The organism is Vibrio sp. YIC-376 (assembly GCF_052353105.1).
GTDB lineage: Bacteria > Pseudomonadota > Gammaproteobacteria > Enterobacterales > Vibrionaceae > Vibrio.
Window position 1 is genome coordinate 115,343 of sequence record NZ_JBBWFK010000002.1, and the last position, 57,671, is coordinate 173,013.

Annotated in this window: 49 protein-coding genes (1 of these 49 cut by a window edge); 11 read left to right on the plus strand and 38 right to left on the minus strand. The window is 44.3% G+C overall.

Features of this window, described 5'->3' with window-relative positions:
* Positions 1 to 48: 48 nt before the first annotated feature.
* The 20 genes from modC to WJM94_RS04875 all read right to left on the minus strand — a co-directional run bounded on the left by modC (position 49) and on the right by WJM94_RS04875 (position 19,764).
* Positions 49 to 1,158, minus strand: a complete 1,110-nt coding sequence (gene modC / locus WJM94_RS04780) for a molybdenum ABC transporter ATP-binding protein (RefSeq protein WP_444493089.1) — start codon at positions 1,156 to 1,158, stop codon at positions 49 to 51.
* Between the two features lie 10 nt (positions 1,159 to 1,168).
* Positions 1,169 to 1,837, minus strand: coding sequence for a molybdate ABC transporter permease subunit (gene modB / locus WJM94_RS04785; protein WP_444493090.1), 669 nt, complete (start codon positions 1,835 to 1,837; stop codon positions 1,169 to 1,171).
* 23 nt (positions 1,838 to 1,860) lie between these two features.
* Positions 1,861 to 2,607, minus strand: coding sequence for a molybdate ABC transporter substrate-binding protein (gene modA, locus WJM94_RS04790; protein ID WP_444493091.1), 747 nt, complete (start codon positions 2,605 to 2,607; stop codon positions 1,861 to 1,863).
* 4 nt (positions 2,608 to 2,611) lie between these two features.
* The gene (locus tag WJM94_RS04795; RefSeq protein ID WP_444493092.1) at positions 2,612 to 3,448 is read right to left on the minus strand and encodes a peptidylprolyl isomerase; all 837 of its coding nucleotides are present in this window, start codon (positions 3,446 to 3,448) and stop codon (positions 2,612 to 2,614) included.
* A gap of 10 nt (positions 3,449 to 3,458) precedes the next feature.
* On the minus strand, positions 3,459 to 3,911 hold the full coding sequence (locus WJM94_RS04800; RefSeq protein ID WP_444493093.1) for a nitrogen fixation protein NifZ: 453 nt from the start codon (positions 3,909 to 3,911) through the stop codon (positions 3,459 to 3,461).
* Positions 3,902 to 4,207: a nitrogenase-stabilizing/protective protein NifW gene (locus WJM94_RS04805; protein ID WP_444493094.1), complete on the minus strand. Its 306-nt coding sequence runs from the start codon at positions 4,205 to 4,207 to the stop codon at positions 3,902 to 3,904. The genes WJM94_RS04800 and WJM94_RS04805 overlap by 10 nt, the downstream gene beginning before the upstream one ends.
* A gap of 25 nt (positions 4,208 to 4,232) precedes the next feature.
* Complete coding sequence (gene nifV, locus WJM94_RS04810) at positions 4,233 to 5,375, minus strand: homocitrate synthase (protein ID WP_444493095.1); 1,143 nt, start codon at positions 5,373 to 5,375, stop codon at positions 4,233 to 4,235.
* A 10-nt stretch (positions 5,376 to 5,385) separates the two neighbouring features.
* A complete protein-coding gene (gene nifS / locus WJM94_RS04815; protein ID WP_444493096.1) occupies positions 5,386 to 6,618 on the minus strand; it encodes a cysteine desulfurase NifS in 1,233 nt (410 codons plus the stop codon).
* Entirely contained in the window at positions 6,608 to 7,498 is an 891-nt protein-coding gene (gene nifU / locus WJM94_RS04820) for a Fe-S cluster assembly protein NifU (RefSeq protein WP_444493097.1), read from the minus strand. Before nifU ends, nifS begins: the two co-directional genes overlap by 11 nt.
* Positions 7,499 to 7,951: 453 nt before the next feature.
* Entirely contained in the window at positions 7,952 to 8,236 is a 285-nt protein-coding gene (fdxB, locus tag WJM94_RS04825) for a ferredoxin III, nif-specific (RefSeq protein WP_444493098.1), read from the minus strand.
* A gap of 23 nt (positions 8,237 to 8,259) precedes the next feature.
* Positions 8,260 to 8,739, minus strand: a complete 480-nt coding sequence (locus WJM94_RS04830) for a NifB/NifX family molybdenum-iron cluster-binding protein (protein WP_444493099.1) — start codon at positions 8,737 to 8,739, stop codon at positions 8,260 to 8,262.
* A complete protein-coding gene (gene nifN, locus WJM94_RS04835) occupies positions 8,736 to 10,106 on the minus strand; it encodes a nitrogenase iron-molybdenum cofactor biosynthesis protein NifN (protein WP_444493100.1) in 1,371 nt (456 codons plus the stop codon). Before nifN ends, WJM94_RS04830 begins: the two co-directional genes overlap by 4 nt.
* A 1-nt stretch (position 10,107) precedes the next feature.
* Positions 10,108 to 11,526, minus strand: a complete 1,419-nt coding sequence (gene nifE, locus WJM94_RS04840) for a nitrogenase iron-molybdenum cofactor biosynthesis protein NifE (RefSeq protein WP_444493101.1) — start codon at positions 11,524 to 11,526, stop codon at positions 10,108 to 10,110.
* Positions 11,527 to 11,675: 149 nt separating this feature from the next.
* Positions 11,676 to 11,990 (minus strand): hypothetical protein, encoded by a 315-nt coding sequence (locus WJM94_RS04845; protein ID WP_444493102.1) that lies wholly within the window; start codon positions 11,988 to 11,990, stop codon positions 11,676 to 11,678.
* Positions 11,983 to 12,678 (minus strand): NifB/NifX family molybdenum-iron cluster-binding protein, encoded by a 696-nt coding sequence (locus WJM94_RS04850; RefSeq protein ID WP_444493103.1) that lies wholly within the window; start codon positions 12,676 to 12,678, stop codon positions 11,983 to 11,985. Before WJM94_RS04850 ends, WJM94_RS04845 begins: the two co-directional genes overlap by 8 nt.
* Before the next feature lie 15 nt (positions 12,679 to 12,693).
* Complete coding sequence (gene nifT, locus WJM94_RS04855) at positions 12,694 to 12,915, minus strand: putative nitrogen fixation protein NifT (RefSeq protein WP_176292819.1); 222 nt, start codon at positions 12,913 to 12,915, stop codon at positions 12,694 to 12,696.
* Between the two features lie 60 nt (positions 12,916 to 12,975).
* Positions 12,976 to 14,541, minus strand: coding sequence for a nitrogenase molybdenum-iron protein subunit beta (gene nifK / locus WJM94_RS04860; protein ID WP_444493104.1), 1,566 nt, complete (start codon positions 14,539 to 14,541; stop codon positions 12,976 to 12,978).
* Between the two features lie 77 nt (positions 14,542 to 14,618).
* A complete protein-coding gene (gene nifD, locus WJM94_RS04865) occupies positions 14,619 to 16,088 on the minus strand; it encodes a nitrogenase molybdenum-iron protein alpha chain (protein WP_444493105.1) in 1,470 nt (489 codons plus the stop codon).
* 65 nt (positions 16,089 to 16,153) lie between these two features.
* A complete protein-coding gene (gene nifH, locus WJM94_RS04870) occupies positions 16,154 to 17,029 on the minus strand; it encodes a nitrogenase iron protein (protein WP_444493106.1) in 876 nt (291 codons plus the stop codon).
* A gap of 245 nt (positions 17,030 to 17,274) precedes the next feature.
* Positions 17,275 to 19,764, minus strand: coding sequence for a molybdopterin oxidoreductase family protein (locus tag WJM94_RS04875; RefSeq protein WP_444493107.1), 2,490 nt, complete (start codon positions 19,762 to 19,764; stop codon positions 17,275 to 17,277).
* 388 nt (positions 19,765 to 20,152) lie between these two features.
* On the opposite strand from WJM94_RS04875, the gene cobA reads away from it, so the two are divergent.
* The 6 genes from cobA to narL all read left to right on the plus strand — a co-directional run bounded on the left by cobA (position 20,153) and on the right by narL (position 28,198).
* Positions 20,153 to 20,962: a uroporphyrinogen-III C-methyltransferase gene (gene cobA / locus WJM94_RS04880; RefSeq protein WP_444493108.1), complete on the plus strand. Its 810-nt coding sequence runs from the start codon at positions 20,153 to 20,155 to the stop codon at positions 20,960 to 20,962.
* Between the two features lie 44 nt (positions 20,963 to 21,006).
* The gene (gene nirB / locus WJM94_RS04885; RefSeq protein ID WP_444493109.1) at positions 21,007 to 23,547 is read left to right on the plus strand and encodes a nitrite reductase large subunit NirB; all 2,541 of its coding nucleotides are present in this window, start codon (positions 21,007 to 21,009) and stop codon (positions 23,545 to 23,547) included.
* A gap of 37 nt (positions 23,548 to 23,584) precedes the next feature.
* A complete protein-coding gene (nirD, locus tag WJM94_RS04890; protein ID WP_444493110.1) occupies positions 23,585 to 23,911 on the plus strand; it encodes a nitrite reductase small subunit NirD in 327 nt (108 codons plus the stop codon).
* 90 nt (positions 23,912 to 24,001) lie between these two features.
* On the plus strand, positions 24,002 to 25,471 hold the full coding sequence (locus WJM94_RS04895) for a NarK family nitrate/nitrite MFS transporter (RefSeq protein WP_444493111.1): 1,470 nt from the start codon (positions 24,002 to 24,004) through the stop codon (positions 25,469 to 25,471).
* A gap of 156 nt (positions 25,472 to 25,627) precedes the next feature.
* Positions 25,628 to 27,370, plus strand: coding sequence for a protein kinase domain-containing protein (locus tag WJM94_RS04900; RefSeq protein ID WP_444493112.1), 1,743 nt, complete (start codon positions 25,628 to 25,630; stop codon positions 27,368 to 27,370).
* Between the two features lie 183 nt (positions 27,371 to 27,553).
* A complete protein-coding gene (gene narL / locus WJM94_RS04905) occupies positions 27,554 to 28,198 on the plus strand; it encodes a two-component system response regulator NarL (RefSeq protein WP_444493113.1) in 645 nt (214 codons plus the stop codon).
* Positions 28,199 to 28,421: 223 nt separating this feature from the next.
* Here the strand turns inward: narL and WJM94_RS04910 are convergent, their stop codons facing one another.
* The 5 genes from WJM94_RS04910 to WJM94_RS04930 form a co-directional block, all read right to left on the minus strand.
* On the minus strand, positions 28,422 to 29,360 hold the full coding sequence (locus tag WJM94_RS04910) for a helix-turn-helix domain-containing protein (protein WP_444493114.1): 939 nt from the start codon (positions 29,358 to 29,360) through the stop codon (positions 28,422 to 28,424).
* A gap of 315 nt (positions 29,361 to 29,675) precedes the next feature.
* Complete coding sequence (locus WJM94_RS04915; RefSeq protein ID WP_444493115.1) at positions 29,676 to 32,273, minus strand: glycoside hydrolase family 3 C-terminal domain-containing protein; 2,598 nt, start codon at positions 32,271 to 32,273, stop codon at positions 29,676 to 29,678.
* Positions 32,274 to 32,752: 479 nt separating this feature from the next.
* Positions 32,753 to 33,616, minus strand: coding sequence for a sterol desaturase family protein (locus WJM94_RS04920; protein ID WP_444493116.1), 864 nt, complete (start codon positions 33,614 to 33,616; stop codon positions 32,753 to 32,755).
* A 7-nt stretch (positions 33,617 to 33,623) separates the two neighbouring features.
* Entirely contained in the window at positions 33,624 to 34,634 is a 1,011-nt protein-coding gene (locus tag WJM94_RS04925) for a DUF2804 domain-containing protein (protein ID WP_444493117.1), read from the minus strand.
* An 89-nt stretch (positions 34,635 to 34,723) separates the two neighbouring features.
* The gene (locus WJM94_RS04930; protein WP_444493118.1) at positions 34,724 to 35,191 is read right to left on the minus strand and encodes an OsmC family protein; all 468 of its coding nucleotides are present in this window, start codon (positions 35,189 to 35,191) and stop codon (positions 34,724 to 34,726) included.
* A 690-nt stretch (positions 35,192 to 35,881) separates the two neighbouring features.
* Between WJM94_RS04930 and WJM94_RS04935 the strand changes: the two genes are divergently transcribed.
* From WJM94_RS04935 to WJM94_RS04945, 3 genes are all read left to right on the plus strand, one after another.
* The gene (locus tag WJM94_RS04935; protein WP_444493119.1) at positions 35,882 to 38,524 is read left to right on the plus strand and encodes a bifunctional diguanylate cyclase/phosphodiesterase; all 2,643 of its coding nucleotides are present in this window, start codon (positions 35,882 to 35,884) and stop codon (positions 38,522 to 38,524) included.
* A gap of 194 nt (positions 38,525 to 38,718) precedes the next feature.
* Positions 38,719 to 40,098, plus strand: a complete 1,380-nt coding sequence (locus WJM94_RS04940; protein ID WP_444493120.1) for an NfeD family protein — start codon at positions 38,719 to 38,721, stop codon at positions 40,096 to 40,098.
* 9 nt (positions 40,099 to 40,107) lie between these two features.
* A complete protein-coding gene (locus WJM94_RS04945; RefSeq protein ID WP_444493121.1) occupies positions 40,108 to 40,890 on the plus strand; it encodes a slipin family protein in 783 nt (260 codons plus the stop codon).
* A gap of 87 nt (positions 40,891 to 40,977) precedes the next feature.
* Here WJM94_RS04945 and choV read toward each other — a convergent pair whose 3' ends face one another.
* The 13 genes from choV to WJM94_RS05010 all read right to left on the minus strand — a co-directional run bounded on the left by choV (position 40,978) and on the right by WJM94_RS05010 (position 56,257).
* Entirely contained in the window at positions 40,978 to 42,162 is a 1,185-nt protein-coding gene (gene choV, locus WJM94_RS04950) for a choline ABC transporter ATP-binding protein (RefSeq protein ID WP_444493122.1), read from the minus strand.
* A gap of 2 nt (positions 42,163 to 42,164) precedes the next feature.
* Positions 42,165 to 43,007: a choline ABC transporter permease subunit gene (gene choW / locus WJM94_RS04955; protein ID WP_444493123.1), complete on the minus strand. Its 843-nt coding sequence runs from the start codon at positions 43,005 to 43,007 to the stop codon at positions 42,165 to 42,167.
* 55 nt (positions 43,008 to 43,062) lie between these two features.
* The gene (locus tag WJM94_RS04960) at positions 43,063 to 44,001 is read right to left on the minus strand and encodes a choline ABC transporter substrate-binding protein (RefSeq protein WP_444493124.1); all 939 of its coding nucleotides are present in this window, start codon (positions 43,999 to 44,001) and stop codon (positions 43,063 to 43,065) included.
* Positions 44,002 to 44,047: 46 nt separating this feature from the next.
* Positions 44,048 to 45,748 (minus strand): choline dehydrogenase, encoded by a 1,701-nt coding sequence (gene betA / locus WJM94_RS04965; protein WP_444493125.1) that lies wholly within the window; start codon positions 45,746 to 45,748, stop codon positions 44,048 to 44,050.
* 19 nt (positions 45,749 to 45,767) lie between these two features.
* Complete coding sequence (betB, locus tag WJM94_RS04970; RefSeq protein ID WP_444493126.1) at positions 45,768 to 47,228, minus strand: betaine-aldehyde dehydrogenase; 1,461 nt, start codon at positions 47,226 to 47,228, stop codon at positions 45,768 to 45,770.
* A gap of 16 nt (positions 47,229 to 47,244) precedes the next feature.
* Positions 47,245 to 47,844, minus strand: coding sequence for a transcriptional regulator BetI (gene betI / locus WJM94_RS04975; RefSeq protein WP_444493127.1), 600 nt, complete (start codon positions 47,842 to 47,844; stop codon positions 47,245 to 47,247).
* Between the two features lie 749 nt (positions 47,845 to 48,593).
* The gene (locus WJM94_RS04980) at positions 48,594 to 49,352 is read right to left on the minus strand and encodes an SDR family oxidoreductase (RefSeq protein WP_444493128.1); all 759 of its coding nucleotides are present in this window, start codon (positions 49,350 to 49,352) and stop codon (positions 48,594 to 48,596) included.
* A gap of 9 nt (positions 49,353 to 49,361) precedes the next feature.
* Positions 49,362 to 50,258: a 3-hydroxyisobutyrate dehydrogenase gene (mmsB, locus tag WJM94_RS04985; RefSeq protein WP_444493129.1), complete on the minus strand. Its 897-nt coding sequence runs from the start codon at positions 50,256 to 50,258 to the stop codon at positions 49,362 to 49,364.
* Positions 50,259 to 50,299: 41 nt separating this feature from the next.
* Positions 50,300 to 51,430 (minus strand): enoyl-CoA hydratase/isomerase family protein, encoded by a 1,131-nt coding sequence (locus tag WJM94_RS04990; RefSeq protein WP_444493130.1) that lies wholly within the window; start codon positions 51,428 to 51,430, stop codon positions 50,300 to 50,302.
* Positions 51,431 to 51,440: 10 nt separating this feature from the next.
* Positions 51,441 to 52,217 (minus strand): enoyl-CoA hydratase, encoded by a 777-nt coding sequence (locus WJM94_RS04995; protein WP_444493131.1) that lies wholly within the window; start codon positions 52,215 to 52,217, stop codon positions 51,441 to 51,443.
* Positions 52,218 to 52,274: 57 nt separating this feature from the next.
* Positions 52,275 to 53,429, minus strand: a complete 1,155-nt coding sequence (locus tag WJM94_RS05000) for an acyl-CoA dehydrogenase family protein (RefSeq protein ID WP_444493132.1) — start codon at positions 53,427 to 53,429, stop codon at positions 52,275 to 52,277.
* Between the two features lie 86 nt (positions 53,430 to 53,515).
* The gene (locus WJM94_RS05005; RefSeq protein ID WP_444493133.1) at positions 53,516 to 55,009 is read right to left on the minus strand and encodes a CoA-acylating methylmalonate-semialdehyde dehydrogenase; all 1,494 of its coding nucleotides are present in this window, start codon (positions 55,007 to 55,009) and stop codon (positions 53,516 to 53,518) included.
* Between the two features lie 69 nt (positions 55,010 to 55,078).
* Entirely contained in the window at positions 55,079 to 56,257 is a 1,179-nt protein-coding gene (locus tag WJM94_RS05010; RefSeq protein ID WP_444493134.1) for a thiolase family protein, read from the minus strand.
* 209 nt (positions 56,258 to 56,466) lie between these two features.
* Here WJM94_RS05010 and WJM94_RS05015 point away from each other — a divergent pair, with 209 nt between their 5' ends.
* Positions 56,467 to 56,853: a MerR family transcriptional regulator gene (locus WJM94_RS05015; RefSeq protein WP_444493135.1), complete on the plus strand. Its 387-nt coding sequence runs from the start codon at positions 56,467 to 56,469 to the stop codon at positions 56,851 to 56,853.
* A 51-nt stretch (positions 56,854 to 56,904) separates the two neighbouring features.
* A protein-coding gene (locus tag WJM94_RS05020; protein WP_444493136.1) for an isovaleryl-CoA dehydrogenase crosses the window boundary here: on the plus strand, positions 56,905 to 57,671 show its 5' portion. The gene runs 403 nt beyond the window's last position; only the first 767 of its 1,170 coding nucleotides appear in the window; it begins with the start codon at positions 56,905 to 56,907; the stop codon falls past the right edge of the window.

Here is a 57,671-nt window from a genome sequence, read left to right on the forward strand (position 1 = left end):
TATGTGATACCAAACAAATGGTCTACATGAAGATGAAATCTATTGTCCCTAACAAATTGCCACTGCTTTAATTAGCGCCCAAACGCGTTTGCCTTCGCGTAAATCAAGCTCATGCTGAGATTTAATCGTGATTCTAGCGAGTAATCGCTTTTGGTTTTCCAGCTCCAGAACCACTAAAGCTTCGCCAGTTTGAATCGATGCTGACTCAATTTCGACAATCTTTGCTGGTAATCGGTTGAGTACAGTGGTCGCCATTGGTTCATCCAATGCAATGCCCACATCGCTTGCCAATATACGGCATCTCCGAGATTCACCTATATTAGCAGCTTCACCGGGAACAAATAGAGTGACACCGTCACATTCTAGTTCGGTCATTCCGTACTTTTCAAGGCGGCTTGTCACTGTGGTATCAAAGATACTCCCCATCTCTTCTCCAAACAGATGACTAAACTTAGCATCAGACATGATTTGTTGAGCTCCGCCACTGGCGATAATATTGCCTTGATTAAACAACACGACATGATCAGCCAATCTTGCCAGTTCGTGCACCGAATGAGTGACATAAATAATCGGCAGATCCCACATCCGCTGAAGTCGTTCCAGATACGGTAAAAACTCTGCTTTTCGGGCATGATCCAGTGCCGATAACGGTTCGTCCATCAACAATAACTGAGGTTGTGTCAGTAACGCTCGCGCTATTGCTACGCGCTGCTTTTCACCTCCCGAAAGTTGTGATGGATAGCGATTCAGCAATGTACCGATGCCCAATAATTGCAGGATACTATCGCGATCGAACAACGTCGGCTGTGTTTTTACTCTCTGTTCTGCATACTCTAGATTTTGATTAACGTTAAGATGGGGGAACAGACTTGGTTCTTGGAAAACATAGCCAATTCGGCGCTTATAGGTAGGAATGAAGGTTTGCCCGTCCCAGCTTTGCCATTGTTCGTTATTGATACGAACATCACCTTGCTCAACTCTTACCAGGCCGGCAATCGCCCTCAGGCAAGTGGTTTTACCGCATCCGGAGTGTCCGAACAATACAGTCACGCCTCGGCTCGGCAGTTCCAAATTAGCCTCAAGCTGGAAGTCATCATAGGCAATGTTCAGTCTGGCAGTGATTACACCTTCATTCCCAGAAACAGTCGGATTGAACATACAATTCTCCCTACTCCATTCTGACTTTATGAAGATTGTTGAGCCAATGTATCAACAACAGCGCCAGAAAAGAAAACCCGACTAATCCAGCCGATAAAATATGAGCGTTAAGGTACTCTAGCGCTTCAACATGATTATAAATTTCGACCGACATTACTCTTGTTTGTCCTGGAATATTACCCCCGATCATGAGTACAACACCAAACTCCCCCAACGTATGACAAAAACCCATGACAGCAGACGACAACACACCCGGCCATGCCAGAGGCAGAGTGACAGTCACAAAGGTGTCGAGCGGTGAGGCACGTAATGTAGAGGCCACTTCCATGGGTCTCTTACCGATCGCAGAGAAAGAGTTTTTTAGTGGCTGAAGGACGAACGGCAGCGAATGTACCGTGCACGCTACTGCTATACCCGTAAAGGTAAATGGCAGTTGCTGCCAACCCAGTTTGTAAAAGATTTGTCCGATACTACCCTGTGGCCCGAGCAGGACTAAAAGGTAAAAACCGAGAACCGTCGGTGGTAGTACCAAAGGTAAAAGCAAAATAGATTCGATCACGGGCTTAAAACGTGATTTCCCATGACAGAGCCACCACGCAGTAGGGACACCAATCACTAACAATGCACACGTTACAACTAAAGCGAGCTTTAGTGTGGTAATAATCACTAAACCATCCAATGGCTATCCCCTTACTCTTTATCTCAGTCGGTCACATACCCAAAACTGGCGATAATATTCTTTGCGCGTTCGCTTTTCAGGTAGTCGACAAATTGAGTGACGCTTTCTTTACCTTTAGCCGACTTCAACGTTACTGCATCTTGTTTAATGGGTTGATAGTCGCTGGCAGGCACTTGCCATACGCTCCCAAGCTCAAATTTTCCCTGCTGATAAACTTGAGACTTGGCCAGCAGCCCGATTTGTGCATTACCCGTAAAAACATATTGATAGGTCGCATTCAGTCCTTTACCCACCACGAGTTTGTTTTGCACACTATCCCACTTTTGGTATTTCTCAAGCATCTGCTGAGCAGCCAGTCCATAAGGCGCGAGCTTCGGATCGGCGATCGCCAGGTACTGAAAATTAGCAGATAATAGCTCTGTTTTAACGTCAATATTCTCAGAAGGCGACCATGCCACTAAGACGCCTTGTGCGTACGTAAACTCATCATCGGCCAGTTGCTGCTCGACCAGCAATTGAGGTCTCGTTTGATCTGCAGAAAAGAATAAATCAAATGGAGCTCCGTTGATGATTTGCGCGTAAAGTTGGCCTGTTGAACCCGTGCTGATCTCAACTTCATCACTACGCTGTTGCTTATAATCACTCACAAGCGCTTTCATAGGACCATAGAAGTTATTCGCGACCGCAAGTGTCAGCGTCTGACTAAAAGCAGCAGTAGAAAACAGTGAAAGAGCTAAGCAGCATTGAATATACTGAAATTTTTTAACCATAATTTTAGCCTTGTGTCTCTAACAACTGTGTTAACCATTGCTTTTGTATATATGCTCTGGCACGTTGTTGATGTTTTTGCTTTAGGTATGGGTAAGCTTGCTCAAATGACACCTGACCACCAGGTTTGACTGAGTGGACGCGAACCAAATGGAAACCAATTTCCGTCTCGATAACTGAACTGATCTCCATCAGATCAAGAAGTGGTAACTGCTGCACAATTTGCGGGAAAAGCTTTGGCTCTTCACACCACCCCAAGTAACCATCATTTACCGCGCTCGGGCATTCAGAATATTTAAGTGCTACTTGAGAAAAGTCCCACTCCTTTAATTCTTGCTGTGCTGCCTGAATACGAGTAAAGGCAGGCTTTCGGTGATTTTCTTCAAAATCTGTATTAACCGTGACCAGTATTTGGCTCAGCTCCCACAGGCTTGGCCTCACAAACTTTTCCTGGTTGGCTTGATAATGCTCGAAAGCCGCTTCTTCACTGAGTTCGGGAACATCACTACTTACGAGTTCCAAGATTTTATTGCAGCGAAGCTCGTCCTTTAGCGCCAGACTCAGATCACTTTCCGATAACTTCTGGCCTCGCAGCGCACGATAAAATTCTTCTAAGCTTGGATACCCCTCCTTCACTGCATTCATCGCATCTTCTAACTCATTGTCATGAATATAAGTTTGAGTACCGAGCTCAGATCCGAGTACAGCGGCTTGAATTCGAAATAGCTGAGTCACCTGGTCATCGACATCCTGACGCTGCTGATCACTTAACCATTCCGGGTTTAACTTAAATCTTTCTGTCGCCACTTTCGCTGTAAGGTAGTGGCGTTGATAGGCTTCCATGCTGACACTCCTATGCCTCTATTGGGATTAATCGGGTGGCATCTAACCTGATAGTGTGGTCACCAAACTTAACTTCGTAATTCACCGAGCCATCGTCCAAATTTCGGTGTGCTCGGTGAACTTCTATTACATCGCCTTTAGACGCTAGTGGTTTGCCAAACATAACCAAGCTGCAAGTCAATTTTGCTTTATCCAAAGATCGAAATAGGCAAGGCACCCAAGGCAATGTTGCGTCAATGACTTCACTGTCTCTCACTCCAACCACTTTGTTTTCTGCTTCGATATAAACCTGATAAATGAGCTGTGTCTGTAAAAAATAACCGCAGCTACGGACGATACCCGTGCTTCCAGCAGTAACCAGCAAGTCTCCCTTGTCCCGGTCTTGAAAACTGCCATCATTACGAATATTTCTGACGACTCTTACTTCTTTACCCGGCTCAAAACGGGGCATGTTTATCTGCATATTGACTCCGTTTGATCACAGTCCAACTGACACGACGCACAAGCACTTTGATTGACTGTCGGAAGTCGCCCGTGTGTAATTTGTCCGTAGGCCATCAAAAGTGCGCTGCGGTAATCATCGTACTTATCTGACGCCTTCTTAGCGGTTAATAACTGTCGGCAAAGCCTCAACAAGGGAATATGCTTGCTTTGCACGATCTGGCTGTCGTAATCAATGGCAAAGTATTCTAAAAAGTCCTCTACACTCTCGAGTTGCTCAAGATCTTCGATGAGCACATTTTTTTCAGTGATGTCCATATCATTCATTCCTAAGATGTCGAGGCTAAGCTGTGTGTAAAATCATTGATGTAAAGTGCCGTAACTGCTGCGGATCTGGGACGCATTTATAGGTTTCCGACCAATTCACGAGCTGCGCTTTTATTAATTCACATTGTGCTCTGGTGAGGCTGATTCCCATTCCCTGATAGATTGACTCTATCGCTTGCATACCAGAATGCTTACCCAGTACCATTTGATGAGCACGCCCCACCAGACTAGGCGCGACCCCCTGATAGTTGTTGATATCTTTAAGCAACCCATCGACATGGATGCCAGATTCATGCGTAAAAACACAGTCACCGACAATCGCTTTTTGCGGTGTCGATTGCCTGCCGGAGGCAACTTGAACATAACGGCACAGGCCATCAAGTTTTAACAAATCAACCCCGGTTTCCGCTTGTTTCAGCACATTCAGGGCAACGGTAATTTCCTCTAGTGCAGCATTACCCGCTCGCTCGCCAAGACCATTCACGGTCGTATTTACAGAGTTCGCGCCAGCACGTATCGCTGCCAGAGAATTGGCTGTCGCCATTCCCAAATCGTTATGCGCATGCATTTCAATCTGTAGACCCGTTTTTGCTCGTACTTCGGATATGATCTGGTAAGTAGAAAATGGGTCCAGAATACCGAGTGTGTCAGCGAAACGGACTCGCCTCGCGCCAAAAGACTCTGCCACTTCAAGAACCCGACATAACACATCATGATCGGCGCGAGATGCATCCTCCATTCCCACGCAGACCTGCATTCCTCTCTCAAGCGCTTGTTGAATAACGCTCTCGCAACCAATCAAAACATCATCCAAAGTTTTATTCAGCTTATGTTTAATTTGTTGGTGTGAAACAGGTATTGAGAGGTCGAGCCAATCGAGTCCGAGATTGCCAGCACACTGAACATCTTCCGCCAGCATGCGACACCACCCCATCGTCTCTGCCTGATTCAAACTGCTGGTAATCGCTTTGATGGTTTCCCGCTCTTGTTCTCCCATCGCGGGAATGCCCACTTCAAGCTCTGTTACTCCAGCCGATTCCAGTAACGTCGCAATATTTACTTTTTCGTCGGTGGTAAAGCCCACTCCTGGGCTTTGTTCACCATCGCGTAATGTTGTGTCATTGATAATGACTCTTGCAGGCTGTACATCCTTGTCCATCGCCATACTCCTAGCCATATACAGGAATAAATTCCGTGGCACTTCCTTGTTGAGTTTGGTTATTCCAGTACGGAGACATTTCGCGCAATCGCTCTACGATTGGAGGCAAATGCTCGAGTACGTGGTCAATGTCTTCATCGGTCGTAAATCGAGACAGTGAGAATCGTAACGTGCCGTGAGCAGCGGTAAATGGAATCTGCATCGCTTTCATCACATGAGAAGGCTCAAGTGATCCTGATGTACACGCAGAACCCGATGACGCTGCAATACCCACTTGGTTCATCATCAACAGAAGCGCTTCACCCTCAACATACTCCACAGCGATATTGGTTGTGTTCGGCACTCGTCTCTTAGGAAAACCGGTGACGAAGCAGCTTGGAATACGCGCTAATAGCCCTTGTTCCAAACGATCACGCATCATCTGAATTCGAATCGTTTCTGTTTCCAATGCAATGTAGGCCATTTCAGCTGCTTTCCCCATTGCAATCACAGAAGCTGCGTTCTCTGTGCCTGCACGTCGCCCACGTTCTTGATGGCCGCCACGCAATAGCGGACGAAACTTAGTTCCGCGTTTGACATATAACGCGCCAACCCCTTTAGGAGCATGGAACTTGTGTCCGGAAATAGACAACATGTCGATAGGACAGCTTTGAACATTGACCGGGCATTTGCCGACCATCTGTACCGCATCAACATGAACGACTGCACCATAGCGTTTCGCTAGCTGAGCAACTTGCTCAACAGGAAATATCGTGCCGGTTTCATTATTCGCCCACATGATAGAAATGATAGCGACATTACGACTCAACGCAGCTTTCAATGCTGTCATGTCGAGACGGCCTTTTTTGTCTACGCCAATCCAGTGAATGGTGTAGCCTTTGCGCTCCAATGTCTGGCAAAGTTGCAGTGTCGCCGGGTGTTCGACTTGTGTTGTGATGATCTCTTTCTTGTCTGGGTAAGCTTCAACGGCAGATAAAATGGCCGTTGACGTCGCTTCGGTCGCGCAAGAGGTAAAGATCACTTCGCTTGCATGCTCCGCACCAATTAATTGCTGCACCTGTTCGCGTGCCGTTTCCATCGCGTGGCCAACAACCGCGCCCAGACGGTGAATTGAAGAAGGGTTCCCATAAAAAGTATCTAAGTACGGCAACATTACTTCCAGAGCTTTAGGGTCAATGCGAGTTGTCGCATTATTATCAAGGTAAACCAGCTTATCACTGCTTAATTTAGCGTTAAACGTCATAAGAGCCTTCCTTTTTAATCGTGTTTGATGAGGTTTCTTGTACTGGGAACACCGTGTAAGCGTCACCCAAGGCTTGGGTAATTTTTTGTTCCAGATTTGCCAATGTCAGGCCAGATAAGCCACAACCGACACACGCACCGCTCATCTCTACGAAAACAATGTTGTCTTCAATCTCTAACAGGCGTACATCACCACCATCTGATTGAACTGAAGGACGAACCTGTTCAATGATCGATTCAACGATAGCGACGATCTCTTCGTCTGGCTCATAACGGCTTTTGGCCACGTCTATAATTAGCCCTTTATCCGCCATTTCTTTAAGGCAATCTTCCAATACCCACTCAATTTTCTCGTGGCAAGAAGTACAAGCCCCACCCGCTTTGGTGTAGTTGATCACCTCTTCAAGCGTTGTTAGCTTATTGGCTTCTACCACACGTTTTATCATCAGGTCATCGATAGCAAAGCACTTACAGATTAACTCCCCTTCCTCATGATCATCTTCTAACGTCTCACCACGATAGTTCGCAACTGCCGCATGTAAGGCTTCCATACCCATTACGGAACAATGCATTTTTTCTGGTGGTAGCCCATCAAGATATTCCGCGATGTCTTTATTGGTAATGCTCAAGGCCTCATCAAGTGATTTACCAATGATCATCTCCGTAAGTGCTGATGAAGACGCAATTGCACTACCACACCCGAAGGTTTGAAAACCAGCGTCTAAGATCACTTCACTGTCTGGATCTACTTTAAGCGTTAAACTCAATGCGTCTCCACAACTGATTGAACCGACATCTCCACGTGCATTAGCATCCACAACTAATTTTGCGTTTTTAGGCTGAAAGAAATGTTCCTTCACCTTGTCTGAGTAATCCCACATAGCCACTCCTTGGTTGAATATCTTTCGATTCTTTCGATAGTGTTACCGTTGCAATAACCCGACCAAGATCACAAAAAAATCATAACTACATGATTTAATTGGATTTAAGTTTTTTCTTAATGTGACATTGAAGGAATAACGACAAAATTGTCGCAATGTTTGTAGGGTTTATTACAAAACAAATTGTCAGATACGAAACAATGGAGAAGTTTGTAGCAGTAGAAATAATAAGGATGAAAACTCACCCTTATTAGAAATTAAGCTCAAGTAGTGAAACAAGTATAAAAGTCAGCGTCATTCCGAGGAGCCATAGCGACATCAGGAATCTACTAACTTTTAGCACGTAGCCGAAATTAACACCTTCAGCACCAGTACACTCGGTAAGCAGATCCTGAATTACGCTCCTTCGTCGCTTTTCAGGATGACCGATTAATTGGAATCGGATATTCGTCGCTAAGCCGCAGCAAAAGTTTGGCAGTTTTTCGGACACACTTTTGAACAAGCTTCACAACCAATACAATCTTCGGCGTTTTTAAGCGTCATGACCATCATGATTTCATCTTCATCAAAATAATCATCATCTTCATCAATGCCTTCCTTCTCAATTAAGTCGAAGACATCTCGGGAGCACACTTTAAAACACCGACCACAACCTATACATTTCTGTTCATCAATTGCCTCAATAAATTGAGGTTCCCATGGTTCTCCCCCACGGGTATAACTTTGTTTATTACTCACATTAACCATCCTTGTATCAAACGTTACCAATCTTCATCCATTAGCTGAGTTAGCCTCTTTTGTGTATCAGAGGCTTCCGGCAGCTTATTTTTCTTTAAGGCTCGAGCCAGCCATCCGGTCTGAGCACTGTCTAGTTCTGACATTACTTCAGTCAGTAGAAAGTGAATGTCGCATTTCTCATTGACTTTGACTGGCTGGATATCATATTCAAGCAATTGTCGAATAGCCGAAGCACCACATGCATTACAGAAGATCGCTGCACACCCTGATAAGTCTGCGATGCGACTGGGCAATTTATCGTGTGCCGGGCCGCTGGTGCTGTATTCAATGGCTTCCATCAGGTGCCACTCTGTGTTGTAGATACCGTAGATCAATACGCCTTTGGCAGAACCAAAATGTTGGTCAACCGTTTGTCGATCCGAGGTAGTAAAAGCAATTTTTACGCGCAGGTTCTCCTCGGTCGGCTCCGGTGGGAGGTGTAGCCTCCTTTTTGTCGACTTCATAACACCTCCGTTGTCGGTAATACATCATGCGCACCAAAACGATAGTAACTGACATGTGGTGTTACTTCGTCTTTATGATTGCGGAGTAATAAGTTGGCAAGAGAGAACAGTCGTTGACGAGCACCTTCGTACCCTATTTGTTTCAGCTCCATATTTCCAAACTGATCAAAGCATGGGAAGCCGACTCGCATAACCGGAACAACTGGCTCACACACGTTGGCACAATGGCTGTTGCCAATAACTAAGGTTAATTCAGGGTTTGACAGATCGATACACGATAAGTCACCAACAATCACTTCTTGTGCTTCCATGTCTTGCAAACTCGGAACATCCAACGTGGTGACGACCTGACTAACGGTCCCACCAGCCATGGTGATTAGGTCGACGTAACCGTTCGCCAAGTCAGGCTCAAGTGCGATGGTGTATTGCTCGCCACTAAGCAGAAAATGGACATCAAGCAATGCATCCTGTAGTCGTTGGCGCTCACGTGTTATCCATCCGGGTACCGGACGACCACTTATTTCAGATAACGTCATGATAAATTGGTCAATTGCGTCTAGCTTCATCGCCATCCCAAATTGGCGATAGTCAATGCCGAATCGCACCTTAAGCCATCTCGCGACATCATCCATAGATTCTCCGAATACCAACGTCATCTCACTGTCGGCCATCAGCTCAACTTCAAGGACTGAAGTGCCTCCCGTGCTCGTTGCGCTGTAATCCTCACGGCCCAAATGTCCATCTAACGAAAGCGATAAGTCTGGAACAACGACAGAGTCCAGATCGAATGCTTCCACGTAGCGTTTAATGGTTTCAATATCCGCAGAAGTCATTCCAATAGAACAGAGAATGTTAACTTGTGTGCGCTGTTTGGCACGACCTGTAGGCCCTTTAACCAATTGTTTCACGACACTACGAACAGTATGTGCGAAACCAGTTTGCATTGACCCGATGAAGTCTGGGGTCATCACCGGGACAATTCTCGTATCCGAATATTGCGGATGCTGGAGAGTGAATTCGGTAATAGCATGATACAGGTCAGCCCCTTGCATCTCAGTTAACCCCGTGCTCATTAATACGATCAGCTCAGGGGAATGTTTCTCACATAACACCTCCAGTGCTTCGCTCACATTACTCTCACCGCCCATGACGGCAGACACCTGATCGATTGCCGTGTTCTGTAATGGAATAGGCTCCCTCAAGTGTTGAATAAGGTAAACCTTAGTGAACGCACTGCAACCCTGAGAACCATGCATCAAAGGTATTGAGCCAGCAAAACCTAGTGTCGCCAAGGTTGCCCCCGTCGCCGGACTCGTCTTTAACGGCTGAGTAACCAGTGGCGAATTTTGTTTGATTGGAGTAACCATATCAGGCTCCTTTTTCAATGATGGTAGAAGTGAATGTTGCGTCTTCAACGATCCAGGGAGCCTGACTTTGAACGGCTTGCCAGATAGGTGCTTCTATTGTTCTGCACAGTTCTTGCGCTAAGGTGAGCATTCCTTCATACCCGGCATAGGCATGTTCACGCTCTTGGTTGATATCCAAAAAAGGCAACTTAGCTTTTAATGCGGTGTACATGTTTCGCCCACCGGCAATCATGACATCAGCGCGATATTGATGATAAGTATCAAGCAACAATCTAGCGCCACCTTCATCCAGCATTAACGCATCTTTACCCATAATCTCTAGAATTTTATTTTTATCAGATTGCGTAGATTTACGGGTTCCTGTTGCGACACACTCAATACCTAACTCTTGCAAGGCACTCACTACTGACCAGGATTTAACGCCTCCGGTATAAAGCAGCGCTCGCTTACCACTCAGTTTTTCTGCGTAAGGTACCAGAGCAGAGCGAATGCGACTTTCTTCCTCTGCAATCAACGCTTCTACTTCTTCACTCAGTTTGGGGTCGCCAAGTAAACGGGCAAATTCTCGTAGTGAATTCGACGTATCTTCGATACCGTAAAAGCTTCCTTCAAACCAAGGTATACCCCATTTTTCTTCTAGTTTTCGCGCAACATTCACTTGCGCTCTAGCACAAACGACCATGGCAGCGTCTGCACGATGCATAGTTTGTATTTGATGGAACTGAGTGTCACCTGCCATACAGCACAACACTCTTAGCCCTAAACGTTCAAATAATGGCGATACATGCCAAAACTCTCCGGCGATGTTGTATTCACCAATGAGAACGATATCGTGTACTAGCCGAGAGGAGTCGTGAAGCATTTTTGGTTTTGCCGGAGGCTCAGCGCTGCCGACAACTCGTTCAACCATCACATTACCTGCGATTCGGTTACCCAGGTTTTTATTGCCGTAGAAGCCCGCCGCATCGACAGGAATCACGGGGATTTTCCAACGCTCTGTAGCAAGGGAACAGATGGCTTCAATGTCATTCCCTTCGAGAGCAGGAACGCAGGTCATATAAACAAAAACCGCAGGTGGTTGATGTTGTTTAATAAGCTGTTTTATCGCATGTAACAGACGTTTTTCAGCACGTCCCATGATGACATCCTGCTCATTAAGGTCAGTGGTAAATCCATAACGAAATAGATTGCTGCCCAGAGCACGAGTCCCGCGGTTGTTCCAGCTGTTTCCCGCACAGCCAATTGGACCATGTACGATATGTCCCACATCCGCTATTGGTAATAAGCTTATCTGTGCGCCATCAAAACAACACCCTCCAGCCGTCGCCCCTGGCTTTGGTCGGCTACAACCACTTTTTTCTCCGCTGTTGTGCTCACAGGCGGGTTCATCTTGCAGTAACTTGATCTCCGATCGCTTCATGCGTCTCTCCTTGAGTTGCAACAGTTAAAGTTGAGATACTGGACACTTAGTTAGCTGCAAGTGTTATTCCACTCGTAACTCATTGATTAAATTAGAACCCGACAAAGACAAAAGCTGACATTGTCGTAAAACTGACAAAAAGCGCTTCACTAATCGTGAAGCGCAATAACGAGCCCGGAACTCTGAGCTAATTCCTGAGTCAGAGAACTGCACCCAGACATACTATGAGACACCAAATGGACATCAAAACCGCTCGCTTCAACGTACGCATCATGTGAGCCCATCTCCTGTTCAAAACAGAGAGTAAAACGCAACTCCGGGTAACTGACTTGCAGGCGAGATAAGGTGTCCTGATTAATATCGGATTCATTGTCTAACTGCGAGACAATATCTGACAGCATGTTCTCGGATAAACGAGTCAGTTCGACGCCGATAGCACGCTCAGCAGCATTAGAATTATTCATAACTCTCTTCCTCCAATATTTTCTCGGAAGTCGCAATGCCTAGGATACGTTTAATCCATGGAGGTGGGTTGGTCGCAATAACATTTGATAAATCCGATAACACTTCTTCAGCAGACATAGGCGTGAGCTTTTTAATCGGATGAATATTGGCGCGTGTGACACGTGCAGCGGCAGGGCCGCCAATAGACAACGTGAACAACATGTGGCAATCACGAACTCTATCTAACATCGCGATAGCACGTTGTTCGCCTTTTTTCTCAGTTGGCATTTCACGCACTTCAACCAACTGATGTTCGATTGCACTGACTTCATAAATCAGCACACGTAAACAAGAACCATAATGGCCATTCACCATTTCACCCTGATTCGAAGTCAAAGCGACTTTTAGTTTTGGTCCTGCAATCGGCTCTTGTGCCGGTACTTGTGGTGCTGAAACATCGCTCACTTCAGGATTACACAAAACATCCAGAGCACTAGACACATCTTTGCGTGTCGGCCCAGAACCAAGAGAGCTCACCATTAAACGAAACGCTTTCGGTGATAAACCCACCAACTTAGTTTCAGTAAGCGGCTCACCCAGATGTTGGATCAATAGCCCTAACAAAGAGCGTAAGTCGATATTCGGTAGCGATTTAGACGCCAAAGCAACTCGAAGAGCTGCTTGGTCAGAAATAGTAGTGTCCATCATGATATTCCCCTTAACTTACGCCGCTTGTAACCGTCTGGCTTTCACTGTGATTGGCAATCTGGGTTTACTGGTCATTGGATCAATATGATAAATAGCACCATTTGCCAGGCGCACTTCACCGCCCCATTTATCTTCAGAATCAAATTCGAAGAAAGTAATGACCTCTTCCAAATCCTTCTTAGGTAAATAAAGTGACAACTGGTTATTTTCGTTGTACTGAATCATTACATTAGCCATAACAACTCCCTCGTTTTCGGCTGAAAAAGGACCGACGGTAAACACCGTCGGTCATTTAAATTAACGAACTAAGTCAAAACCAAGGTCAGTTTTGCCTAGGTCGCTTGTATCACGATCCAGCTTAGCCAGTACTTCGTTAACCAAAGTGGTTAGGACATACATTGCACCTTCATAGCCCAGTGTAGATTGGCGATGTAAGTGGTGGCGGTCAAAGATTGGGAAACCAATGCGCACTAGTGGTACTTCAAACTCAGGACCTTTCGCTTTGGTATCACGCTCGATGAATTTACCGTACGAGTTACCAATCAATAGGTCTGGCTTGTCAGTGAACATGAGTGAACGCAGGTGCCACAAGTCTTGTTTGAAGTACACTTCTGCACCCGCACCGTATGGTGTTTCTGCAAGTTGTGCTTCAATTTGTTTCTTCCATTTTTTAGAACCGTTGTTACAAAGAACATGCTTAATTTCGCAACCAAGCTCGGTCAGGAACTTACACATACCCAATAGGTAATCCGGGTCACCGTAAAGTGAAATCGTTACGCCGTGTAACCATGTGTGCGAGTCAGTCATCATGTCGACAAGACGACCACGCTCTTTAGTGAGTGACGCAGGGATCGGTTTACCTGTTACTTCAGAAACTTTCATCAGGAATTCGTCAGTCCATTCCAGACCCATTGGGATTGCAGTCTTAGGAACTTCTTGTTTCCAAACACCTTCGATGTATTTCTTGGTTTTCACAAGTTGATCAGGCTGAAGCAAGAAAGTTGTTTTAGCATTCGGTGCATCTTTCATTTCTTCAATAGTAGTACCACCAGCATACATACGGTATTCACCGTCTGCAGGGGTATCCAGTACTTCTGATGGATCACATAGGAAAGAATAATCAACGTCCATCTCTTTTAACATACGATGAATGACGCGATAGTTACCAAGGTAAGTTTCAAATCCAGGAATAATGTTGATTTTACCATTGCTGCCAACTTCTTTACCTTCCATATCAGTAAAGTACTTAGCCATGCCTTCAAACATGCCATCCCAACCTGTCACATGACTACCAACAAACGATGGAGTATGTGCAAATGGTGTTGGTAATTCAGCAGGGATATGACCTTTTTGTTTCGCGTTATTAATAAACGCGTTCAAGTCATCCCCGATTACCTCTGCCATACAAGTTGTCGAAACGGCAACCACTTCTGGTTTGTACAGCGCAAATGCGTTTTCCAAACCCTGAAACATGTTTTCCTGACCACCAAATACCGCTGCATCTTCTGTCATAGAGTCAGAAACACACGCAACAGGTTCTTTGAAGTGACGGTTAAAGTATGAGCGGAAGTACGCTACACAACCTTGTGAACCGTGCACATATGGTAGTGTTTTCTCGAAACCTAGAGAGCACAGTACCGCACCTAGTGGCTGACACGCTTTCGCAGGGTCAATCGTAATGTGTTTACGAGCAAAGTTTATCTCTTGGTATTCTTTCGTTGTTGTCCATTCAAAGGTTTCACGAACCTTCTCAGCATCAACGCCTTGTTCAAAAGATGCACGCTTATTCGCCATCATCTCTTGATATTCTGGTTGCTGAAAGAGAGCATAACCAGTTTTAATATCTTCAACTTTTTGAGTCATGAGTATTCTCCTACCGTGCCACTAATCTGTGAACTCCGGCTCGGGTTACATTAATTGGAAATCCTTTCCAACTCACATTAAGCAGTTTTTGCCAGCGCTTCATCTGATGCTTCTTCCAACCAAGGTGCTTTCATCTTGTTCCAGCAAGGGTTGTTGATTGTCAAATCCATATCGCGAGCGAAAATAGCAAAGCCATCTACACCGTGGTAAGGACCTGAGTAATCCCAGCTGTGCATTTGACGGAATGGGAAGCCCATTTTTTGGAATACATATTTCTCTTTAACACCTGAACCAACGAGGTCTGGTTTAAGAGCTTTTACATACTCTTCGAGTTCGTACGCACTTGCATCATCGAATAGCAACGTTGAATCTTTCACTTCTGGGGTTGTTTTCACATAGTCATCGTTGTGAGCGAACTCATAACCTGCACCAGTGATTTCCATACCTAAGTCTTCATACGCACCGATGATGTGACGAGGACGCAGACCACCGACATAAAGCATCACTGACTTGCCTTCCAGGCGAGGACGGTACTTGTCGATAACCGCTTGCCATTGTTCACGGTAGCGAGCAATAACCTCTTCCGTTTGTTGTTGAATTTTCTCATCAAACAACGCGGCAATCTTACGCATTGACTCTTCGATCTTCGTTGGACCAAACAGGTTGTACTCTACCCATGGAATACCATGTTTTTCTTCCATGTAACGAACGATGTAGTTCATAGAGCGGTAACAGTGAACCAGGTTCAGTGCCACTTTTGGTGTGTTTTTCATTTCTGGTAGCGTACCGTCACCAGACCATTGAGCAACAACACGTAGACCCATATCTTCCAGAATGATACGAGAAGACCAGGCATCACCACCGATGTTGTAGTCACCAATGATGGCTACGTCATAAGGGGTTGATTCGATTTTCTCTTCACCCTCAGTTGCATCAAGCACGTAATCACGAATAGTATCGTTAGCGATATGGTGACCCAGTGACTGAGATACACCACGGAAACCTTCACAACGTACAGGGACGATTGTTTTACCGATTTCTGCGCCTTTTACTTTTGCTACCGCTTCGATGTCATCACCGATAAGACCAACCGGACACTCTGACTGTACAGAGATACCTTTTGACAGCGGGAACAATTGCTCAAGTTCATCAATCGCAGCTGAAAGTTTTTTGTCACCACCAAAAACGATGTCACGTTCCTGGAAGTCAGTGGTGATATTCAAAGTACCAAATGAATCAACACCAGTCGTACCAGAGTAGTAGTTACGACGACCAGCACGAGAGTACTGACCACAACCGATTGGACCATGAGAGATATGAATCATATCTTTTACAGGTCCCCAAACTACCCCTTTAGAACCTGCGTAAGCACAGCCACGCACAGTCATCACACCAGGGACCGTTTTACGGTTAGAAGTAATACAAGTACCTTCTGATGTAGAATCGGTAACCGCTACGTGTTTCTGACGGTCTTCACGCGCTTTCTCAGGATAGACTTCCAATACTTCGTCTATCAACGCCTGCTTTTGTTCTTTATTCATCGACATAATCTGCCTCCAAATTTATTTTTAGCTTATAACGGCTTAACTAATATTTAAGCCGAATCAGTTACTTAAGCTAGTTCAGCAGCAGTTTTACCAACGATAGACTCGTCTTCAACTTCCATGATGCCGAATTCCATTAACAGGTCTTCAAGCTCATCCATAGAACATGGCTCAGGGATAACGAACATTTGGTTCTCGATAACTTTCTTAGCAAGAGCGCGGTATTCGTCAGCTTGGTTACAAGTTGGGTCATACTCGATAACAGTCATACGACGGATTTCTGCACGTTGTACGATGTTGTCACGAGGTACGAAGTGAATCATTTGAGTACCGATCTTAGCTGCAAGAGCCATGATCAGCTCATCTTCACGGTCAGTGTTACGAGAGTTACAAATTAAACCTGCAAGACGAACACTACCTGTTGCCGCGTACTTACAAATACCTTTAGAGATATTGTTTGCTGCGTACATTGCCATCATTTCACCAGAAACAACGATGTAGATTTCTTGCGCTTTGTTTTCACGAATTGGCATCGCGAAACCACCACACACAACGTCACCAAGAACATCGTAGAATACGAAATCTAGGTCTTCGTCGTACGCACCTTCTTCTTCCAGGAAGTTGATCGCTGTGATTACACCACGACCTGCACAACCAACGCCTGGCTCTGGACCGCCTGACTCAACACATTTAACGTCACCGTAACCAGTCAGTAGTACATCTTCTAGTTCGATGTCTTCAACAGTACCGGCTTCCGCTGCCATTTCCATGATGGTATTTTGCATCTTAGTGTGTAGGATAAGACGAGTTGAATCCGCTTTCGGGTCACAACCGATGATCATTACCTTTTGGCCTGCTTCAGCTAGAGCCGCTACTAAGTTTTGAGTTGTAGTGGATTTGCCGATACCGCCTTTTCCATAAATTGCACATTGACGAATTGCCATGGTCTATCTCCTTTTTAATTTAGACTCATGACAGATATTGCGAAATGCATACCAAATACCAATTCATATATATTTCAATAACTTAATTTATCTCACCTTTGTATCGCTGAAAACAAACAACTGACATTGTTTGTTTTAGTACAAGATTTGTTTGTCGTGATTGGATGGCTTGGCACAGGTTGGCATAAGAATAAGGAAAGGGTAACGAAAGGACGAAAGTTACCCTTGATAGTACTGTTGCGGCTCTAATCCCCCATTAAAACATGCAGAGAAGAATCATCGTCGACACTCTTGTTGAACAACTTAGTCAACGCTTGGACTTCATCTAAGCTTGGCTCATTTTTCGTCAGCTTATATAAAGAGGCTACTTTGTTATCTACAACAGTTAGCATCCCTTTTATTGATGGGTCATCTCTGGAAACCTGTTTATCTACAGGTTGAGTATTCGCTAAAAGTGACTCTATTTTTTTCTGAAGAGCTGTAATCTCCATCGGTGTACGGATTCGATATAAATATCCACCATCCACTTTTTGTCTGGCAACATACCCCACATTGTCAAAAGCAATAGACTCTCTCACCAATACGGTTGCACTAGTTTTAAAGTCATAGGGCTTGATATCGACAGGGGTATATTTGAATTCAGGTTGGCCAGACAAATTATCCGTGCGAGCATCAACCAGAGAACAAGGCTTACTTAACGGGCCTGTGATTTCATTCCAGTGAATAGGGACAAAAATTTCACCGGGCTTCATGGTGTCACTAATGGTCACTTTAACGACACACTCTCCGTTCTTATTGAACACAACCATCATTTCGTCATTAGAAATGCCATATTGCATCGCCGTTTTGGGATGTATCAATACGTACGGTTCACTGGCATGTTCCGCCAAACGACTCGATAAGCCGGTACGCGTCATGGTATGCCACTGATCTCGACTTCTACCGGTATTCATCACTAAGGGGAACACTTTCGATGTAGATGCTTGCGGCAATGTATGCTTTACCGCGACAAAGTTGGCGCGGTGATCCTCAGTGAAGAAGCGTCTATCTGCAAACATTCGCTGATGAACAATCTTGTTTTGTTTCTCTTTTACCGGCCACTGCTGTGGAGAAAGTGAGTTGTATTCAGAATCGGTTATTTCTGCAAGGCCAGCTAAATTCAGGTCTCGTAGTTTGGCTTGTTCACTTTCGAGGTCTGAGTTACCTAAGGTTGTAAGTTGAGCATACTCCCTGAATATTTCCCCCTCATGTAAATAATCAAATGCTTCTTTAAAGCCGATCCTTTGCGCCACTTGAGAAATAATCCACCAATCCGGCTTTGCAAGACCCGGACTAGCCAGAAGTCTGCGCTGGCGTGAGATACGACGTTCAGAATTCGTCACCGTACCTGATTTTTCGCTCCAGCCTTGTGCTGGTAATAGAACATCAGCGTATGCTGTCGTAGCAGTGTTCTCAATACAATCCGACACCACAACCAAGGGACAATTTTCTAATGCTTGCTTAATCTTTTCACTGTCAGGAAGACTGACTATTGGGTTTGTCGCCATGATCCAGACTGCTTTAATCTCGCCGCTATGAATGGCATCAAACATATCAATCGCTTTTAATCCCGGCTTTTTCGCTAAGGTATCGGTTTGCCAAAACGCCTCAAGACGAGCAATATCATCAGGATGAAACTCCATGTGTGCGGTCAGCGTGTTCGCCAAAGCGCCAACTTCCCGACCTCCCATCGCGTTTGGTTGTCCTGTAACAGAAAATGGACCAGACCCTTCTTTGCCTATCTTTCCGGTAGCCAAGTGACAATTAATAATACTGTTTACTTTGTCAGAGCCTTGAGAGGACTGGTTCACGCCTTGTGAGTAGACCGTGATGACTTTTTCTGTTTGAGCAAAATACTCATAGAATTGCTGAAGTGATGCCAAATCAATGCCAGTGACACCACTCACGTCTGAATCATTTAATGCAGACTGATACGCATCACTGAAACCGTTTGTCGACGAACCAATAAAAGAGTGATCAACAATATTATGTTCCCCGAGATAGACCAATAAGCCATTAAAAAGCGCAACATCAGAGCCGGGATTAATCGCTAAATGAAGATCGGCAATCTCACAGGATTCATTTCGGCGCGGATCTATGACGATGACTTTCAGATTAGCGTTAGTCTGCTTAGCCGCTCTCAAACGCTGAAATAGCACAGGATGGCACCAGGCCAGATTGGAACCAACTAATATAACCAAGTCCGTTTTTTCTAGATCCTCATAGCAAACGGGAACCGTATCCATCCCGAAAGCACGTTTATGTCCTACGACGGTGGATGCCATACACAAGCGAGAATTGCTGTCGATATTCGCGGTGCCAAGAAAACCTTTTATTAGTTTATTCGCTACGTAGTAGTCTTCTGTTAAGAGCTGCCCAGAGACATAGAACGCCACGGATTCCGGACCAAACTCCTCTATCGTATCAGCGAAACCTTTTGCTACGCGGGATAATGCCTCATCCCACTCAGTGTCACGCCAGTTACCTGCTTCTGTTTTGAGTTTTGGAGTCAGTAAACGACCGTCATGGATAACGGTGTCTCCTAAAGCAATGCCTTTAGTACATAATTTACCGTAATTTGAGGGGTGTTCTTTGTCGCCACGTACTTCCAGCTGTCCATTTGACTTAGGTCTGGCTTCAATTCCACACCCTACACCACAATAAGCACATGTTGATTTGATCCATCCTTCGCTCATACCCACCAGTCTCCAACTTTAATTTTAATAACTAATGAGCAAAAACCATTCCAATCATCCAATATCAATGCTTTTACACAATATAATATTAATAATCATATAGTTAATATGACGTATACCACTAAAGTGGTAGATATTATAACTCAATAAAACTACCACCTTTTGTGTATATTTACCCATTTTGATGCAACATTGACCATAAAACATATTCATCTACCACTTTTGGTAGTAGTCCCCATTTCCCTCACACTCCACACCTCACAAAAACAAAACATTATATCTATTTGTTTTTATTGTTTTTTATGTGTTTTTAACAAAAATAAATCATGCTGGCACCCATATTGCTTTGTGGCTAACAACTAGCAAAATCACATTCGAGGCAATGATGATGAATACACAAAATTCAGTTATTGGAAACGTATCACTGGTAGGTGCTGGACCTGGCGATCCAGACTTACTTACCATCAAGGCTATTAAGGCCATTGAACGTGCCGATGTCATCGTATACGACAACTTAGTCAGTAACGGGATCCGTGCTCTGTTTCCGGCTCATTGCAACCTTGTCTATGTAGGGAAAGCAAAAGGCTGTCACAGCTATAAACAAGAAGAAATTAACCAGTTGATTGCCAATTTTGCATTGGATGCAAAGAACGTATGTCGAGTAAAAGGTGGAGACTCCTTCGTTTTTGGACGCGGTGGTGAAGAAATGCTGTTTCTCGCGAAATTAGGCATTAACGTGAGTGTGGTTCCGGGCATTACTGCCGCATCCGGATGCTCCACGTATTCCAATATCCCACTCACCCACCGAGGTTTAGCACAGGGGTGCACATTCATCACCGCACATGCGGATAAGAAGCTTGAAATTAACTGGAGTGCTTTAGCTCAGCTGAACCAAACGTTAGTCATTTATATGGGTCTCACCAAAGCTCCATTAATACAGCAGCAGTTGATCAGTTCAGGTATGAATGCAGATAAGCCCGTGGCAATTATTGAAAACGGTTGTACTCCTCAGCAAAGAACGATCATCGGTCACCTCACTGAGCTTTCCGAATTAGTGTCGCGTCATTCGGTAAAGTCTCCTGCATTAATCGTAATAGGTGATGTCGTCAAAGTCGCAGACCAAATGCAATGGTTACAACAGCTTAACAACAAAAATATGGAAGTTCTTTCCGAGTCAAGTTTACTGAAAAGTGCCTGATTACACGGCCATGGAAAGTCAGAATTACTAAGGGAAATTAGATTATGAGCAAACAAAAAATCATAGTGGTCGGTAACGGAATGGTTGGCCATAAGTTTATTGATACGTTAATCCAGTCTGAGCAAGAGAATGTTGAAGTAATAACGTTTTCTGAAGAGCCACGCCTGGCTTATGATCGTGTTCAGTTGACCTCATATTTTACTGGAAAAACAGTAGAAGACCTGTCGTTAACCAGTGAAGGTTATTATCAGTCAAACGGTATTAAATACTTACTGAATGAGAAAGTGAGTCACGTAAACCCGGAAGATAAACAGATCGTCACTGCTTCAGGCCGTGTTGAGAGCTATGACAAATTAGTGCTCGCTACGGGCTCGTTCCCGTTTGTTCCCCCTATTCCTGGTAATGAAAAAGAATTCTGTCATGTATACCGAACCATAGAAGATTTGGACGAAATCGAACGCTCGAGTAAAGAGAGTAAGATTGGCGTCGTTATTGGTGGTGGTTTACTGGGTCTGGAGGCGGCTAATGCCATCAAAAATCTTGGCTTAGAGACGCATGTTGTTGAGTTTGCACCTCGTTTGATGGCGGTTCAGCTTGATCAAGATGGTGGTGATTTACTTCGCCGCAAAATTGAAGCTCTGGGCGTCACCGTCCATACAGAAAAGGCGACCACAGAAATCGTCGATGGTAACGAATGCCGTTACAGAATGAATTTCGCTGACGGTACTCATATTGACACCGATATGATCGTCTTCTCTGCTGGTATTCGCCCACAAGATGAGTTGGCTCGTAATAGCACGATAGAGATTGGCGAGCGCGGTGGCATTGTGATTAACAACAACTGCCAAACCAACTACGAAGACATCTACGCGATTGGTGAGTGTGCATTATGGGAGCAGCGCATTTTCGGCCTGGTAGCACCTGGCTACCAAATGGCGAAAGTTGCGGCTCAACATATCCTTGGCTCTGACAAGAGCGCCCAATTTACTGGCGCAGATATGAGCACCAAATTGAAACTAATGGGTGTCGATGTTGCAAGTATTGGCGATGTCCATGGCCAGACAGCAGGAGCCCTGTCATACACATACAAAGATGAAATTGAACGAGTTTATAAACGCCTGATCGTCTCTGAAGATAAAAAGAAAATTGTAGGCGCAGTCTTAGTTGGTGATGCCAGTGCCTATGGAAATCTGTTGCAGATTCGCCAGAACGATCTCCCATTACCTGAGAATCCATCCGTATTAATCCTGCCTAATGTGGCTGAAGAAGAATCAGCGGGACTAGGTATTGATGCTTTACCTGACAGCGCGGTTATCTGTTCATGTTTCGATGTTACTAAAGGCTCTATTAAACAAGCGGTAGCGGCTGGTTGCACCACAATGGCTGCTCTAAAAGAGACCACCAACGCATCAACGGGTTGCGGCGGTTGTAGTGCACTGGCAAAACAAGTGCTCGACAACGAGTTGGAGAAACTGGGTGTCGAAGTCAATAACCATGTTTGTGAGCATTTTGCCTATTCTCGTCAAGAAATGAGTGACCTCATTCGGATTAATAACATAAAAACGTTCGATGAACTGTTAGAAAAATACGGTCAAGGGCTTGGCTGTGAAGTATGTAAACCGACTGCGGGTTCTATCTTAGCCTCCTACTGGAATGATTATATCCTGCAGGATGAACATATCGAGCTTCAGGATACTAACGATATCTATCTGGGTAACATGCAAAAAGACGGTACCTACTCTGTTGTACCAAGGGTTGCTGGGGGTGAAATTACACCAGAAAAACTCATCGTCATTGGCGAAGTGGCTCGTGATTTCGATCTTTATACCAAAGTCACCGGAGGACAGCGAATTGACCTGTTTGGCGCTCAACTTAATGATCTTCCTGCTATCTGGAAACGCCTGGTTGATGCAGGCTTTGAGACCGGCCATGCCTACGGTAAATCCGTTCGTACCGTGAAGTCCTGCGTGGGTAGCACCTGGTGCCGATACGGTGTGGGTAATAGTGTCGGTTTCGCTATCGATTTAGAAAACCGCTATAAAGGCCTTCGTTCTCCACACAAGCTTAAGTTTGCGGTATCTGGTTGTACACGCGAATGTGCCGAAGCCCAGTCAAAAGATATCGGTGTGATAGCGACAGATAAAGGATGGAACCTTTATGTCTGTGGTAATGGCGGTATGCGTCCTCGTCACGCCGACTTACTGGCAACAGATTTGAACGACGAAACGTTGATTAAGTATGTTGACCGAGTGCTTATGTTCTATATCCGTACGGCAGACAGACTGCAACGCACTTCCGTCTGGCTTGAGAACCTGGAAGGCGGCATTGACTACCTCAAAGAAGTGGTTATTAACGATAAGCTCGGACTGGCTGAAGAACTGGAAAGATCCATGAAAGACAGTCTGGCTAACTACCAATGTGAATGGAAAACCACATTGGAATCCCCTGAAAAACTGCGCCGCTTCAGTCACTTTATCAACAGTCCTGATCGTGATGAATCGCTTAAGTTCGTTACCATCCGAGAACAGAAGTTTCCAAAAAATACCGCTGAAGAGTTGGCTATCGAAATCGTCGAAGTTAACTAACTTACGGATGAAAGAGTTTCATTTTAGGAGAATCAATATGAGTAACTGGATATCAGTCTGTGAGTCAGATGTTATCGCACCAAATACCGGTGTTTGCGCCAAAGTCGGCAATAAACAGATCGCCATTTTTTTTAGCAAACGCACTAATTCTTTACACGCAATCTCTAATTACGACCCTATCGGCAAAGCTAATATTTTATCGAGAGGAATTGTGGGCTGTATCAACGAAATACTGTGTGTGGCATCGCCGTTATACAAACAACATTTCTGTCTGGAGACAGGAAAATGCATCGAAAACCCAGAATATAACGTGCCGATTTATGAAGTAAGAAATAACAACGGCATGATCGAACTTCGACAATAACGAGAAGCAACCGCCAAAACACCGTGGCATTGTCTTAGCTAAATAACCAAGACAATGCCTTCAAGAAAAATCTTATAAGGATTATTGAACATGGAAAGCTCAAAATTCACCCTCTTTTCCTTTACTGGAAAAATGAAGATCCTCCACTTAAGCTGGATGGCATTTTTTATTACATTTGTTGTCTGGTTTAACTTTGCACCATTGCTACAAATGGTGAAAGAATCGCTTGGCCTTTCGAGTCAGGAAATTAAAACCCTATTGATCTTAAACGTCGCATTAACTATACCGGCGCGTGTGCTCATCGGTATGTTTACTGACCGCTTCGGACCACGAATTGTGTATTCGGCGTTGCTGGCAATCTGCTCTATTCCATGTTTCATGTTCGCCTTTGCAGATTCCTTTGTTCAGGCAGCCATTGCACGTTTCCTTCTTGGTTTTATCGGAGCAGGCTTTGTTATCGGTATTCGTCTGGTTTCTGAATGGTTTCCACACAATCAACTCGGAACCGCAGAGGGTATTTACGGTGGCTGGGGTAACTTTGGTTCTGCCGCAGCAGCATTCACATTGCCAACGCTGGCGCTTATCTTAGGCGGCGACGACGGTTGGCGTTACGCTACCGCTATAACAGGGGCAATGAGTCTTCTGTTCTCCGTTGTTTTTTACAAAAACGTTTCAGATACACCAAAGGGAGCGACCTACTTTAGACCAAAACACCTTTCAGCAATGGAAGTGACATCAAAAGGTGATTTCTTTTTCCTATTGGCAATGAAAGTACCAATGTACGCAGTACTCGCTCTGCTCACTTGGAAGCTGTCACCGAGCAACATCAATATGTTAGAGCAGTGGGTGGTAAACGCTATCTACGTAGGTCTTGCTGTGCTTTACGTTATCGATGCTAATCAGGTGTGGAAAGTAAACAAATCGATATTCGAAAAACCAGTTGAACCTATTCATCAGTACAAGTTCAAGCAAGTGGCAGTTCTGAACGTCCTATACTTTGCAACGTTTGGTTCTGAATTAGCAGTGGTCTCAATGTTGCCATTATTCTTTTCAGAAACATTCGAACTGACACCCGTTGTTGCTGGTATGGTCGCTTCTGCTTACGCTTTCATGAACCTGATGTCTCGCCCTGGCGGTGGTTTAATTTCAGATATGTTTGGCCGTAAACTGACGCTACTCATTCTAACTGCTGGTCTGGCTGTGGGTTACTTCCTTATGGGACAGGTAAACGAAAGTTGGCCTGTATGGTTAGCCGTTGCTGCTGCAATGTGTTGTTCGTTCTTTGTTCAGGCTGGCGAAGGAGCCGTATTTGCAACCGTTCCTCTGATCAAGCGTCGAATGACCGGACAAATTGCAGGTATGACCGGAGCCTACGGTAATGTTGGTGCCGTGACTTACCTGACCATCTTGTCGTTTGTCTCTTACCAAACGTTCTTCTATGTGATTGCAGCGACTGCAGTCGTTGGTTTTGCCGCTCTAATGTTTATGGAAGAACCATCAGGTAAAATCGCAGAAGTTAATGAAGATGGCAGTGTGACACTTATCGACGTATCTAACTAAAATATATAGAGAAGGTTTATCGGGAGATATTGAGTTTTACTAACTTAAAGCTAGCGCATTGGTAGTGTTCAATATCGTTCAAAGGCTCGACCACTAGTGGTTGGGCTTTTGTTCTTGTTACTTTTTATTTAGGGAAAATACGGCAAGGAAGACTCAATGTCAGTTCAAGAAAAGTCAGCTCAAGAAAAACAACATATCGAATTTTCTGGGTGCTCTTTGACCGGTAAAAGAGCCGAAAATCAAGACGCCTTTATCGTCAAGTACCCCAGTACACATGATGAGCTTGCTTACAAAGGCGTTGTCGCTTGTATTGCAGATGGTGTGAGTTGCAGTAACCAAGCTCAACAAGCAAGCCAAACTGCTACCACCCAGTTTGTTACCGATTACTATGCCACCCCTTCAAGTTGGAGTATTAAACGTTCCGCAAGTGAATTGCTCACCAGTTTAAACAGCTGGCTTTACAATCAGGGAAATGGTCACCTTTACCACAACGGTATGGTGACGACTTTTAGCGCCATTGTTATAAAATCCAACACCGGCTACATCTTTCACGTTGGTGATAGTCGAATTTATCTCTATCGTGACAAAAAGCTCACCCTACTTACCCGAGATCATCAACGTACTAACTTCGGACACCAGAGTTATCTGACTCGAGCCCTTGGAATGGATGAAAAGGTTGAAATAGATTTTCAAACATTGCCGCTCAAAGAAAACGACAGATTCATTTTAACCACTGACGGAGTCCATGAGACCTTAACGCATGATGAGATCAAACAACAAGTTACCAATATAGAATCTTGCGAGACACTCTCTCAAGCCTTGTGTGACGAAGCACTATTGAAAGGAAGCACTGACAACACGAGCTGTATCGCTTTGAAAGTCATGGAATTACCTAGTTTTAATTTGATTGAACATCAAACAGCCTTACTCGCAAACAATATTCCACCAGCATTGAAGCAAGGTCAGATCCTCGATCATTTTGAAATACTAAAAACCCTATACGAAGGGTCACGCAGTCACGTTTATCTGGCTTTCGATAAACAAAAAGGCTGCAATATCATTATTAAAGTACCCTCACTGAATTACATTGACGACCCAGAAACGCTAATAAGATTCGCCAATGAGTACTGGGTGGCGACTCAACTAGACAGTCGCCGAGTAATGAAAATGTTCCCAAGGCCTGCTGATTCGAAATTTATCTATCAGGTCTGCGAGTACATTGAAGGGTCGACTTTGCGTCAATGGATGCATGACCACCCTAACCCACACTTAGATACCGTTCGTGAAATATTGGATGGTATCGTAAAAGCAGTACGGGTTTTCCAGCGGGCTGATATGGTCCACCGTGATCTTAAGCCTGAAAACATCATGATCACGAGAGATTTAGAAGTAAAAATCATCGACTTTGGTGCCGTTGAAGTCAAAGGCCTAAGTGAATTGAAAACGGAAGAAAATGCATCTTTCCCTCTTGGCTCAGTCAACTATACGGCTCCTGAGTATATAAATACCGGGCAAGCAAGCACTCTGTCTGATCTGTTTTCTGTCGGCATTATCGGGTACGAAATGCTCACCGGTCACCTCCCGTACAAAGAACATTCTCAGCAAACACTGCAGCAGGCAAGACACATAAAATGGCATTACCATACTGTCAAAGAATTTCGAGAAGATATCCCACTTTGGGTTGACCTCGCATTTAAAAAGGCCACGGCAGAGCTTCCCAACAATCGATATGAGGCACTAGGCGACTTTATCGCTGATCTTTTTACTCCAAATGCCCAGTTATTAAATGGTGTCGGTAACAAACCATTATTAAAACGTAAGCCAATTTTATTTTGGAAATCCCTCGCATTGCTCACTGGGGCGATCGCGATCATTGAAGGATTACTTTTACTGCGTTAACTGGATATATGCGCCACAGATTATCTACACCTTTTTAAACACAACAAATAGAACGTATCCTCTATCAGGCACTAGTTGATTGGTTATGCAAAGATAACTTGTTTTTCAGGAGTAAAAAATAATTGTAGATTTAGTGACACTAAATCATGATGATAAGACAAGGAAGAGTTAAAGGAGTTAACTGTGACCTTAGAAACAGCAACGATAATGTTGGTCGACGACCACCCACTGTTTCGCAGTGGGTTACGACAGCTGATAGCCTCTGAAGAAGGCTTGCAAGTGATATGCGAATATAACAACGGTACTGATGCTGTCGAAGGTGCGGTTCAGCATGATCCGGACCTGATTATCCTTGATCTAAACATGCAAGGAATAGATGGCTTAGAAACCGTCCGTCAAATGAGAGCAAAAGGCGTCAACTCCCGTGTGGTCATGCTAACCGTTTCTGACAGTGAAGATGATGTACTCAACGCGATATCGAGTGGTGCGGATGGTTATCTGTTAAAAGACATGGAACCAGAAGACATAGTAACTAATATCAAACAAGCCGTGTTGGGACAGCTAGCATTATCAGACCGACTTACCAAAGTACTCATTCAGTCGACGAATAAGCCCAAAAAGCCAATTCAAGAAAGCCCGCTAAAAACACTCACTAGTCGAGAGCTTGAAATTTTATCGCTCATTTCCAAAGGCATGAGTAATAAGCTCATTGCTCATGAACTGAAAATCACAGACTCTACGGTAAAGGTCCATGTCAAAAATCTTTTGAAAAAGATCAACGTCAGTTCTCGCTTAGAGGCTGCGGTCTGGATGATCGAGAATCAATAGTCAAACTCATGGATGAGAAGTCCACCGGACTTGATAACCGAATGACACCGTCCTGAACTAAACAAGATCAACTTCATCTCAGCCGAGAAAGGCTTAAGGGATATCAGCCCCTTAAGCCTTGCGAGTGGAGTCGCCAATCTCTTATGAGTCAAGCGCAAACGGAATGGCTGAAAACAAGGGAGGATTAAATTAAACGAAATTTAGATAAAACGCATAAACGCCTTTAACTTGAATATGCTTTTCTATATTGAACAGGAGACATATCGTGGTTCTTACGCATAAACTTTGTAAAATTAGATTGTGATGAGAAACCACATAATTCACTGATTTCACTTATTGACTTATCCGTACTTACCAACAACAGACAAGCCTTTTCGACTTTAATGTCTTTTGATAATTCACTGAACGATGTTTTTTCTGCATTCAATTTTCTATTTAGTGTCCATCGGCTCACACCAATTTTATGGCAGACTTCATCGAGTAGAGATAAGTCACTAATTAAATACTTTTCTTCAATTAGTTTTTCAATTATTCCTTTAACAGAGGATGAAAAATTATTAACTACTTGCAATTGCTTACGGATCTGCTCTACATTGTTCTTTTGCAATCCGTATAAAAACTCATTGAACGTGTTATTCTTTTTGAGTAAAGAAGATGATTTTATAATCATTTGATTTTTGTTCTGTTCGAAAATGCAGTTTGATTCAAATTGATCATTCGTCAATCTTTTATTTAAACTTACAGAGCCGTCGAACATAAGCTTGCAATCAATGTCATCGACGTACTTGCTCATAATGTCTCGAATCAGAAGAAAGTGACCAATAGAGCTGTTCATCGGAGCACTAGGGTCGGTGTTGCTGTACTCAATACAAATTGAGTCATCGCTCACTTCCATTTGACAGCTGTCGCTATCCCCCATAATGAATCTGTAGTTTAAAAAGCTATTAACGGCATTTAACGCATTTGACTCATTTAAGCACAAATTAAATAACTGAGGAAATACATCGTATAGACCCGAGACTGATGAAAAATCTTTATAAATATAACGGTTATATTCAGTCGTTTTAATAATAAAATCTTTACTCTGCTGATAAGGAATTCTTCCGTTAGGATTAGTTAAATTTAACTTATTGATATTACATTCCGAAATAATAGAATCCACGTCCACACCAATTGAAGACAACAAGTTCACTTTTCGGTTAATTAATAGACTAGAAACAGAGTATCCCATGATAGTGCCAATTAATTATTTTCGACCTGTAAAATAATTACTCATCATAATAATTTTGTATCCATCAATCGTCACAAATTGATGGATACCATGATAACGGTCAGACTTTTTTGACAAGTTTGTGATCCTTCCTCCACACTTATTAGCAAACAAGGTGCTATTTCTCAAATTTTATGTGCCACAGAACAAAAATGAGGTGAACCGAAGTCCACCTCTTGAGTTACACAATCAACTATTAGTTAACAATTATTTTGATAGCAATCTCGCTTCTAGTTCACCAGCGTACTCTGGTTGCAGTGTAAGAGTATCCGGAGTTGTTTCACCAACCACAATTTCTTGGTTAATCGTGAAAGAAACAGACTGACCACTTTGAAGGTCTGATGAATTACTCACATGGGCTACATAGCTACCCGGCTCAATAATCCATTGGTTACTATCAGCGTTAAAGCTCGCTAAAGTCTCTGCTGGGATATTTAGTGTCAGCTCTTGTGACCCACCAACCGCAATTTCATCGGTCTTAGCAAACGCTTTCAGTTCAATTTCAGGTTTCGCCAATTTACCATCAGGTGCAGACACATAGACTTGTGCAACTTCTTTACCTGCGAGCCCCCCGGTGTTACGTACTGTAGTTTTAATAGTTACACTACCGTTACTACCTTCTGAGTTAAGGGTATTTGATACAAGTGCAGAGTTCGCAAAATCAAATGTGGTGTACGACAAACCAAAACCAAATGGATAGGCAACATCAACATTGAATGTCGAATTGTAACGGTAACCTACGTAGATATCGTCACTGTAGTACTGGTTAAAGTCACGATGATCGTTATTAGCAACTACTTGATCATCATAGTTCAACTCTGGTACGTCACTCGGCCCCTCATTGACATAATTATCTTCGTACTTACCTGGGAATGAACCACCATCTTCAGAGTAGCTTGACACTGAATCCAAACCTAACGGGAAAGTCTGTGCCAGTTTACCACTTGGGTTAACATCACCCGAAAGAATGTTAGCTAATGCAGTACCTGCTGTCTGACCTGGCAGGTAAGTAACTAAGATACCATCAACCTGGTCTCTCCACTTAATCGTATCAATGGTGTTACCCGTGTTAAGTACAACGATAACCGGTTTATTTTGATTGTGGAACGCCGCTGAGACGCGACTAATCAAACTCTCTTCTAAAGCGTTCAGGTAGTAACCTTTATTCATCGGATAAGTCAGTTCATCCGTACGTTCTGGGTTTTCTGAACCTTCAGCTGTGGTACGAGTAAGGGTAATCACTGCTACATTACTGCTGTCAGCTGCAGCGGTTATCTGTGCATCGGTCAGGTTTAGCTCACGACAGACAGAGAAAGAGCCCGCTGGGTTCGTTTCACCAGGAGCCGCGCCCCCTTGACAGTATTTATCAGGGTTAAAATCATTATCGCCTGAGTAGACATCAGGGTTTGAATCACTATCATTCGCTACATCCATTGAACCAGCAAAATGTGACGTATTAAACGCTACTTCATAGGCGCTAACGAGAGCCGTGTTCAGTGTAAAGCCTTTATCTTCCAAACCTTCATTAATAGTGGTTATATGTTCTGATTCAACTGAACCACTGCCGCCACCTACAGGAAGTGTGGCCATCTGACCTATACCAAAAGATGCGATATTTGCGGTAGCGGTTGAAAGTGGTAATACAGAGCCAGTATTCTTAAGCAGAACGATACCTTCTTCAGCAGCTTGCAGAGCGATTGCCGCATGAGCAGCTAAGTCAGGTGTTCTGGAGAATTCATAACCTAGAGAACTCGGTGTTTTCAGAACCTGTTTTAGCGTTCTTACAATATTTCTGTCGAGTACATCATCAGTAAGTTCGCCGTTAGCGTAAGCGGCTTCGATGTATGGGAACCAGTCATCACTGTGGCCAAAACGCCACTGACCACCTGGCTCAATAACATCTACGCCAGCTTTCAGCATAGCAATAGGATCCCAGCCAGCCCACCAGTCACTCATTACCAGACCTTCAAAGCCCCATTCATCACGAGCAATCGTATCCATAAGATCTTCACGCTCACCTACCTGAGTACCATTAACCAGGTTGTATGATGACATCATCGCCCACGGTTGAGCGTGCTGAACTGTATATTTAAAACCGCGTAAGTAAATCTCACGCATTGCACGTGGTGTAATAACAGTGTTGGATGTACGACGGTTAGTTTCCGAGTTATTGGCAACATAGTGCTTAATCGTGGTACCAATGCCTTGGCTCTGAGCACCGTTGACGATTGCAGCACCCATCATACCGCTGATAAGAGGGTCTTCAGAGAAGTATTCAAAGTTACGACCCGCTAATGGGTGACGTTGAATGTTCATACCAGGAGCCAGCCAGATATCGACCCCATATTCTTTACCTTCTTCACCAGCCGCAGCACCGACTTGTTGTACCAGCGCGGTATTCCAAGTGGAAGCAAGCACCGTCGCTGACGGAAAGTTAGTTGCATAGTAAGTATTAGGATCACCATCCACTGTGGCGGTAATACGAATACCCGCAGGGCCATCCATCAGCTTAGTGGCTTGAATATCCACACCGGTCTCTTCATTTTTTACACCGTTAATATAACCAACAGTACCAGCAACAGCTTTTTTTGGGTCAAGGTTGATCGGTGTGGCAAAAAAGCCAGGGCCAATGACCATGTGCAGTTTTTCGTCTGCTGTCATTTTTGATACGAGTTCTTGAGCCTGAACTTCAAGCTCATCTACCGCATTAGGGTCATTAATGGTATCTGTATCGCTGTTATTACAACCAGCAAGGAGTGTGGCAGCTACCATCACTGACACAACACTTAATTTGGTCTTCAACATCCCGTTTTCTCCTTTGTTTTCACGCGTTGAGATACTATTGAGTTTTTGGATGACATACTTGGACGCTGGGTGCGTTGTTTTTGCCTTTCGGAGTAAGAGTGAAAAGTGTGAGAGAGGTAATGTTATTGAGGGACACCGAAGTTAATAAGAGATACAAACCAGACATGTAAAAGGCTTATACCAATCACAGTAAGTAAGTATTCAGAAATAGCGTAGGAAAAATGCTTGAGAACAAGGCAGAATTTTTCGATAAGTGGTTATTCTACAATCAAAAATTGTAACGCAGTTATCGAGTATTTTAACAAGCTAGGATGACCAGTTATTTACTACGATTGGTATTAATAAAGCGTTGAGAAACGACCGAATTCGACGACATAGTAGCGTTGCAATATAAGGCAGGGACGAGTGTACGCTGGTAACGAAAGCCGCTAAGACGATCTTCGTCCCCATCTCATGGATAAAAAGGAGACTATTTTTGGCTACTTATAGTCAACAGAGTCCGATGGTGGGGCAAATAAGCAACGCCAGCGTTGACGCCACGATAAAGCGGGTCTATTGAATTCTCTATACATATCTTTCCATTCAGCAAAGGTAACCTTAACAGGATTAAAGCTATTTACTGGTTTAGATATCCCGTAGCGCACTGTTTCAACTTCAGGTTCAAACGTACCAAACATGCGATCCCAGATTATCAGGATACCCGCGTAGTTTTTATCTATGTATTGTCGGTTGATACCATGATGAACACGGTGATGAGAAGGAGTATTAAATACCAGCTCCAATAGTCCAAGTGAACGAATGGATTGGGTATGGACAAAGAACTGCAAACCCAAGTTCAATAAAACGGCAAAGATCACCCACTTCGGCTCAAAGCCAATCATCACTAAAGGCAGCCAAAATAGCCACATGCCAGCAATCGGGTACATCAAGCTTTGACGAAATGCGGTGCTGAAATTCATTCTTTCCGAGCTGTGATGCACAACATGAGCCGCCCACATCCATCGGATTCGATGACTGGATCGATGAAACCAATAGTAGAAAAAGTCTTGTAAAAACAACAGCAACAAGAAAGTCGATAAGCTCATTTCAATATCAAACCAGCGCCAGCCAAAACACCACAAATACAATTGAGCAATAAAGAATCCGGTAAGAATATCGACGGTTTGATGCAGACCCGCCAATACAAAATTACATATCACTTCAGGAAGGTAGTAGGCTGCGCTCTCCGGTAAACGACCTCTACACTGCCCCAGCCAGTATTCAGCCAACATGCATAGGAAAAAGAGCGGGGCCAGAAGCATCAATAAAAGCTCCGGCCGTTCCATTACAATTGTCCAATCCATCAAGTTGCTACCATTTTGCGTAATGATCTTCTGTCAGTCCGATTACATCGTCCAGGACATGCTTTATGCCATGCCCATCTATAATAAAACCGTTAAAATGGCCGATGTATTGGCGAAAGTTACTTTTAAGAAACCAGAAATTTTTTCGTTCCGAGCGACAATTTAAAGGAGTAAACATCAAGTCAATTCGTCCATCCTCAGAAGTAACCCTCCACTCCTCATTAGGGTTGTCACGTGAAAAATGAAACTGTACGGGCGCGATCAAATGGCGTTCACCATTTATCCAAAAAACGTTTTCACAATATCCTGTTTCATTTACACCCACCGCAAGATTCAACCCCAACCGTTGATTGTCACCCAAATGATTAATACTTGCCCATCTCCAGCTGGTTTCTCTTCTCATGTAACCCGCAGAAAAATCGTAACCTGCTGAGACTTTGTTTAAATCCTGTTCTTGACCAAAAATAAACAGGTTTCCACTTACCGATAGTCCATTGTGTTTTTGCGTATAAGTCCAGCCAGAATATCCTGTTGGAGTACACAACATGAGTGGTTCGCTTTGAGGTTCAGGATTCAGGCGTATTGCCGCATTCACGGACCCCGTAACAAAATGTACATGCCACGTGCCTTCTTGAATCGAGAATTGAATGGAATTATCTGCAAGATTTGAAACACTTGACCAGCTAGAAGGCTCAGTCTGATAACCGACATTGATAGGTTTAAGCCATTGCTGCTCCATAAGCTCATTGTTCTTAATATCAAACAGGTAACAAAACCCTGACGCCAAATAACGAATATCTGCAATCGCGATACCGACAAGATATTCAGGGGTCACTAAAGAAACAAATTGGAACTGCTTATAATCAAAATACTTGCGTAGTTTTGATGCTGGCTTATCCATCTCATTCAGATATTTAAAGCGTTCAAGCTCCAAAGAACGGGGAATCGCGTCTAAGTGACCAAAAATCGGCCTTCCATCTGATTGAATAAATGACTCCAGTGGGTTGCGGCTACTCATAACTCAATCTTGCTTTGTTAACATATACAAATGATAACATTAATTTAACAAGTGGCAGTTTGCGCTACCGCACAACAATGCCATTAATTCTAGATCTGAATGTTGGTAACCACTTCCGTCTTCACTGAATTAGCAATAAAACAATTTTCATGAGCCATGTGATGCATCTTTTCTAGCTGTTCATATGTTGGCTGTTTTTCACCAGCAAAAACAATCTTAGGATTCAGCACTACACGTGACACCCACTCTTTCCCATTCTCACCTTGTGTTAACTCCCCTTCAGCTTCATCAACATAGCAATCAATGACGTAGCGGCGTTTTGCCGCTATAGATAAGAAGACCAACATATGACAACTAGAAAGCGCCGCGACAAACGCTTCCTCAGGATCGACATTTTCTTCCACAGATAAAGGCAGAGGCACGACATGCGGAGAAGGTGAAGCAGGTACTTGTAACCCGCCATCGAATTCCCATGTATGTGCACGACTGTATTTGTTATCACTGAAAACTTCGTTTATTTGACGCTGCCACTTAATCAGTGCGGTGTGCTTACTCATACCAATATCCTATTTATTTTTCTACCAGTACATCACGGTTAAGTTGAGATGATAACTGGTCAAAAATGTACTTTAACGTTTACCTTTGTGTAATAAAGCAGAAAGAATTTAATATATGCAAGCAAAACTGCGTTTCCGAACCTTGGATATATTAGAAAATGCAAAAATATGTGACTATTTGAAAAAATCCATTAGGCGGTAAAACCAAGTGATCTCACCATATGCTATCAAATCATAAATAGTGAAAAATATTATACAAATGACAGCCAACTTGGCTAAGCGGTAAAGAATAAACATCATCCATTCCAGTCGTTTTTTTCACAGTTTACTATTGCATTCACTATTTAGAAACTCTCTTAGGCATGAGCTCTTTCATTCGTATATTTACATTTTAGACTTCTCGACAAATACAGCACATCTAGTGATCAAATTAACCACAATTTTTATATTGCATTTCAACCTGAATATATATGCTTCTCAAAAAACAAAAACTAATTGCATAATAACTTATCTACATTACACTAATTTATTTTTAACAAACTTGGACTTATGTCAAAAAAACACAGTGTCAGATACAATACACTTTCATCAAACTTATACTTATAACCATTTTTAATGCAAACTATTCGCTTATCTAACCTAAATCTGCGCTATAAAACTGCTTTATACTTTTCACTTGGTTTGCTGGGAATGGTGATAAGTTTTCTGTTCATAAGTCGCTATTTTTTTCTGTACAGTTTAGATGAATTAGAAAACATGGAGATCAATCATGCTAACAAGCAGGCACTCGCTGTTGTTGACATGATAGTTACCCAACAAAAGGAAGCTTCTTACGACTGGGCGTACTGGGATGAGACCTACGAACTATTTATCGAGCCAGATATCAAAGGCTTTACCAAGAGAAATCTCTATACAGAAACACTAGACTCTTTACATCTTGATATCATGTCTTTCATAACCCTCGAAGGGCATGAACTAGTATCATTGACTCGTGAAAAATCACCAGAAAAATCGTCTTCGCTATCAGATAAAATTGTGAATCACCCTGCCATCCAGCAGTACATAGATTCGATGAACAACCAACTTGATATTCATCGTGACAGTCTGTCTGGCCTCTTAAAAATTGATGACACTATCTGGGGACTTAGTCTAACCCCGGTAAGAAATAGCGAAAGTAATCGAGCTTCGAACGGATGGATGGTCTGGGGAAGAAATTTGTCCGTACGCTTTCCAGGCGATTTCAGCTCAATTCTCTCAACTAGCAACTCGCTGGAAGCGGTGTCATCTCAGGACAATATTCTCTCTCGTAGTATCGTTAAATCTTCAGACTCAATTACCACATCCTCCCTATTGAACGACCTTACAGGCTCACCCATCGCGTGGTTAGATACAGAAATGAAGCGAGAGCATTATGCCAAAGGGAACGCGCTCTTTATCTATTTGTTTGGTACCGTTGGGCTCGTGGCATCACTCATTGCAGCGATTACTTTTGTTATCTTCAAAAATAAGGTTGCAATACGCTTCAATCACTTTGCTGAAGACATCCACAAAATCGCCTCTCAATATCAATTGGAAGGGATGCAATCCGTCACTAAAGACGAACTAGAGCTTGCGACTAAATTAGTACAGAAACTGTCGGAAAATACCTCTACAACTCAATTGCAGTTGCAGGATTCAATGGAAAATTTCGACGCCCTTTATCACAGTTCCTCGTTAGGCATGCTTTTCGTGATTGAGCGTGTAATTGTCGACGCTAACCCACGCGCATTAGAAATGCTTAACTATAAAAAATCCGAACTTATAAAACGTCAACTCAACACACTTTGTTCACCGGAAGTAGGTGAATCCAGACTAGAAGATATGTTGATCGAATTGGAAAATGGCAGAACTCAATTCGAAGCACGTATGATAGATGGCAACGGCGAATCCATTGATTTCCTTATAGAGGCGGCATTGATTCAACATAATGGACATAGCGCTCTTATGTTGTTGCTTCAAGATATTAGAGAAACCAAACAGCAAGCAGAAATGATTCAAAAATTAACCGATTTTGATCCTGTCTCTGGCTTTTGTAACCGTCCAATGATTCTTGGGGCACTTGAAGAGCTGATAAAGACTCAGCCTAACCACTTTTCTTTTATATACATCAGTAGTAAACAACTCAAACAAATAGCAGAAGTCTACGGGCACTTTGTCTTTGACGAAGCGGTTCAATACATTTCAAAATTGCTGAGAGAATACTTAGGTTGTTATCAGATTGGCCGTATTAGCGAGCATGAGTTTATCGTACTGATTCCTGAAGAAACGAAGCGTAACAAAGCCATTGAGGCAACCAACCGCCTACTCAACCAACTTTCCTATAAGGCCATATTCTCTGACATCACTGTGTCACTGCACAGCAAAGCCGTGATGATGGATCCCAAAATCACTCATGAGACGATGGAACATTTGCTCTTGACCGCACGTCACTCAGCGCAGTCAATACGTGGGCACCAATTTCATGAAGTGCTCATTGCTGATGAAGCGCTATCTGCGCAAGCGGAAACGTTGATGGTCATTAACCGCGACTTAGAAACGGCAATACGACAAGAAGAAATCGTTCCGTATTTCCAGCCGATTGTTGATGCTAAGTCTGAAGAAGTCGTTGGATTTGAATCTCTTGCCCGTTGGAGTCATCCCTCTCTTGGCATGATATCTCCCGCTGTTTTTATACCAATGGCTGAACAAGGCAAACTGATTATTGAACTTGGGGAGTCCATACTCAAACAAACTTGTGCGTTTATTGGCCCGCTTAATAAAGTTCGCCAATCTAAGGGATTACCACAGCTTACGGTTCATATTAACTTGAGTGCTCGTCATTTTTATCACTCGAGATTAATAACCTACCTTAAAAAAGTGATAGAAGAACATCAGGTTTCCGCGGGTAACCTCGTGCTTGAGATTACCGAAAGTATGTTAATGGGTGGAGAAGCAGAGTCCATTAACTGCATCAATGAGATTAAACGTTTAGGCGTCCAACTCGCATTAGATGATTTTGGTACTGGTTATTCATCATTCAGTAGTATCTGTAACTTCCCACTCGATATTGTAAAGCTCGATAAATCATATATCGATGAAATTGAAAACAATGATCGAGCAAAAACACTTGTGCGCAATATTGCCAGTATGTCTCAAGAGCTGGGATTAACCATCGTTGCTGAAGGCGTCGAGACCGCAAGCCAGGTACGCAAACTTAAACTCTGGAACATCAATAATCTACAAGGCTTCTATTTTTACAAAGCGATGCCAATGGACGAAGTGCTTGAAACATTCTCTGGTCATCATATCGACTAAATGCCATATAACAGGCTAAGTTACTCTTGGCACTTGGCCTGTTGTCTTATTCACTCCCCTAATCAACAATATCTCATTGATCAAACTACCCTCCAACCAAATCAATACCGTAGAGTTCAACCTGTCCCGGTAACTTGGGTATATACTTTAAACAAGCTTTTCAATAAGTCCTGTCATTTTGCGAGGAGGACTGTATGGAACGAATACGAATGTGGCTGATACCGCTACTCATGTTTGCCAGTCATGCATTGGCAAGCACGGTATGGATTGTCCCAGTCAAAGGTGCAATCGGCCCTGCCATAAGTGATTACCTCTCCAGAGAAATCGAACAAGCTCAGCTTGAAGGTGTCAGTCTAGTGATTTTAAAGATGGACACCCCGGGCGGTCTCGATAGCTCAATGAGAGACATTATTCATGCGATTACAACTTCATCTACCCCTGTTGCAACCTGGGTTGGTCCATCGGGATCCAGAGCGGCCAGTGCAGGCACTTATATTCTTCTCGCCAGTCACGTTGCTGCAATGGCAGAGGCCACGAATCTTGGCGCTGCTACGCCTGTTGCATTAGGCGGTGGTGCACCAAAATCTCCTGCTTCTGATGATGGCCAGGACAACGACGCCGAAGACCAACAGAAAGGTCGCGACGAAGGCTCTGAAAAAGTTCCGGCTAAAACAGCGATGGAAAAAAAAGTCATTAATGACGCGAAAGCCTACATAAAAGGTTTAGCTAAGTTACATGACAGAAATGCTGAATGGGCTGAAAGAGCCGTCAGCGAAGCAGCCAGTCTAGATGCAAAAGAAGCCTTGGAGCTTAATGTCATTGACTATATTGCTAATTCACCCGAAGAACTGGTTCAGGTGATTAATGGGAAAACCGTCAAAATCAACAACCAACCTGTGACCTTGTCACTAGAGAATCCTGTTTGGGTCGAGAGAGTGCCCGATTGGCGTGCAGAAATGTTAGCCGTCATCACTAATCCCAACGTGGCGTATATTCTGATACTCATCGGTATCTATGGCCTGCTTTTAGAATTCTATAACCCTGGCGTTGGCCTACCCGGCGTATTAGGTGGTATCTGTCTGTTACTCGCCATGTATGCCTTGCAGATGATGCCTGTCAATTACGCTGGTTTAGGTCTGTTGTTGCTGGGCATTGCATTAATGATTGCAGAGGCATTTAGTCCCAGTTTTGGTGTTTTGGGTTTAGGGGGCGTGGTCGCATTTATTCTTGGATCTATATTTCTCATGGACAGTGACTTACCAGGCTTCCAGGTCGCATTACCTTTAATTTTCGGTCTTTCCATTTTTTCAGTTGTACTGATTTTGCTGACCATAGGCATGTTACTTAAAATTCGCCATCGACGTGTAACCACGGGGCTGGAAACCTACCCCGGTAAGCACGCTATCGTATGCGACGATTTTGTTGATGGTGAAGGCCGAGTGCAGATGGACGGAGCATTTTGGACAGCTAAAACTGAAGATAACCAAAGGCTCAAAGAAGGTGACCAAGTTACCGTTGTCAATGTTAAAGGGCTAACCTTAACGGTGAAACCCAGTGACCGCCCTGACGAATAGGAGGCGAATATGTTGCTCTACACTGTTTCTGTTGTCCTAGTGCTGTTGTTCGCACTAGCGACACAAATATTCAAAGTCCTGCGCGAGTATGAACGAGGAGTTATCTATTTTTTGGGTCGATTTCAAGAAGTAAAAGGCCCGGGTCTGATCATTTTGATCCCTTTTATCCAACAAATGGTGCGCGTAGATTTGCGAACCGTAGTGCTAGATGTACCGACACAGGATCTTATCACTAAAGATAACGTTTCTGTCCAAGTGAATGCGGTGGTGTACTTCCGTGTTGTAGACCCACAAATGGCCATCAACAATATTGAAAGCTACAGTGAGGCAACCAGCCAATTGGCGCAAACCACCCTGCGTTCAGTATTGGGTCAACATGAGTTGGATGAGCTTCTTTCTGAACGAGAGCGCCTCAACAAGGATTTACAATCCATTCTCGATCAGCAAACCGATGACTGGGGAATTAAAATATCTACGGTTGAAGTGAAACATGTCGACCTGAACGAAAGCATGGTTCGCGCACTTGCTCGCCAAGCCGAAGCTGAGCGTAACCGTCGTGCGAAAGTGATTCATGCAACCGGTGAATTAGAAGCGTCTAACAAGTTAAAAGAAGCGGCTCAAATGTTGAATGAAGCCCCAAATGCCTTGCAATTGCGCTATATGCAGACACTGACTGAAATCACGACAGATAAAACATCAACCATTATTTTCCCAATGCCTATTAATTTGGTTGAAGCGGTGCAAGATATTGCAAAAGCAGTGAACAAAAATAAAGAAGAGAAAGATCAATAATCCTAAACGCTGATATAGCGTAACAAGTTCAGCTCAATAAGAAGAGCCGCAAACAGCGGCTCTTTCGGATCGTTAACCTCGTTTTACTCAAGCCACCTTTTTAGAACGGAAGTTGCCAAGTAGCGCATCGTATAACTCGTTATCACTCAACACACCGACTAACTGGTTATTTTCGACCATCAGAAGCGGCTGATGACTACGCTGTTTAAGCTCAATGGCTTCACGCATGGTAATATCCGGGCTAACCTGGACCAACGTGTTTTCGTTTATGTCATCAAGATTTGATGATTCGCTGTCCCAAAGAACCAATAGCTTATTAGTATCGATCAATCGTAACCCTTTCGCTTCTTGTATTACCCAAATCTCTTTATCTGAACAGATAAGAACACGCTCATCTACATGCACCAAAGCGTCACTAGATTGCATCAGAGATCGACCTTTAAGTACATTTAGCGGGTTAGTGTGTGAGACAAAATCCGCCACATAATCGTTCTCTGGAGTCAGAACAATTTGCTCTGGTTTGCCATGCTGAATCAGCTTACCCGATTCCATGATTGCGATATTGTTGCCGATTTTAAGCGCTTCATCCAAGTCATGGCTCACGAATAAAATCGTCTTGTTCAGCTTCTCTTGCAGAACAATCAGTTCATCTTGAAGCTGAGCTCGAATCAACGGATCCAGTGCTGAAAATGGTTCATCCATTAACAGAATGTCAGTGTCCATCGCAAACGCTCGGGCTAAGCCGACTCGCTGTTGCATGCCGCCAGAAAGCTCATGTGGGAATTTGTTCTCCCATTCAGATAAACCAACCATCTCTAGCTGTTTTCGCGCTTTATCTCGACGCTCAGCCTTACCGATACCTTTCATTTCCAGGCCAAACGCTACGTTATCCAATACCGTTAACCATGGCATTAAAGCGAACTTCTGGAACACCATAGAAACGCGGTGTGTACGTAAGTGGCGTAAAGTCTGTTCATCACATTTTGCCAAATCCACCATCTCGTCACCGTCTTTGATTTTTAGTGAGCCTCGTGAGATGTCGTTCAGACCATTTACCGTGCGAAGTAAGCTTGATTTACCAGAACCTGACAGGCCCATCAGTACACAGATTTCGCCTCGTTTAACCGTCAAAGAGACATTATTCACACCAACAACCTGACCGATTTCGTCAATAATCTCTTGGCGCGATTTCCCTTTGTCCAGCAGAGCAAGTGCCTGTGCTTGTTTCTGACCAAAAACCACGTCAAGATTCTCAATAGTAATTGCGTCCATGGTTATGCTTCCTTCTGGTTTGGCGCTTTACACAAGCGATCAAGGATGATTGCGACTAAAACAATCGCTAAGCCGGCTTCAAAACCTTGAGAGATGTTTACAGTGTTCAGTGCACGCACAACAGGTTTACCTAAACCGTCTGCACCTACTAGAGCCGCGATCACTACCATCGAAAGAGACAGCATAATGCACTGCGTTACTCCCGCCATGATGCTTGGTAGTGCGGCTGGCAGTTCTACTTTGAACAGTAACTTCATACGGCTCGCGCCAAATGCTTTGCCCGCTTCCAAAAGCTCTTCAGGCACTTTAATAATCCCCAGATAAGTCAGGCGAATTGGCGCTGCGATAGCGAAGATAATGGTTGAGATAAGACCAGGAACAATACCTAAACCAAACAGAACCAAGGTTGGAATTAGGTACACAAATGTTGGTACGGTTTGCATCAAGTCCAGAATCGGTCTCAGTATTGTATATAACCAAGGTCGATGTGCCGCCATAATGCCTAAAGGCACACCAATTAATACTGAAATCGTTGTCGCTGCAAAAACAAGGACAAAAGTTTCCAGCATCTCCTGCCAATATCCAAGGTTAAGAATCGCCAGTAACGCTACAACGATAAATACGACGAGCGGAATACTACGATGAAGGAACCAAGCAATCGCTGCCGTAATAATGATCGGTGCCGCAGGTGGCATCCATTTGAATATATCCACCACAAACATAATGATGGTTTCGAGTGTAAAAGAAATAGTATCAAAGAAACCTGATGCATTAACGGTTAACCAATCAACACCTGTTTCCATCCACTTCCCTAGTGGTATTTTGTTGTCCATAATGATACTCACGATAAACCCCTTGTATTAATGAAGCTGGCGTCTCTGCCCAAATAATAAGACTAAGTTAAGCACTAGTTTTCAAGTATGCAGAAATCGCTGCTTGTGCATCTTGACCATCGACTGTTTTCACATCTTTTAGCCATACTTTAATTTGATCTTGATTTGCGTTTAACCAAGCTTGTGCCGCTTTTGACGGATCTTGTTTTTGGTTAAGAATTGCTTCCATTAACTCGTTTTCCATTTCTAAGTTGAACTCCAGGTTCTTTACCAATTGACCTACATTCGGGCACTCAGAAAGGTAGTTTTTACGTACGTTTGTGTAGACGTTTGCTCCACCGTAATTTGGACCAAAGAATTCATCGCCTCCAGAAAGATATTCCATGTCAACATTGCTGTTCATTGGGTGCGGAGCCCAGCCCAAGTAAACAATCCACTGATTGCGACGCGCGGCGCGTGATACTTGTGACACCATGCCAGCCTCACTCGATTCAACCAAGCTGAAGTCTTTCAGCCCAAATGCATTACCGTCGATCATGGATTGGATTATGCGGTTACCATCGTTACCCGGTTCGATGCCGTAAATACGGCCATCAAATTTGTCGGCATGTTTTGCCAGATCAGCAAAGCTTGTAACGCCTGCATCGTAAACGTATTTTGGTACTGCTAACGTGTATTTTGCGCCGACTAGGTTAGCTTTAACCGATTCGACTGTGCCAGCATCACGGTATTTAGCGATATCCCCTTCCATCGTTGGCATCCAGTTACCCAGGAAAATATCAATGTCACCATTCGCCATTGATGAGTAAGTTACGGGGACAGAAAGCATATCCGTTTTAGTTTTGTACCCTAATCCTTTCAGTATTTCTGAAGTCACTGCGGTTGTTGCGGTAATATCGGTCCAACCTACATCAGCAAATCGAACGGTTTCACACTGATTTGCGTAAGCACCGGTAGCTAAGGTACTTAACGCGATAGATGAAAATATTTTTGTGATCTTAGACATGTTTAGTTCCTTGTAATGATTACTGACTTTTTGATAGTTATTTGAATTATGATATTGAATTTAAATCTCTTTTAGGTGGATGCATTCGTTGTGTCTCTTGCCAGTTCGGAGCAATCCAAACCGGAGTGTTCTGTGATTTTTCCAGCGCATTTCCCAAGATCATATCCGCAGCACGTTCCGCAACCATGATGGTCGGAGCGTTCAAATTGCCATTTGGGATAGTTGGGAAAATCGATGAATCCACAACGCGTAAACCTTGAATACCGCGAACCTGGCACTGCTCGTCTAATACGGCTAATGGATCATCGTCAGCGCCCATTTTGCAGCTACATGAGGGATGGTAAGCACTCTCTACGTTCTTCTTTACCCACTCGTCGATCTGCTCGTCAGTCGTGATATTCAGGCCAGGCTGGATCTCGTCGCCCCGATACTCATCCATCGCAGGCTGATTCAAAATTTCACGCGTCAGACGAATACAATCACGCCAATCCTTCTTATCTTGCTCGGTTGATATGTAATTAAACTCGATCTTAGGTTTGTCGTTCGGATTAGAAGACACCACCTCTACTGAACCACGGCTTTCTGGCTTGTTCGGCCCCACGTGAACCTGAAATCCATGACCATCGAATGCAGCTTGGCCGTCGTAACGCATAGCGGCAGGCAAAAAGTGATACTGAATGTTTGGCCACTTCAATCCCTCACGAGAGCGAATAAATGCACACGATTCAAAGTGGTTGGTTGCACCAAGGCCTTTACGAGTCAATATCCACTCTGTACCGATTAACCCTTTGCTAACCAGCCCTAACTTGCTGTTCAGTGTGATTGGCTGTTTACAATGAAATTGGAAGTACACTTCCAGATGGTCTTGCAGGTTTTTACCTACGCCTTCCAAAGCATGTTTCACCTCAATACCTGCTTTTTCCAGCACGTTTTTAGGTCCAATACCTGAAAGCTGTAATAACTGCACTGAACCAATAGAACCCGCACTAGAAATCACTTCACTATTAGCAAAACATTGCTTGATTGAGCCAGATTGCTCGAATTCAATACCTACTGCTTTTTTGTCTTCAAGTAGGACTCGGTGAACAATTACTCGCTTCATTAAAGTGAAGTTTTTGCGCTTTTTAGCTCGGCTTAAGTATGCGTTAGACGTTGAAGCGCGTATGCCTTTATCAACAGTCATGTGCATTGGGCCAAAGCCTTCTTGTTGATAGCCGTTGTAATCGTCGGTCTCTGGGTAACCCGCATCTTTACCAGCTTCAATAAAAGCTTCGTATAACGGGTTTAGCTTCATATCATTGCCGTTGCAGGTACCAACAGGGCCACTGTCACCACGGTATTCATCTGCTCCGCCAACCCAAGCCTCCGCTTTACGGAAGTAAGGTAAACAGGCTTGATAATTCCAGCCTTTTGCGCCCGCTTCTTCCCACTGGTCGAAGTCACAAGCGTGGCCACGAACGTAAACCATACCGTTAATAGAAGAGCTACCACCCAAAACTTTACCGCGTGGGCAGTGAAGCTGGCGTCCATCAAGACCGTCTTCCTCGACAGTTTCAAATTGCCAAGCGTATTTTTCAGTGTTCATTGGGTACGAAAGTGCGGTAGGCATTTGGATGAAAATACTCTTATCCGTGCCACCTGCTTCGAGTAATAAAACAGAGTTCTTACCGCTTTCACTCAAGCGATCCGCGAGTACACAGCCTGCCGAGCCCGCACCGACGATAATATAATCGTAGCGTTGTTGCATTTTAGTTCTCCTATGAGTGTTAGGCGTAAGGGCTTTCGAAATCGCTTAGCTGAACCAGCACACTCTTAGTTTGCGTGTAGTGCTTGAGTGTTTCGACGCCGTTTTCTCTGCCAATACCGGATTGCTTGTATCCGCCAACAGGCATTTCAGCCGGGGAGTCACCCCACGTATTGATCCAACAGATACCTGCCTGAACTTTGTGAATCACGCGATGAGCGCGGGCAAGATTTTGAGTGAAGACGCCAGCGGCGAGACCGTATTCTGTGGCGTTTGCTCGTGCAATAACTTCAGATTCATCACTAAACTTAAGCACTGACATCACCGGACCAAAGATCTCTTGCTGTACGTGGCTCATCTCATCGTTACAGTCGATAAATACCGTTGGTGCAACAAAGTTACCTCTTTCCAAACCGTTATCTGTTACTTTGTAACCGCCAGTGAGTAGAGTCGCGCTGCTTGCCTTAGCCTCTTCAATCGAAGACAAGACTTTGCGTTCGTGCTCTTTAGAAATCAGAGCACCAATCTGGGTGTTTTCATCTAAAGGGTCACCGACAATCAACTGCTCTGTACGTGTTTTTAATTGGGCAATGAAATCATCGTAAATGCGCTCATGGACAAAAACACGCGTACCATTCGTACAGACTTCACCTTGCGTGTAAAAGTTTGCAACCATGGCCGCTGAGACTGCGTCGTGCAACTTAGCATCGTCAAATATGATCAGGGGAGACTTACCGCCCAGCTCCATGGTGACTTGCTTGAGTGTTTTCGCGCTGTCACCCATGACGATTTTGCCCGTGCCACTCTCACCGGTGAACGAGACTTTAGCAATATCAGGGTGCGCCGTTAGCATCTGGCCGACACGGTAATCACCCTGCACAACATTAAATACACCATCAGGCATACCTGCTTCTGAGTAAATTTCAGCCAACTTGAGTGCTGTCAGAGGCGTTTCTTCTGATGGTTTGAAAATCATCGCGTTGCCTGCAGCCAGTGCTGGCGCTGATTTCCACATCGCGATTTGAATTGGGTAGTTCCATGCACCTATTCCCGCACAGATTCCTAGTGGCTCTCGACGCGTATAGAAAAACTGACTCTCATTTAGTGGCTGCTGCTCACCGTGCAAGCTAGGTGCCAGCCCTGCGTAATATTCAAGTACGTCAGCGCCTGTCGCAACATCAACGGCGATGGCTTCTTGAATTGGCTTACCCGTGTCAGCTACTTCCAGAGCCGCCAATTCATCATTTCGCTCACGTAAGATAGCCACCGCTTTATGCAAAATGCGACTACGCTCAGTAGCAGTCATTGCAGACCAAACCTCAAAACCTCGTTTTGCTGATTCGATCGCTGCGTCCATATCGCGCTGGTTCGCCTGTTTAACATTAGCCAATGGCTCACCATTCGCCGGATTATATGTGGTGAAATGTTCCTCAGAACATCCAATATACATTGCACCATCAATGTAATGTGCTTTCATTTCCATCGTGAAGACCTGACTTTTATTTTAATATTGAGTAATACGTTAATTGCTTTTCGAGATAGTCATTAATGATGACTCTTGCCTTCTCAGCGTTAATGCCTTGCGGGTTGAGCGTTCCGCGTAGCCAGATACCGTCTATCAGTGACGCAATCCCATGAGCAACCAATTCTGCTTGCTCCGCACTTAATAGCGCTTTTAATTCTCTTCTTAGATGGGATAAAAGACGTCGTTCATTCACACGTTGCAGACGCTTAAGCTGATCGTCGTGCATCGAATAGGACCAAAACGCGAGCCAAGTCTTCGCAACTTTATTTTCTGCCTGGTAGCCGACAAAGTTGCCATCGATAATGGCGTTGATTCTTTGATGGTGAGCATCTGCAGGTAAATCACGAAGCTTCTTGGTAATAGTGAAAGATAGTTGGCGCAGGATCTCGCGCATGGTTTCTTCCAACAGACCGTGCTTACCACCAAAGTAGTGATTAATGATTCCCGTTGATACGCCAGCTTCTTTGCTGATCAACGAGATGCTAGCTGCGTGTAAGCCTACTCTATCAATCACTGACATCGTCGCTTTAACCAGCTGTGGCTTCCTGATTTCAGGCATTCCCACCTTAGGCATTTCGTCCCCTTTCATTTTTAATTGAACGGTTAGTTAAATATAAAATGCCCGAATATTAGTTCGATCTCAAACTGTTTTTACAGATGACATTCATAAATCATTAGAAAAAAGTGCACTTAAATGCAAAACCGACGTGCTAGTAATAATTAAAATAAAGCCAACGATCGATTCAAAAGTAGAAGAAATTACTTTTAATATCAATAATATAAAAATTAAACCACAAAATTAGTACGCCTTACTTTTTATTGACTAGCTTAATTTTAAAATTTTTCAAATTTATTTTTTTACATCGTGCACTAACTATTGCACTACAATGGTGTGGCATGCACAATCATTAGCCAGACCATGAGGTAACAGGCTCATAACATTAATTTTTTCATTTGCACAACTCTTGTTCACACCAACACATACAGTTGCGTAACTTTTATTCATGATAAAAAAGTGTGATCTATATTGAATTTTAGAAAAGCCGATTCAAAAGATGCTCAGATACCGTGCTGCAAACATAAAGTCATCAATAATGAGTAATTCGATGGGGTTAAAAGACAGCAATATCAGAGTCCAAACTCATATCAGCGGTACACCACGGATAGAGTTAGGTGTTGAGAGCAATGTCTATGCAATTAAAAAGGAAGTTACTATATGAGCACGGAACACGGCAGAGGATTCATTCGAATCTTTATAATTGAGGCAGGTAATGAGAATGGAGGCTAACGATACAATTCAACATCGTCAGCCTGAGATTGACTTTACATTCGCATACCGCCATCAACTTCTAATACCCTTCCGGTAACGAACTCGTTGGTTAATGCATATTTCACCGTTGCAGAGATTTCATCAGCAAGGCCTAAGCGACCAACAGGAATCATTCTGATTAAACGCTCCATGGCTTCTGGTTTAATCTGATCCGTCATCGCAGTTTTGATAACGCCCGGGGCGATAGCTACTGAGCGAATGCCAAAACGACCCAGTTCTTTTGCCCACACCGTCGCCATGGTTGCGACTGCAGCTTTGGACGCAGAATAGTTGGTTTGACCAATATTACCGGCACGCGCGACGCTAGATATATTGATAAGTACGCCTTTACTGTCAGTATTGAGCATTACTTTGGCGGCTTCTCGCCCACATAGGAAGGTACCTGTAACATTAACATCCATCACCGACTGGAACTGCTCTAGTGACATTGGAGTGACCTGACCATCTTTAACTTTAATGAACATACCGTCACGCATAATACCTGCGTTATTGATTACGCCATTGAGCTGCTTGAAGTCCTCTTCAATTTGTTCAAAGGTGGCGCAAACCTGTTGTTCATCCGTCACGTTGGTCACGTAACTTCGTGCAGTTACCCCTAAAGACTGACACTCTGCTTGGGTTTCATTCAGTTGTTCTGGATTGAGATCGATAAGCGCGAGATTCACACCGCTCTGTGCCAGCGATAACGCCATCTGCTTACCCAAGCCCTGCCCAGCACCAGTGATCGCAATAACCTTGTTTGCTAACTCCATAAGCACTCCTTAGGCCTGATTTTGCTTCTGGTAGAACTCAAACAAACTAGAGAAATCTTTTTGCCCGTTGCCCTGACCATTATTAAAGTTGAAGAGGTTACGCGCCAGACTGCCCATTGGCGTCGAGGTTTGGCTAGCCACTGCCGCTTCCATAGCGAGACCTAAATCTTTAGCCATCAGCTGACTCATAAATCCGCCCTGATAACCATTACTCGCTGGTGCATTTTCCATCACACCCGGACATGGGTTGTAAAGTTCCAACGCCCAGTTACGGCCTGAGCTTTGCAACATAATGTCGGACAGCACTTTTGGATCGAGCCCGTTCTCAATCCCTAGATTGAGCGCCTCACAGGTACCACTCATCAAAATGCCCAGCATCATGTTGTTGCAGATTTTTGCAACCTGGCCTGCTCCGGCTTCACCTGCGTGGAAAATGTTCTTACCCATGTGACCAAGCACTGCTTTCGCTTGCACAAAATTCTCTTGAGTACCACCAACAATAAAAGTCAGAGTCCCCGCAGATGCACCAGCAACACCACCGGAGACTGGGGCATCGACAAAACTGATACCAAGTTGCTGTGCTTTTTCTCCCACTGAGCGGGCAGTTGCCGGATCAATAGTGGATGAATCAATCAGTAATGTGCCTGTTTCGACGCTTTCTAATATGCCTTCTTGACCAAGATAGACACTATTTACATGCTGACTCGCTGGTAACATAGTGACTACCACGCTCGCGCCTTGAACGGTTTGCTTAACAGAATCTGCACTCGAAGCGCCAAGTGCGGTAAGTTCAGCAACAGCGTTCGGATTCAAATCAAAAACTTCAACATTCAAGCCCGCTTTAAGTAAGTTCTTAGCCATAGGTGCGCCCATATTGCCAAGACCAATAAATGCTATTTTATCCATGTTATGTCTTTCCCTTGTCGCTATTCCGCGTTTCGAATTTGCTATAGTTCAGCCGAAGCTAATTGTGCTGCAGTAAGTGGGTATTCCGCTGAATCAATTGGTGCAAAAAAACGTTCCAAATCTTGTAGAGTCACATCACAAACACGCTTATGCATCCAATTCGGCTGGTTAGTTTTATCAATAAGGAGCGCTCTGACACCTTCTCTAAAGTCACCTTCTAACCCACAGCGCAACGTAAGGTTAAACTCCATATCAAAGCAAGCATCCAGCGAAAGGCCTTGATACTGAGTCAACTGTTGGTAAGTAATGTTGAGCGAAAGAGGACTGCCATAGTTCAGCGCTTTCTGTGCGTTAACGAACCATTTATCATCAGCATCAGCGCTACTTATTGCTTCGACTATCGTTGATAAGTCGCCACGACAAAGCTGCTCTATTAAGCTAGCGTGAGGTAACATAAATCCCTCACTCGGCTCTTTAACTTCTATAGAGCGAAGTACTGTAGCGATCTTCTCGTTAATGTCCGTTTCACTTTCCCACTTAATACTGGCAAGTTGAGATAAGAAACTTCCCTTGCTATCTGGAGGTGCAATCCATTGGCTTAATCCTAATGCTTTCATATCAGTAGCATTGATCTGACATGCCGTTAAGCCAAGAAACAGCGCAAAATGTTTTGGCAACTGATTCAAGAAATAGGTCGCGCCTACATCAGGATAAAGACCAATTTTGATTTCTGGCATTGCAAATCGGGTCGTAGTTTCAGCCACTCGATGGCTTGCGCCCATAAACAAGCCAACACCGCCGCCCATCAGGTAGCCGTGCCCCCATGCGATAATTGGTTTCGGATAAGTATGAATAAGATGATCACAGTGGTATTCGAGATCAAAAAACGTTTCCATCGCCTCGAATGCTGAATCAAAGTCTTGCTCTATATCCTCTAACGCACGATAGATAGCCTGGATATCACCACCTGCGCAGAACGCTTTTTCACCCTGAGCATGTAAAACAACGGCGACAATGCTGTCGTTCTCTTGCCATTCAATCAACTGCTTATACAACTGCTCAATCATCACATAATTAAGCGCGTTAAGTGCTGTAGGGTTATCTAACTCCAGCACGCCGATAGCGGAACCGTCAGCACATTCTATCTGTGACACATTTACTTTGCTGGCCATGGCGACTCCGTTAGCTGTTAGTCCAATTAGGCTTACGTTTTTGCAAAAAGGCGTTCACACCCTCTGTCTGATCTTGAGTATTGAAAAGCTTTAAGAACAGTTCACGCTCCAATACCAATCCGGCTTCATGAGATTGGCTGCGTCGGTTTTGGATTAGCGTTTTACATACAGACACGGATTTCGGTGATTGAGCTGCTACTCGATGCGCGAGTTCCATCGCAGCATCAAGTGCTTCACCTTTCGCGACGACTTCTTCGACCAAACCGATTTTTTGACCTTGCTCGGCAGCCACACGCTCACCGCAAAGAATCATGCGCTTCGCCCAGCCTTCGCCAACTAACGCAGTGAGATTTTGCGTACCACCCGCGCAAGGCAACAAGCCTACAGACGCTTCTGGCAACGCCATTTGTGCCTGCTCTTCGGCGATACGAATGTCACAAGCCATAGCCACTTCCAAGCCACCTCCCATCGCATAGCCATTGATGGCAGCAATAGAAACACCATCGAAAGCAGACAGAGCTTCAAACGCTTCACCAAATGCGAACGCCATATCTGCAGCTTGTGATTTATCACCGGATGCAAAGTTGTTAAGGTCCGCGCCAGCAGAAAAGAACTTCTCTCCTTCGCCCGTTAATACCAAAGCATAAATAGAACGATCATTGCTGAGTTCAATGGCCAGTTCTTTGAGTTGATTCAGAGATTCCAGTGTCCAAGTATTCGCAGGTGGATTACTGATGGTGAGCTTAGCGATGTGCGCTTCGCGCTCCAATTTGATTTGTGCCGTCATAATCTTTCAGTCCTTTATACCTTTGAGTAACGGATAAGCTATCTGTGTCTTCGTTGGCTAAACCAGCTCAACGCCTTCCGCGAGTAAACGTCTTGAGATGATCAGACGCATGATTTCATTGGTACCTTCAAGAATTTGGTGAACTCGAACGTCTCTGAAATGACGCTCGACGGGGTATTCTTTGATGTAGCCATAACCGCCATGAATTTGCAGCGCCTGGTCGCAGACTTTAAAGCCCACGTCAGTTGCAAATCGTTTAGCCATTGCACAATACGCACTTTTTTCTGCGTGTTGAGCATCCAGTTTTGCAGCGGCTAATCGCACCATTTGACGAGCAGCGACCAGCTCAGTAGCCATGTCCGCCAGTTTGAACTGCAATGCTTGGAATTGTGCCAGCGAACGTCCGAACTGCTTACGCTCTGTCATGTACTGTTTTGCTTCATTCAACGCTTGTTGCGCTGTACCGACAGAACAAGTGGCAATATTGATTCGCCCACCATCGAGACCTAACATCGCGAACTTAAAGCCTTCGCCCTCTTCACCCAGCAGATACTCTGCCGGAATACGAACATTATCGAAGGTGATCATTCGAGTTGGTTGGCAGTTCCAGCCCATTTTGGCTTCTTTCTTACCGTAGCTAATGCCTTCGCTGTCAGCAGGTACAATAAAGGCAGAAACACCACCAGCACCTTCGCCACACGAACGAGCCATCACTACCAGTACGTCGGTATCGCCAGCACCTGAGATAAATACCTTTGCGCCATTCAAAACAAAGTCATCGCCATCACGTACTGCGCTGGTCGTAAGAGATGCTGCGTCAGAGCCCGCGTTTGGCTCCGTTAGACAGTAAGAAGCAAGCTTTTCACCAGTAATCAATTCGCCACTAAATCGCTGAGCGACTTCTGGCTTCGCAAAGCTGGTGATCATCCAGGTCGCCATATTGTGGATAGTCATAAACGCGGTGGTTGCAGTACAACCCATCGCCAGCTGTTCGAAAATAATCGCGGCATCCAGGCGAGAAAGCCCCAAACCACCGTGCTCAGGGGGCGTATAGATACTCAAAAAACCCAGTTCACCCGCCTGACGAAGTACATCTTTAGGAAAATGCTGTTTTTCATCCCACTCTGCTGCGTGCGGTGCAAGCATTTGTTCTGCGAACTGTTTCGCTGCATCTGCGAATGCGATTTGATCTTCGTTTAGTTCAAAATCCATCTTGGAATCCTAAGGTCTAATTCATTTCAATCGAATCAAGGCCAAGCACCAACTACGGCTTGACCATACGTTGCTAACGAGGGTGGTTAGTTGAGCTGAATAGTCATGTTCGGACCACTTGGAATATCGTCTTCAAACCAACGGGCTGTCACTGTTTTCGTCTCGGTGTAGAAGCGAACCGCCTGTTTGCCATAAGCATGAAGATCGCCGTAGAAGCTGCCTTTCCAACCGGTAAAGGAGAAAAATGGCAATGGCACAGGAATTGGCACGTTAATACCCACGTTACCCACTTCAATATTGTGCTGATACTTTCTTGCTGCTGCGCCATTAGCCGTGAAAATAGACGTACCGTTACCAAAACGGTTTGCGTTAATCAGTTCAATCGCTTCGTCTAAGTCATCAACTTCCATTGTGAGCAGTACAGGACCGAAAATCTCTTCCTGATAAATCGACATGTCTGTGGTCACGTTAGTAAACAGCGTTGGACCAACCCAGTTACCGTCAGGGAAGCCAGCTACTTGGCAATCCGTACCGTCAAGAACGCAGTTAGCACCAGACGCTTTACCTTCATTGATCAGGTTCACCACACGTTGCTTCGCTTGTGGGCTAATAAGCGGACCATAACCCGCCGTTTCGTCATCCCACGCACCAGGCTGAACTTGAGATAACGCCTCTTTAAGCTCTGGAATCCACTCTTTGGTTTCACCAACAAATACCGCGACCGAAATCGCCATACAGCGCTGACCTGCCGCGCCCACAGATGCGCCAACAAGGTTATTGATGACTTGCTGCTTGTTTGCGTCTGGCATTATAACCATGTGGTTCTTCGCACCAGCGAATGACTGAACGCGTTTTAGGTTGTCAGTACCCGTTTTGTAGATGTACTCACCTACCGGCACAGAGCCCACAAAAGAAATTGCGCGAACGACTGGATCAGTAAGAATACGGTCGACTTGTTCTTTGGTACCGTGGACGATTTGTAATACACCTTTTGGTGCGCCAGCCTGCTCAAACAGTTCAGCCAGTTTCATCGCCGTTAGTGGCACTTGCTCAGACGGTTTTAAAATAAAGGTATTACCGCAAGCAATCGCCATTGGGAACATCCACAATGGAATCATCGCCGGGAAGTTGAAAGGTGTGATACCAGCACAAACACCGAGTGGTTGAATGTAAGAGTAACCATCAATATTCGTTGCGACGTTTTCAACCGTTTCACCCATCATTGAGCTACAAATATTCGCAGCTTGCTCCACGACCTCAATACCGCGCCAAATATCACCTTTTGCATCTGCAAGGGTCTTACCTGTCTCGCTTGAAAGCAATATCGCCAACTCGTCGTGCTGCTCTTTTAGTAGATGTTGGTAGCGCAGCATCAATCTTGCACGCTCCGGCGCAGAGACTTCTTTCCAACGCTTAAACGTTTCTGTTGCGCTGGCGATCGCCGCATTCATTTCCGATTCAGTGGCACAAGGCACTCGTGCGATCACTTCATTGGTTGCAGGGTTAGTTACATCTAGCCATTGTTTCGAGTCGGAGATGGCAAATTCACCACCGATATACTGCTTTACTTGTTCTGTCATGATGACATCCTTGTATTTTTCAGCTTTTCACTGACTACTGTTGTGTAAGAGTGTTTTGTTGAGAATGATTTAGCAGATTTCAATCGCGATTGCGGTAGCCTCGCCACCACCAATACAAAGCGAAGCAACGCCACGTTTACCACCGGTCTGTTTAAGAGCATGAATTAAAGTCACGAGGATTCGGTTGCCACTCGCGCCAATTGGATGCCCCAACGCACAAGCACCGCCGCGAGGGTTGACTTTGCTCTCGTCCAGTTCGAGTGCTTTCACCGCGTATTGAGTCACAACAGCAAAAGCTTCATTAATTTCCCAAAGGTCAACGTGAGATTTGTCCCATCCTGTTTTTTCCAGCAGCGCTTCAATGGCAAATACTGGTGCGATAGTGAACTCTTCTGGCTGTCTTGCATGAGTGCTGTATGCAACGATTTTGGCTAGGGGTTGCAGGTTTTCCTGCTTACCAAATTCACTATCAACCAATACCATTGCCGATGCACCATCAGAAATTGAGCTTGAGTTTGCCGCTGTTACGCCGCCATCTTTGGCAAACGCAGGGCGTAGAGTTGGAATTTTAGCGACATCAAGTTTGCCAGGTTGCTCATCGTCAACAACCAAGGTATCTCCACGTCGACTTTTCACATTAACAGGCACAATCTCTTCTTTGAATAAACCCTGTTCAATCGATTGCTGCGCACGAGTCACCGATTGCTGTGCCCATGCATCCATACTTCCGCGATTAAACTGATACTTTTGCGCTGTTTGTTCAGCAAATACGCCCATCAATTCACCTTGATAGGCATCCTGTAAGCCGTCATAAAACATGTGGTCGAGTACTTGCTCATGGCCTAAACGAAAACCCTCTCGCGCTTTCTTTAGTAGATAAGGAGATGAAGACATGTTTTCCATACCACCCGCAATGACAGCATGCGCGTTTCCAGATTGAATAAGATCATGAGCCAGCATCACTGTCTTCATACCAGAGCCACAGACTTTGTTCAGAGTCGTACAACCAATCGATTGAGGCATGTCTGCTTTTAGGCTTGCCTGTCTTGCTGGCGCTTGCCCCACTCCGGCAGGCAAGACACAGCCCATCAGGACTTCATCTATTTTGTCTGCATCCAACTGACTTTCTGTTAATGCGCCCCGAATCGCTGTCGCACCGAGTTCAGTGACGTCTGTTGAAGCTAATGCACCTTGAAAAGCTCCGATAGGCGTTCGTTTAGCGGCAACAATCCATGTTTCATTTTTCATTTCGTTAACCTTTTGTTGACGTTTACGTCATAACTATACTAACATTTACGTTAACGTCAAGTTTGAGGTTATTGTTTGTTCGACAGAATCATAAGTTTTGGGTAAACATCAGTAATATCAAGGCTCAAGAGTGGTCACTGGTTATTTACTTTAACGTTAACGAATTGTATATTCGGATGAATGTTATACGAAAGTCGTAAGGTTAAAGAATGAATGCATTTAAAATCAGTGAGCTCGCGAAGGAGTTCGATATTACCACTCGAAGTATTCGCTTTTACGAAGATTTAGGTCTCCTAACTCCAGAACGTAAAGGCAACACTCGAATCTACAATGGTCGCGATCGAATTCGACTAAAACTGATTTTGCGAGGTAAGCGATTAGGCTTTTCTCTCGCAGATATCAAAGAGTTATTTGAACTCTACGATACCGATCAAAGTACTGAGCAGTTGAACTATATGATTCGGTTAATCGAAGAGAAGAAGGCGGCATTGCAACAACAAGCGAATGACATCCAAGCGGTAATGATGGAGTTGAACGCTGCTCAGTTGCGATGTGCAAACACACTTAGAACCATGAAAGGCGAAAAAGTCACCTGATACCAGGCTGGGATGTATGGGATGTAGGTGACGTAAAGGCAAGGACACGCAATGAAATCTACCTACTCTTCCCTTAACTTTGTTTATGACGAAAATACCGATTTGCTTCGCGAGCAAATCAATAGTTTTGCTGCGAGAGAAGTTGCGCCTTTAGCGCAATCTATCGACCAATCTAACGACTTTCCAAACCATCTTTGGTCCAAATTAGGTGAAATGGGTCTTTTAGGCGTTACCACCAGCGAAGAGTTTGGTGGTGCAAACATGGGCTACCTCGCCCACGTTATCGCCATGGAAGAGATCAGCCGAGCCTCTGCCTCGGTGGGTTTAAGTTACGGCGCTCACTCCAATCTTTGTGTTAACCAAATCCACCGCAATGGTACACAAGCACAAAAAGAGAAATATCTGCCTAAGCTCATCTCCGGTGAACATATTGGCGCTCTTGCCATGAGCGAACCTGGTGCAGGTTCCGACGTGGTGTCTATGCAGCTTAAGGCTGAACGTAAAGGCGATATTTTCCTGCTAAACGGCAATAAAATGTGGATCACTAACGGCCCGGATGCACACACCTATGTTGTATACGCCAAAACCGAGCCAAGCATGAATGCAAAAGGTATTACTGCCTTTATTGTAGAACGCGGGTTCCCTGGTTTTACTCAGGCGCAAAAGCTGGACAAATTGGGTATGCGCGGCTCGAACACTTGTGAATTGGTATTCCAAAACTGTGAAGTCCCAGCTGAAAACATTCTGGGTGAAGAAAACCAAGGCGTAAAAGTGTTGATGAGCGGTTTGGACTACGAACGCGTTGTACTTGCCGGTGG

What these genes read in the sequence shown, in the direction of transcription:
- modC (WP_444493089.1), bottom strand. Translation starts at nt 1,158, where the DNA reads ATGTTCAATCCGACTGTTTCTGGGAATGAAGGTGTAATCACTGCCAGA.
- modA (WP_444493091.1), bottom strand. Translation starts at nt 2,607, where the DNA reads ATGGTTAAAAAATTTCAGTATATTCAATGCTGCTTAGCTCTTTCACTG.
- WJM94_RS04795 (WP_444493092.1), bottom strand. Translation starts at nt 3,448, where the DNA reads ATGGAAGCCTATCAACGCCACTACCTTACAGCGAAAGTGGCGACAGAA.
- WJM94_RS04800 (WP_444493093.1), bottom strand. Translation starts at nt 3,911, where the DNA reads ATGCAGATAAACATGCCCCGTTTTGAGCCGGGTAAAGAAGTAAGAGTC.
- WJM94_RS04805 (WP_444493094.1), bottom strand. Translation starts at nt 4,207, where the DNA reads ATGGACATCACTGAAAAAAATGTGCTCATCGAAGATCTTGAGCAACTC.
- nifV (WP_444493095.1), bottom strand. Translation starts at nt 5,375, where the DNA reads ATGGACAAGGATGTACAGCCTGCAAGAGTCATTATCAATGACACAACA.
- nifS (WP_444493096.1), bottom strand. Translation starts at nt 6,618, where the DNA reads ATGACGTTTAACGCTAAATTAAGCAGTGATAAGCTGGTTTACCTTGAT.
- nifU (WP_444493097.1), bottom strand. Translation starts at nt 7,498, where the DNA reads ATGTGGGATTACTCAGACAAGGTGAAGGAACATTTCTTTCAGCCTAAA.
- WJM94_RS04830 (WP_444493099.1), bottom strand. Translation starts at nt 8,739, where the DNA reads ATGAAGTCGACAAAAAGGAGGCTACACCTCCCACCGGAGCCGACCGAG.
- nifN (WP_444493100.1), bottom strand. Translation starts at nt 10,106, where the DNA reads ATGGTTACTCCAATCAAACAAAATTCGCCACTGGTTACTCAGCCGTTA.
- nifE (WP_444493101.1), bottom strand. Translation starts at nt 11,526, where the DNA reads ATGAAGCGATCGGAGATCAAGTTACTGCAAGATGAACCCGCCTGTGAG.
- WJM94_RS04845 (WP_444493102.1), bottom strand. Translation starts at nt 11,990, where the DNA reads ATGAATAATTCTAATGCTGCTGAGCGTGCTATCGGCGTCGAACTGACT.
- WJM94_RS04850 (WP_444493103.1), bottom strand. Translation starts at nt 12,678, where the DNA reads ATGATGGACACTACTATTTCTGACCAAGCAGCTCTTCGAGTTGCTTTG.
- nifT (WP_176292819.1), bottom strand. Translation starts at nt 12,915, where the DNA reads ATGGCTAATGTAATGATTCAGTACAACGAAAATAACCAGTTGTCACTT.
- nifK (WP_444493104.1), bottom strand. Translation starts at nt 14,541, where the DNA reads ATGACTCAAAAAGTTGAAGATATTAAAACTGGTTATGCTCTCTTTCAG.
- nifD (WP_444493105.1), bottom strand. Translation starts at nt 16,088, where the DNA reads ATGTCGATGAATAAAGAACAAAAGCAGGCGTTGATAGACGAAGTATTG.
- nifH (WP_444493106.1), bottom strand. Translation starts at nt 17,029, where the DNA reads ATGGCAATTCGTCAATGTGCAATTTATGGAAAAGGCGGTATCGGCAAA.
- WJM94_RS04875 (WP_444493107.1), bottom strand. Translation starts at nt 19,764, where the DNA reads ATGAGCGAAGGATGGATCAAATCAACATGTGCTTATTGTGGTGTAGGG.
- cobA (WP_444493108.1), top strand. Translation starts at nt 20,153, where the DNA reads ATGAATACACAAAATTCAGTTATTGGAAACGTATCACTGGTAGGTGCT.
- nirB (WP_444493109.1), top strand. Translation starts at nt 21,007, where the DNA reads ATGAGCAAACAAAAAATCATAGTGGTCGGTAACGGAATGGTTGGCCAT.
- nirD (WP_444493110.1), top strand. Translation starts at nt 23,585, where the DNA reads ATGAGTAACTGGATATCAGTCTGTGAGTCAGATGTTATCGCACCAAAT.
- WJM94_RS04895 (WP_444493111.1), top strand. Translation starts at nt 24,002, where the DNA reads ATGGAAAGCTCAAAATTCACCCTCTTTTCCTTTACTGGAAAAATGAAG.
- WJM94_RS04900 (WP_444493112.1), top strand. Translation starts at nt 25,628, where the DNA reads ATGTCAGTTCAAGAAAAGTCAGCTCAAGAAAAACAACATATCGAATTT.
- WJM94_RS04915 (WP_444493115.1), bottom strand. Translation starts at nt 32,273, where the DNA reads ATGTTGAAGACCAAATTAAGTGTTGTGTCAGTGATGGTAGCTGCCACA.
- WJM94_RS04920 (WP_444493116.1), bottom strand. Translation starts at nt 33,616, where the DNA reads ATGGATTGGACAATTGTAATGGAACGGCCGGAGCTTTTATTGATGCTT.
- WJM94_RS04925 (WP_444493117.1), bottom strand. Translation starts at nt 34,634, where the DNA reads ATGAGTAGCCGCAACCCACTGGAGTCATTTATTCAATCAGATGGAAGG.
- WJM94_RS04930 (WP_444493118.1), bottom strand. Translation starts at nt 35,191, where the DNA reads ATGAGTAAGCACACCGCACTGATTAAGTGGCAGCGTCAAATAAACGAA.
- WJM94_RS04935 (WP_444493119.1), top strand. Translation starts at nt 35,882, where the DNA reads ATGGTGATAAGTTTTCTGTTCATAAGTCGCTATTTTTTTCTGTACAGT.
- WJM94_RS04940 (WP_444493120.1), top strand. Translation starts at nt 38,719, where the DNA reads ATGGAACGAATACGAATGTGGCTGATACCGCTACTCATGTTTGCCAGT.
- WJM94_RS04945 (WP_444493121.1), top strand. Translation starts at nt 40,108, where the DNA reads ATGTTGCTCTACACTGTTTCTGTTGTCCTAGTGCTGTTGTTCGCACTA.
- choV (WP_444493122.1), bottom strand. Translation starts at nt 42,162, where the DNA reads ATGGACGCAATTACTATTGAGAATCTTGACGTGGTTTTTGGTCAGAAA.
- WJM94_RS04960 (WP_444493124.1), bottom strand. Translation starts at nt 44,001, where the DNA reads ATGTCTAAGATCACAAAAATATTTTCATCTATCGCGTTAAGTACCTTA.
- betA (WP_444493125.1), bottom strand. Translation starts at nt 45,748, where the DNA reads ATGCAACAACGCTACGATTATATTATCGTCGGTGCGGGCTCGGCAGGC.
- betB (WP_444493126.1), bottom strand. Translation starts at nt 47,228, where the DNA reads ATGGAAATGAAAGCACATTACATTGATGGTGCAATGTATATTGGATGT.
- betI (WP_444493127.1), bottom strand. Translation starts at nt 47,844, where the DNA reads ATGCCTAAGGTGGGAATGCCTGAAATCAGGAAGCCACAGCTGGTTAAA.
- WJM94_RS04980 (WP_444493128.1), bottom strand. Translation starts at nt 49,352, where the DNA reads ATGGAGTTAGCAAACAAGGTTATTGCGATCACTGGTGCTGGGCAGGGC.
- mmsB (WP_444493129.1), bottom strand. Translation starts at nt 50,258, where the DNA reads ATGGATAAAATAGCATTTATTGGTCTTGGCAATATGGGCGCACCTATG.
- WJM94_RS04990 (WP_444493130.1), bottom strand. Translation starts at nt 51,430, where the DNA reads ATGGCCAGCAAAGTAAATGTGTCACAGATAGAATGTGCTGACGGTTCC.
- WJM94_RS04995 (WP_444493131.1), bottom strand. Translation starts at nt 52,217, where the DNA reads ATGACGGCACAAATCAAATTGGAGCGCGAAGCGCACATCGCTAAGCTC.
- WJM94_RS05000 (WP_444493132.1), bottom strand. Translation starts at nt 53,429, where the DNA reads ATGGATTTTGAACTAAACGAAGATCAAATCGCATTCGCAGATGCAGCG.
- WJM94_RS05005 (WP_444493133.1), bottom strand. Translation starts at nt 55,009, where the DNA reads ATGACAGAACAAGTAAAGCAGTATATCGGTGGTGAATTTGCCATCTCC.
- WJM94_RS05010 (WP_444493134.1), bottom strand. Translation starts at nt 56,257, where the DNA reads ATGAAAAATGAAACATGGATTGTTGCCGCTAAACGAACGCCTATCGGA.
- WJM94_RS05015 (WP_444493135.1), top strand. Translation starts at nt 56,467, where the DNA reads ATGAATGCATTTAAAATCAGTGAGCTCGCGAAGGAGTTCGATATTACC.